Origin of the sequence: Brevibacterium samyangense, from assembly GCF_039529845.1 — a bacterium.
GTDB classification, from domain to species: Bacteria; Actinomycetota; Actinomycetes; order Actinomycetales; family Brevibacteriaceae; genus Brevibacterium; species Brevibacterium samyangense.
The window spans coordinates 56315-113147 of the sequence record NZ_BAAANO010000035.1 but is presented as its reverse complement, the minus strand read 5'-3'; the positions used below and the strand labels follow the sequence as shown (position 1 = coordinate 113147).

Genomic DNA, 56833 nt, shown 5'->3' with positions numbered 1-56833 from the left:
CCCGGCTCCGCGACGAAGGACAGGCCGGTGATGAGGGGCTCGTCGGGGGAGTAACCGAAACGCACGTCCCGGAACTCGATCCGACCGCGCGGGGGAGTCGGCAGTGCCTCCTCGTGACGGTCGGGGCTCTCGTCCTCGTACCCGAGGAACTCGAACACCCGCTCGGCGCACGCGGCAGCCGACTGCAACTGCGCCATCATGCCCCCGAGCTGACCGAGCGGTTGAGAGAACTGGCGGGAGTACTGGATGAACGCCTGCACCGTCCCGAGGCGGATCGTTCCGTTCGCCACCTGGAGAGCGCCGATGAGTGCGATCCCGACGTACACGAGGTTCCCGATGAACTGCATCGCCGGCATCATGAGACCGGCGAGGACCTGGGCGTTGAACGAGGCCCGATTCACCGTCTCGTTCTCGGTGTCGAACGCCTCCTTCGTCGCCCGGCCGCGCCCGTAGACGGTGATGAGGTTGTGTCCCGTGATCGATTCCTCGACCCGGGTGTTGAGCACGCCCGTGGCCCGCCACTGCGTGAGGAACTGCTTCTGGGACCGCGCGCCGATGAGCCCGATGACGATCGCCGAGAGCGGCACCGTGAGCAACGTGACGAGCGTGAGCTGCCACGACAGGACGAGCATCATGACGAGGACGCTCACGATCGTGAGAAGACTCGTGATGATCTGCCCGAGTGACTCGCTCATCACCTGGTTGAGGTTGTCGATGTCGTTGCTCAGCCGGGAGAGCACGTCGCCGCGCTTCATCCGGTCGAAGGTGCCCAGGGGCAGCGAGTGGATCTTGTACTCGACCTCGGTGCGCAGGGTCGACATCATGCGCTGGGTGACGGTGTTGAGGAGGCGGCCTGCGGCCCACTGCAGTGCGGAGCCGAGCACGTAGAGGAGGGCCGCGAGCAGGAGCGTCCGACCGAGCGCGGTGAAGTCGATGCCCGCACCCGGGGTGATGACCATCGCCTCGACCATGTCGGCCATCGTCCCGTCGCCGGAGGCGCGCAGATCCGCGACCACCTCGTCCTGTGTGAGGCCCGCCTCCATCCTGCCGGCGACCCATCCCTCGTACACGAGGTTCGTCGCCTGCGCGAGGACGAGCGGGCCGAGCACGGTGAGGACGATCGACCCCGCCGTGAGCACGACCGCGGCGCCGATCCGCAGGCGGGAGGGCGCGAACCGTCCGAGGAGGGTCCGCATCGTGGGGACGAAATGGCGCGCGCGGGCGCCCGGTGCGGTCTCATCCGACATGGCCGGCCTCCTGGGAATCGGCGATCTCGCGGTACACCGCGTTCGAGGTGAGGAGTTCGTCGTGCGTGCCGATGCCGGACACCCTCCCGCCGTCGAGGACGAGGATGCGGTCGGCATCCCGTGCGGTGGCGATGCGCTGGGCGACGACGACGCGCGTCGCAGCGACGTGGGCGTCGAGAGCGGCACGCAGCTCCCGGTCCGTCCGGGTGTCGAGGGCCGAGAAGGAGTCGTCGAACACGAGGACGCCCGGCCGTCCCACGAGGGCGCGGGCGATCGCGAGCCGTTGGCGCTGACCACCGGAGAAGTTCGTCCCGCCCTGGTTGACCTCGTGCCCGAGGCCGTCCTCGAGTTCACGCACGAAGTGTGCCTGTGCGACATCGAGTGCCCACCACATGTCGTCCTCGCTCGCGTCCGGAGCGGCGAACCGCAGATTGTCCGCGATCGAGCCGGCGAAGAGATAGGCCTGCTGGGGAACGAGCCCGAGCGCGTGGCTCAGTGCCGTCGGTGCGAGCTCCTCGACGGGCACCCCACCGATGAGAACCTCGCCGGACTCCGGGCGGAACAGGCGGACGAGGAGCGCGGCGAGGGTCGTCTTGCCGGATCCGGTGGCGCCGACGACGGCGAGGGAGCCGCCCGGCGGGACCCGGAAGGTGATGTCGTGGAGGACGGGCGCCTCGGCCCCGGGGTAGCGGAAACCGACGTGCCGGAACTCGACCGCACCGGGCTCGGGCAGTACCTCGCGAGTGCCGTGGGACTCGATCTCGAGAGGGGCGTCGACGACCTCGAGAACGCGGGACGCGGACACCGCGGCACGCGGGATCATCATCGCCATGAAGCTCGCGATCATGATGCCCATGAGGATGAGCATGAGGTACTGGACGAACGCCATGACGACGCCGATCTCGAGCGTGCCGGCGGCGACCTCGATCCCGCCGAACCACACGACGGCGACCGTCGCGACGTTGATGATCGCCATGACGGTGGGGAACATGAGCGTGAACAGTCGGCCGACGCGGAGGTTCGCCTCCGTGACACCGCGGTTCGCCTCCGCGAACCGGGCCTTCTCCGCATCCTCACGGACGAAGGCGCGGATCACCCGGATGCCGGTGAGCTGCTGCCGCGTGACCGAGCCCAGGGCGTCGATGCGCTCCTGCATGACGGAGAACGAGGGCACCATGCGGGCCACGAGCAGACCCATGACGACGGCGAGCACCACGACGGTGACGACGACGATCCACGAGAGGTGCAGGCTCTGGGAGAGCGCCATGACGATACCGCCGATCGACATGAGCGGGGCCATGACGAGCATCGTCGCGCTCATGACGACGAAGGTCTGCACCTGCCGGATGTCGTTCGTGTTCCGGGTGATGAGGCTCGCGGCGGAGAACCGGGCGACGTCCTGATGACTCATGTCGACAACCCGGTGGAAGACGTCACGGCGGAGGTCGCGGCCGGCGGACATCGCGGCGTACGCCCCGCACCAGATGGCGGCGGCGTTGCACACCACCTGCGCGATCGCGACGAGGAGCATCCACAGGCCCAGGCGCCAGACCGTCGCGGTGTCCCCGTGGGCGACGCCGTCGTCGATCATGCGGGCGTTGAGAGTGGGCAGGAACAACATCCCGAAGGTCTGGAGTGCCTGGAAGAGGACCACCCCGGCGAGGGCGAGGCGGTAGTCGAACAGATATCTGCGGAGGAGCTCGACGAGTTTCATCAGGAGGTCATTCAACCACGCCGCGGTCGGGCTCAGGAGCGAGCAGGAGCCTCCGGCAGGGGGGCGCGGGAGTAGCACGCGTCGACGACCGCCGTGGCGGCGGCGATGACGAGACACACGCCGATCATGTGGAGGGCGACGAGCGTGACGGGCAGACCCGTGAAGTGCTGCACGTACCCGATGACGCCCTGGAGGATCTCGACGCCGATGAGCACGTCGAGGGTCCGGGACAGGGCGCGGTCCGCGGTTCCGGCCGCGACGGCACGGGCGGCGAGGACCCGGGCGACGACCGTGGCGATGACGAGTGCCCACACCGGCCAGGCATGGAGGCGGGCCATGATCTCCGGGTCGAGGCCGTTGCGGGTGCTCAGTTCGTCACCCGAGTGGGGACCGGCGCCGGTGGTGAGGACGCCGAAGAGCACGACGACGAGGACGAGGACCGCGATCACCCAGGCGAGGATCCGGAGCTTCTGCGGGGCACGGTCCCCGGTGAGGCGTCCGGAGTCGTGGGTGCGGCGTACGAAGTACGCGGAGGCCGCGACGGCGAACGCGGAGGGGATGAAGTGGATCGCGACCGACCACGGGTTGAGGTCCGTGAGCACCGTGATGCCGCCGATGACCGCCTGCGCCGGAACGACCGCGAGGAGGGAGACCGCGAGCACGAAGAGGTCCTTCCGGTCCTTCCGCAGGCGCCACAGATGGAGCACCGTGACGAGGCAGAGGACGCCGAGGGCGATGCCGAGCAGGCGGTTGCCGAACTCGATGTACCCGTGGATCCCCATCTCCGGGGTGTTCGTGAGGGACTCGGGTGTGCACTTCGGCCACGTCGGGCAGCCGAGGCCGGACCCCGTGAGACGCACGAGGGCGCCCGTGAGGATGATGCCCGACTGCGCCAGCAGCATGAGCCACGCCGCGATTCGCACCGTCCCCGTGACGGTGAGCGGTTGCAGCCTCTCGCGCAGGCTCCGGGGTGCGGGAGCGGTGGCGTGTGGGGTCGACGTGGTCATGAGAGTGCCTCCAGCACCAGCGGGCAGTGGTCGGGTCGAGGAACGGGAACGAACGGGGAGCGGAGGTCGGGCCGGTGGCCACGGACGTCCGAAGCGGCGACGCTCATGTCGCCGACCACCGGAACCAGCGGCGGGCGACGAGCAGGCCGACGACCGACCAGGCGAGCATGACGAGCAGCGGAACGACCGCGAGGCGGCCCTCGAGGACGGCCGCCCGCATCGCGTCGCCGAGCGCGCCGAACGGGAGGAACCCCACGAGGTCTCCCCACGCCCCCGGGTGGGCGAGGAGGATGCCGCCGACCGTCGCCATGAGGACCCACACGATGTTCGCGAGGGCGAGGGTCGCCTCGGCGCGGAGGGTACCGGCCATGACGAGCGCCCACACGAGGAGCGAGGCGGTGCCGACGACCGCGCTGCACACGAGACCGGGCACCGAGATCCCTGCGGTCCCGGGGCGGAACCCGAGGACACCGGCGAGCGCGAGGAGGACGACGAACTGCGTGAGCACCACGAGGTACACCGCGAGGAGCTTGCCCCATACGAGGCCGCTCGTGCCCAACGGTGTCGTCGCGAGCTGCCGGAGCACGCCGTAGCGACGGTCGAAGCCGGTGGCGATCGCCTGACCGGTGAAGGCCGTCGACGCGATCGCGAGGCCGAGCACCCCGGACAGTGCGATGAGGACGCGGGGGTGATCGGCGGTGTCCATGCCGAGGACGTCCGGGATCCGTGTGAGAGCGAGGCCGCACAGGGCGATCGCCGGGAGGATGAGCGACAGCAGCAGCTGCTCACCGTTGCGCATGACCGCACGCGCCTCGAAGACGGTCTGGGCGAGGACGCGACGAAGAGCCGGAGCGGCACCGCCGTCGGAGGGGTGCGGAGCACCCGTGAGCGTCTCGCTCATCGCAGATCCCTTCCGGTGAGGTCGAGGAAGACGTCCTCGAGCGTGCGGCCGTGGACGGACAGCTCCCGGACGCGGACGTCCCGTTCGGCGAGGACCGCGGTGAACCGGGCGAGTGCGATCGGGGAGAAGTCGCCGGTGAGGGTGATCCGCGCGCCGGACACCGCGACGGAGCCGAGGTCGGAGAGCGCGTGCATGAGAGCGGCGCCGTCGGGGGACTCGAGGGAGTCCCCGGCGAGCGAATCGGTGTCGAGGACGGCGGTGAGGAGTTGATCGCCGGCGGCGGGATGGACGAGGTCCTCGAGGGACCCGGAGGCGATGACGGAGCCGTGGTCGATGACCGTGACCTCGTCGGCGAGTTCCTGGGCGTCGCGCATCGCATGGGTCGTGAGGACGACGGCGGTCCCGGAGTCGCGGAGTTCGCGGATGACCTCCTGGACGACGAGGGAGGCCTGGGGATCGAGTCCGGCGGTGGGTTCGTCGAGGAACACGAGCCGCGGGCGGCCGATGACTGCGGCGGCGAGGCCCACCCGCTGGCGTTGGCCGCCGGAGAGCCGCCGGATGGTCGTCCGGGAGAAGGAGTCGATCCCGAGGCGCCCCGCGAGTTCGGGCACCGGCACCGGGTCCGCGTACAGCCGGGAGAGGTGGTGCAGGACCTCGAGCGGGCGGGCGGCCAGCGGCAGGCCGCCGTCCTGGAGCATGACGCCCGTGACCCCCGAGGTGAAGGCGTGTTCGGTGACCGGGTCGTGGCCGAGGATGCGCACGGTGCCGGCGGACGGACGCAGGAGCCCGACCGCGCACGCGATCGTCGTCGACTTGCCCGCACCGTTCGGTCCGAGGACCGCGTGCACCGACCCGGCGCGGACCGCGAGGTCGACGGACTCGAGCGCACGCACGCGCCCGTAGGAGTGCGAGAGCCCGCGAACGGAGAGAGGAGGAGTGCTGGCGACCACGGTCGACCATTCTACGCACCGTAGTAGCCCCGCCGCGGTCCTGCGGGGGCGGCAGCCGCCGGGTGTGAGCGACCCCATGCACGTTCGGGAACGAAATTAGGTTTCCCTTCGTAGCCCCCGGAATGAAATAGGGAACAATGGCCTTGTAAAAGTCGGAGGTCGAGATGGGGATGGGTGATTTCGTGGCCAAGCGTGAGACCGCCGGACACGACGACGTCCGGACCAGGCAGAAGGTGCTCGCCTGCGTCCTCGACAACGGCCCGGTGAGCGCCTCGAAGGTCGCGAAGACCATGGGACTGACGGCGGCGGCGATCCGCCGGCACCTCGACGCCCTGTGCGAGGAGGGCCTCATCGAGGTCCGGTCTCTCGCGGGTGCGAAGGCCGGCCGGGGGCGTCCCGCCCGTCAGTACGTGGTGACTCCCGAGGGTCACCAGGCGATCAGCCACAGCTACGACGACCTCGCGGTCGACGTGCTCGGTTTCGTCGAGGAGAAGGTGGGCCGCGAGGCGGTCGGGGAGTACGCACAGCGTTACGCCGCCGATTTGCGCGAGCGGCTCATCGCCCGGATCGATCGCACCCCGGACACCGTCGCGGCCCGCTCGCGGGCGCTGTCGGCCGCACTCGTCGCGGAGGGCTTCGCCGCCACCGCCTCGCCCGTGGCGGTCGGTACCCCGCTCGAGGCCATGCAGTTGTGCCAGGGGCACTGTCCGATCCAGCAGGTCGCGTCGACGTTCCCCGAGTTCTGCGAAGCGGAGATGGACATGTTCTCCGACTACCTGGGGGTCGACGTGCGCCGTCTGTCCACCCTCGCCGGTGGTGCACACGTGTGCACCACCCACATCCCGACCTCGGTCGTCAACCGACCGTTGATCGACCAGAAGGACCGAAACCAAGGAGGCTCAAGGTGACCGATACCACCGAGACCAATCCGATCCTCGAGGCCAACCCGGAGCTCAAGGACATCGGCAGCTACGCCTACGGCTGGCACGACGGCAACGACGCGGGCGCCAATGCCCGCCGCGGCCTGGACGAGGAGGTCGTCCGCAACATCTCGAAGATGAAGGACGAGCCGGAGTGGATGCTCAATGCGCGTCTCAAGGCCCTCCGCCTCTTCGAGAAGAAGCCGATGCCGAACTGGGGCGCGGACCTCACCGGCATCGACTTCGAGGACATCAAGTACTTCGTGCGTTCGACCGAGGGTCAGGCGCAGTCCTGGGAGGACCTCCCGGAGGACATCAAGAACACCTACGACCGCCTCGGCATCCCGGAGGCGGAGAAGCAGCGCCTCGTCGCCGGTGTCGCCGCGCAGTACGAGTCCGAGGTCGTCTACCACAAGATCAACGAGGAACTCGAGCGCCAGGGCGTCATCTTCCTCGACACGGACACCGCTCTCAAGGAGCACCCGGAGATCTTCGAGGAGTACTTCGGCACCGTCATCCCGGCCGGTGACAACAAGTTCTCCGCGCTCAACACCGCGGTGTGGTCCGGCGGTTCCTTCATCTACGTCCCCAAGGGCGTCCACGTCGAGATCCCGCTCCAGGCCTACTTCCGGATCAACACCGAGAACATGGGCCAGTTCGAGCGCACGCTCATCATCGCGGACGAGGGCTCCTACGTGCACTACGTCGAGGGCTGCACCGCACCGATCTACAAGTCGGACTCCCTCCACTCGGCCGTCGTCGAGATCATCGTGAAGAAGGATGCCCGCGTCCGCTACACGACGATCCAGAACTGGTCGAACAACGTGTACAACCTCGTGACCAAGCGTGCGATCGCCGAGTCCGGCGCGACCATGGAATGGGTCGACGGCAACATCGGCTCGAAGGTCACCATGAAGTACCCGGCAATCTGGCTCACCGGTGAGCACGCGAAGGGCGAGACCCTCTCCGTCGCCTTCGCCGGCGAGGGCCAGCACCAGGACACCGGCGCGAAGATGGTCCACGCCGCTCCCAACACCCACTCGTCGATCGTCTCGAAGTCGGTGGCGCGTGGCGGCGGCCGGGCCGGTTACCGCGGACTCGTCCACGTCCACCCGGGCGCGAAGGGCTCTTCGAACACCGTGCTCTGCGACGCCCTGCTCGTCGACAACGAGTCCCGGTCGGACACGTACCCGTACATCGACATCCGTGAGGACGACGTGGCACTCGGCCACGAGGCCACGGTGTCGAAGGTGAGCGAGGACCAGCTGTTCTATCTCATGAGCCGCGGACTCGAGGAGACCGAGGCGATGGCGATGATCGTCCGTGGCTTCATCGAGCCGATCGCCCGCGAACTCCCGATGGAGTACGCCCTCGAGCTCAACCGCCTCATCGAACTGCAGATGGAAGGGGCCGTGGGCTGACGCCCGGCGGACCTCAGGAGGAAAACACACCCCATGACAGAAACTCTGGCAAACGCCCTCGAGGTGCAGGTGCCCGTCCGTTCGCGCGACGAGCGCACCCGCTCCTTCGACGTCGACCGCTTCCCGCAGGTCACCGGCCGTGAGGAGGAGTGGCGCTTCACCCCGGTGAAGAAGCTCGCCCACCTCCTCACCGCCCCGGCCGCACCCGAGGCGCACCTCGCTCTCGAGGAGACCCTCCCGGCCGGCGTCACCCGTTCCGAGGTCACCCTCGAGGCGGCACAGGAGCTCGGCATCCTCGCCCCCGAGGACCGCGCAGCGGCCATCGCCGCGGCGAACGCCGGTGGCGTGCTCCGCTACGACATCGCCGCCGACGCCGAGCTCTCCGAGCCCGTCGTCATCAAGGCGAACGGCACGGGTGAGACCGTCTTCGGTCACGTCCTCGTCACCGTCGGGGCGAACGCCCACGCGACCGTCGTCATCGAACACGAGGGCCGGGCGGACTACTCCGAGCTCGTCTCCGTCGTCGTCGGCGACGGGGCCTCGCTCAAGCTCGTCTCCCTCCAGCTGTGGGACGAGGGCTCGCTGCACCTCGGCCAGCACGACGCGCTCGTCGGCAAGGACGCGCAGTACCGCCACATCGCGATCTCGCTCGGCGGTGACCTCGTGCGTCTGAACTCGAACGTGCGCTACGCCGGCCCCGGTGGCGAGGCGGAGATGCTCGGACTGTACTTCGCGGACGAGAAGCAGCACCTCGAGCACCGCACCTTCGTCGACCACAACGCCCCCCGCGCGACCTCGAACGTGCTCTACAAGGGTGCCCTCCAGGGACAGGACGCGCACTCGGTGTGGGTCGGTGACGTGCTCATCCGCCCCGAGGCGATCGGCATCGACACCTACGAGCTCAACCGCAACCTCGTCCTCACCGAGGGCGCACGCGCGGACTCCGTGCCGAACCTCGAGATCGAGACCGGTGACATCGAGGGTGCGGGCCACGCCTCCTCGACCGGACGCTTCGACGAGGAGCACCTCTTCTACCTCATGAGCCGCGGGATCTCCGAGACCGTGGCCCGCCGCCTCGTGGTGCGCGGCTTCTTCAACGAGGTCATCCAGAAGATCCAGATCCCGGAGATCGAGGAGATCCTCTCGGCACGGATCGAGGAAGAGCTCGCGCGGAGCATGATGTGAGCACCCTCGCCTGTGCGGCGGACGCCGTCGGACCGGGCGAGGCCATCCGGGTCGTCATCGACGACCGTGAGGTGTGCATCGCCCGGACCGAGGACGGCACCGTCCACGCGATCGACGACCTGTGCACGCACGGCGAGGTGTCCCTCGCCGAGGGCGAGGTGAGCGGCTGCACGATCGAGTGCTGGCTGCACGGATCCGCCTTCGACCTGCGCACCGGAGTCCCGCAGACGCCCCCGGCGTTCGAGCCCGTGGAGGTCTTCACGGCCGAGGAACGCGACGGCGGCATCTGGGTCGATCTGACACCCGCCTCGTAATTTTTCAGACTTTCAGGAATTCAACGGTTAGGAACACCATGTCCACTCTTTCCATCCGCGACCTCGTGGTGAGTGTCGAGACCGAAGCCGGCGCCAAGGAGATCCTCCACGGCGTCAACATGGACATCTCGTCGAACGAGACCCACGCCATCATGGGCCCCAACGGTTCGGGCAAGTCGACCCTCGCGTACGCCCTCGCCGGCCACCCGAAGTACACGATCGACTCCGGTTCCGTCACCCTCGACGGTGAGGACCTCGTCGAGATGAGCGTCGACGAGCGCGCCAAGGCGGGCCTCTTCCTCGCGATGCAGTACCCGGTCGAGGTTCCCGGCGTCACGGTGACGAACTTCCTCCGCGCCTCGAAGACCGCGATCGACGGCGAGGCCCCGAAGCTCCGCACCTGGACCAAGGACCTCTCGCAGGCGATGAAGGACCTCCGCATCGACCCCGAGTTCGCGGCGCGCAACGTGAACGAGGGCTTCTCCGGTGGTGAGAAGAAGCGTCACGAGATCCTCCAGCTCGAGCTCCTCAAGCCGAAGTTCGCCGTCCTCGACGAGACCGACTCCGGCCTCGACGTCGATGCCCTCCGCATCGTCTCCGAGGGCGTCAACCGGGCGAAGGAGACGACCGACATCGGCGTCCTCCTCATCACCCACTACACCCGCATCCTCCGCTACATCAAGCCCGACCACGTGCACGTGCTCGTCAAGGGCAAGGTCGCCGAGGAGGGTGGCCCGGAGCTCGCCCAGCGTCTCGAGGACGAGGGCTACGACCGGTTCCTGGTGAACGCCTGATGCTCTCGGCCGCCGAAGTCGCTCGGATCCGCAAGGACTTCCCGATCCTCTCGACCGAGGTGAACGGGTACCCGCTCGCGTACCTCGACTCCGGCGCCACGTCCCAGAAGCCCGAGTGCGTCATCGACGCCGAGCAGGACTTCTACACGTCCCGGAACTCCGCCGTCCACCGCGGGGCGCACACCCTCGCGGTGGAGGCGACCGACGTCTTCGAGGGCGGCCGTGCAGCCACGGCCGCCTTCGTGGGCGCGGGGGAGCGGGAGATCGTGTGGACGAAGAACGCCACCGAGGCGCTCAACGTCGTGGCGTACGGATTCGGCAACGCCTCCCTGGACGCCGCGCGCGGTGCGGGGGATCCGGAGGCCGCGCGGTTCCGCCTCGGGCCCGGTGACTCCATCGTCACCACCGAGATGGAGCACCACGCGAACCTCATCCCGTGGCAGGAACTCGCCCGCCGGACGGGTGCCGAGTTCCGGTACCTGCCGCTCGCGGACGACGGAACGCTCGACCTGAGTGACCTCGAGGGCATCGTCGACTCCACGACGAGGATCCTCGCGTTCACGCACGCCTCGAACGTCCTCGGCACCGTGAACCCGGTCGAACGACTCGTGGCCCGGGCCCGGGAGGTCGGGGCGTACGTCGTGCTCGACGCCTGCCAGTCGGTGCCGCACATGCCGCTCGACCTCCACGGCCTCGACGTCGACTTCGCCGCGTTCTCCGGCCACAAGATGCTCGCTCCGAGCGGCATCGGTGTGCTGTACGGGAAGGCGGAGCTGCTCGACGCGCTGCCGCCCGTGCTCACCGGTGGATCCATGATCACCACGGTGGACATGGACCGCGCCGCGTTCCTCCCGGCTCCCCAGCGCTTCGAGGCCGGGACGCAACCGGTCGCGCAGGTGGCGGGAATGGCGGCGGCCGTCGGATACCTCTCGGAGACCGGGATGGACCAGGTCGCCGCGCACGAGGCGGAACTCGCCGCGTACCTGTACGAGGGAGTGGCAGCGCTGCCGGGCATGCGGATCCTCGGCCCTGGTCCCGGTGAACCGCGCATTGCCACCGTCGCGTTCGACGTCGCGGGCGTCCACGCCCACGACGTCGGGCAGTACCTCGACTCGAAGGGCGTGGCGATCCGGGTGGGTCACCACTGTGCGCAGCCGCTCCACCGGCGGTACGGGGTCACCGCGAGCACGCGTGCGAGCGCGTACCTGTACACGACCCAGGAGGACTGCGACCGGTTCCTCGCTGCGCTGTCCGAGGTGAGGGGCTTCTTCGGTGTCGCATGATCCCCGTGGAGTTCCTGCGGCCGGCCGGCCCGACCGCAGTGGAATACTGAGGGCTCGAAAGGAGTTCCGACGCGTATGAGCGACCTCGCGCAGTTGTACCAGCAGGTCATCCTCGACCATGCGAAGGAGCGGTACGGCAACAAACCGCTCATCGCCGGGACCGGGATCGATCACTCCCCGTTGTTCGGTTCCTCGCACCAGGTGAATCCCACGTGCGGGGACGAGATCACGGTGGAGACGGAGATCGATCCGGACTCCGGTGCCGTGACCGTCCGCTGGGACGGTCAGGGCTGCTCGATCTCGATGGCCTCGGCCTCCGTGGCCTCGGAGATGGTCGAGGACCTGAACGACGAGGAGTTCGCGCAGGTGGAGGCCGCCTTCCACGAGCTCATGCACTCCCGGGGTGCCGGCGAGCCCGACGAGGACCTCCTCGGCGACGCCGCAGCGTTCTCCGGGGTGTCGAAATTCCCCGCCCGCATCAAATGTGCCCTCCTGAGCTGGATGGCACTCAAGGACGCCCTCGCACAGGCGAGAGCAGGAGGTGCAGCATGACCGACGTCATTGCCGGTCCCACGAACGCATCGAACGACGAGGTGCTCGAGGCCATGATGGACGTCGTCGATCCCGAACTCGGGGTCAACGTCGTCGACCTGGGTCTGGTGTACGGCTGTGAGGTCGACGAGGACGGGACCGCCGTCATCGAGATGACCCTCACGTCTGCCGCATGCCCGCTCACGGACGTCATCGAGGACCAGACCGCACAGTGCCTCGAGGGCATCGTGCCGGCGTACCGCATCAACTGGGTGTGGATGCCGCCGTGGGGTCCCGAGAAGATCACCGAGGACGGCAAGGAACAGATGCGCGCCCTCGGGTTCAACATCTGAGTTCTCCTTCCCGGAAAGGTCGCGGCCCCTCCACCTGCGACAGGTGGAGGGGCCGTGGTGCGTCCGGACCCGAACGTGCTCGTGCGGGCAGCGGTCTGCTCCGTCGGTACGGGTTCGATCCCGTGCCTCCGGAGCAAACTGCTGCTTTCGTACACCCGCCGCTCAGTCGACGGTCGCCTCGCACAGGCGGTCGCGGAGGTCCCGGAGGGTCTCCGGGGTGCCGCCGTGGGTGGTGAACCATCCCTCGGGGCCGCCCGGGTGCGCCTCAAGGGCGTCGAGGAGCGCCTCGATGTCGGGGGCCTTCGCGCCCATCATCCTGCTCATGTCGATGCCCTGCGCGGCGAAGCGGGCCATGGTGACGTGGGCGGAGGTGCCCATGCGGGCGTGCACCCCGTCCATGTTCCCGTCGGTGACGGTGTAGTCGCGGACGACGTCCTCCCGCGCCGCCCCGGCCAGCGTGAACACGAGGGCGATGACGAGATCCGGCAGCGAGCGGATGATGTTCATGATCCAGCGGCACGTGCAGTACAGCCACGGCGGAGCGATCGTGCTCGCGGCACCGAACGCGACGAGGAGCGAGCACGCGGCACCGAGAACGGACCCCACGGCGGCCATCTGGAGGGTCTCGAGGAGCAGCTGCAGGACAGGCCCGATCTTCGAGAAGTCCGGCGGGAACATGCGGGTGACGAACTCGAGCATGTTGACCGAACCGTTCGCGAGCTTCGCGAAGTCGAAACCGGCGCCGTTCGCGGACCACACGAGGATGCCGGCGGCGAGGACCCCGCTCACGAGGAACCGGGCACGCGGCACCCGGAACGCCTGTTCCATCCGGGATCGGTCGGCGGGGGCGAGCGTCTGCGGGACGGGCGTCGGCCGGGTGCGGGTCTGCGTGGTCATTCCTCGCCCTCCTCGGGTTCGATGTCGTACACGGGAGCGAGGTCGTCGGCCGTGAGGGAGGAGGTGCGTCCCTCGACGACCATCCGGCCGTGCCGGAGACCGAGGATCCGATCGGAGTGCTCGAGCGCGAGCGGGAGCACGTGGAGGCTCACGAGAACCGGGATGTTCTCCTCGGCCGCGATCTCCTGGAGCAGGGTGAGCACCGTGGGGCTCATCAGGGGGTCGAGCGAGGCGACGGGTTCGTCGGCGGGGATCGCGCGGCGGTTCTGCATGAGGGCCCGGGCGATCGCGACGCGTTGCTGCTGTCCGCCCGAGAGCGAGCGGGCGGGTGCGCCCGCCTTGTGGGCGATCCCGACGCGGTCGAGGAGCTCGAGTGCACGGACCCGGTCCTCGTGCCGGTAGGTCCCGAGCAGATTGCGCCACCCGGCCCGGTACAGCGAGCCGGTGAGGACGTTCTGCAGGACGCTCAGCCGTCCGACGAGATTGAACTGCTGGAAGATCTGCCCGACCTGCGAGCGCAGCGCGCGGATCTCACGGGCCGAGGCGGTCGTGAGGTCCGTGGAACCGACCCGGAGCGTGCCCGCGGTGACGGGTGCGAAGCCCGTGATGGCCTTCATGAGTGTCGACTTCCCGGAGCCCGAGGCACCGAGGAGGGCGACGACCTCTTCGGCGTGCATGTCGAGGTCGACCCCGTCGAGGACGAAAGGCTCCTCCGCCGAGTACTGGACCCGAAGATCGCGGAGGTGCAGCCGGGGCTCGGTGTGCGCCTCGGTGGTGGGTTCGGTGGTGGGGGAGTGGGGTGCGGCCCGGGTGGTGATTCCGATTCCGGTCATCGTGCTCACTGCAGGTCCGAGATGTCGACGTCGGCGATCGCGGCGATGTCGACGAACGGCTGGAAGACCTCGGCCCCCGGTTCGACGATCGCCTCGGTGCCCTCGGGGATGCCCTCCATGTAGATGCCGAGGGTCTCCCTGTTCGCGTCGGAGAACACGGCCGGGATCGCCTCGAGGAGCGTCTGCCGCTTCTCCTCGCTCATCTGCTGATTGCCGAGCATGCTCACGGACACGGGCATCGCAATGCTCTCGCCGAAAGAGCGGGTCTCACCTTCCTCGAACGGGAACTGCGGGTCCCCCGTGCCCTCCATCGCAGTGAAGAGCGTCGAGGTGCACGCGACGTCCGCCTGGCCCTCCTGCAGGGCGACGAAGCTGTTCGCATGGCTGCCCGAGAAGAGTTCGGTGAAGCCCTCGCCGGAGGCCTTGCCGGCCTCGGAGAGCATGTGGGTCGGCATGAAGAAGCCGGAGCTCGAGGCGGGGCCGGCGAACGCGACGACCGTCTCCGGAGTGATGTCCTCGAGCGACTGCAGCGGGGAGTCCGCGAGGACGATGCATTCGGAGACCGGTTCGTCGGTCCCGGGCCAGGCGACGAGGGAGTCGACCTCACCGGTGGAGACGGCGAGTGCCGAGGGGTATCCGCTCATGAGGCCGATGTCCTCGTGACCGGCGCGGACCGCCTCGATGACGGCGGAGTAGTTCGGGACATCGGTGACCTCGACGGTCATGCCGGTCTCCTCCTCGAGGAGTTTCGAGATCTCCTCGACCGGGGTGGCGACCGAGGGGTCGTCGGAGAGGGGGAGGGTGGCGAGCTTGGGACGTCGTCGGGCGTCGAACCTCCCGACCCGGTACCGCAGGCGGAGAGGGTCGTGAGGACGAGGGCGGCGGCGGAGAGAGAGTGAGGGCGCGGGTGCGGCGCATCGGGCGGACCTTTTGATCGGAGACGTCCGGATCGGACTCATCCCCAGTCATCTAGACGAGTGGATGAGAGTCATCTAGATGACTGAGGACAGGTGGTGCGAGGGTGAATGTTGGAAGAATCTCGAGCGGTCACGATTTCTGCGCGCGGTGCCGGCACGTCATCCAGATGACCCGGCTCCCACCTACACTGGCCGCATGTCGATCGACCGCGAGTCCGCCGTTCCGCTGCACGTCCAGATCCAGGAACACCTGCGTGCCCGGATCGAGAGGGGCGAGTTCGCCGTGGGGGCGACGATCCCCACCGAAGCCGTGCTCGCGGGTGAGTACGGCGTCAACCGACTCACGGTCCGCCAGGCGATCGCGGATCTCCGGGCCGTCGGCGTGCTCGTCGCCCGCCAGGGGCGGGGAACCTTCGTGGCCGAGCCGCCGGTGCCCATCGACGTGACGATGGACGCGCGGAACCTCCGGATCGAACACGAGCGGGCCCGGCGCGCCGCGGAGTCGAAGGGCCGGCGGATGGTCGAACGCGTCCTCGAGGTGGACCTCGTCATGGCCTCGGCCGAGGCCGCCGGTGGGATCGGCCCCGGTCCCGCGACCCGGATCCGCACCCTCAGCACGTCCGAGGGGGTGCCCCTCCTCCGGACCGAGTACTGGGTGCGGTCCCCGCTTCCGCCGGAGGACATTCGCGCCCGTGGGGAGGAGCCCGGCGGGATCGGTCCCGCCGCCTGGAACGAGATCGCCGGTGCCGAGATGTTCTACGGCTGGCGGTCCTTCGACGCCCGTCCGGCCTCCCGCGCCGATGCCGAGGTGCTCGGGGTGCCGGTCGGTTCGGCCCTGCTCGAGCGGTGCGGCCTCAATACCGACGAGGCGGGGCGCCCGGTGATGTTCCTCCGTCGCCTCGCTCCGGGCGGCCGGATGCGGATCGTCATCCCCTACCCGCGGGACTGACGTCGGGAATACAGGCAGCACTCCCGACAGCCGTGTCACCGACAGGGGTAGCGTGGACTCGGACTGCCCATCGTCCCTGCGACTTCCGAGAGGCGAGATCATGAACGACGACGTTCACCGGCACGAGGACCTCGGCACCGTCGAACGCGAGGGTGACCTCCTGAGAATCACGTTCGTCCGGGCTCTGCCGTCCGACGCCGCGGGCGTGTGGCGGGCCCTCACGGAGTCGGCGGGGCTGCGGCACTGGTTCCCCGCCGACATCCTCGGTGAACGCGAGCCCGGCGCGGCTCTCACCTTCCGGTTCTGGCCCGAGCACGTCGAGGCCGGCAGGGAACAGCTCGAGGCCGCCGGGGAGGACGGCGAGGAGGACATGCCGGGCGTCCTCCGGGTGTGGGAACCGGCACGTGTCCTCGAGTTCGACTGGGACACCGAACGGCTGCGTTTCGAGCTCGAGGACCTCGCTCGGCCGGCGGGCACCGTCCGGAACGGCGAGGCCGGCCCACACGCATGCACCCGCCTCACGTTCTCGACGTGGCTCGCGATCGAGGGCCCCTGGCCGCCCGAGGGCACGATGGCCGGCTGGTACGCGTGCCTCCATGCCCTCGGGACCTACCTCCGGACGGGGACGGGCGAGGACGTCTCCACCGAGGAAGCGGGAGCCCTCACCGCCGAGTACGCCCGGATCATCGCGAAGCTGTGAGTCGGTCGGCGCAGGGCAGTCACACCCGGGACGTCACACCCGGGCCGGCGAGAAGGTGTCGCAGCTGCTCGGGTCGCCCGAGCGGTAACCGGTGAGGAACCACGTCTGTCGCTGCTCGGAGGATCCGTGCGTGAAGCTCTCGGGCATGACGCGACCGCCGGACATCTCCTGGATGTGGTCGTCGCCGATCACCTCGGCGGCGGAGAGGGCGTCGGAGATGTCCTCCTGGGTGAGCGGCTCGAGGAAGGGCTCACCCGAACGCGGATCCGGGGTCACGGCCGCGTTCGCCGCCCACACCCCCGCATAGCAGTCCGCCTGCAGTTCGAGACGGACACCCGAGGACTGCGGACCGGTGTCGCCGGGCCGCACGTACTGCATTGCACCCGTGAGGTGCTGGATGTGGTGCCCGAACTCGTGCGCGAGGACGTACTCCTCCGGGAGCGCCCCCTCGTCCGCGCCGTACACCGCGCGGAGCTGCTCGAAGAACGTGACGTCGAGGTACACGGTCTCGTCCGCCGAGCAGTAGAACGGTCCCATCGCCGAGGTGCCCTGCCCGCACGCGGTCTGCCAGGTCCCGCCGGTGAGGACGACGGACGGCATCCGGTAGTCGACGCCGAGCGCGGCCGCCCCGTCGGGCCAGTACGCGTTGAGCGCGTTCACGGTGCCGACGGCACGGCACTCGACGTGGGCGTTCGCGTCCGCCCCCGTGCGGCACGTCGCCGCGAGGTCCGTGTCCCCGCCGGCGCCCCCGGAGTACTCGTCCTCCACCTGGAGGTAGTCGTCGAAGCTCAACGCACCGCCGCCCGTGAGCACCTGGGGCCCGAAGATCAGGGCGAGCACGATCATCACGGCCATCCCGCCGAGGCCACCGCCGATCGTGACGCCGGGACGGCGGAATCCTCCGCCGCCCCCACCGCGTCGCGTGCTCACCTGGGAGGCGTCGAGGCGCGCGTTCGGGTCGAAGGTCATGGCAGCAGCATAGAGGCGGATACACTTGAACGGCTCGAACCCGCGTCGAAAGGACCCCTGGTACTCCATGACCATCACGGCCGCATGTGACGGTTCCGCACTCGGCAATCCGGGACCCGCCGGCTGGGCGTGGTACATCGACGACGACACATGGGCCGCCGGAGGGTGGCCGGAGTCGACGAACAACCGGGGCGAACTCCAGGCCGTTCTCGAGCTCCTCCTCGCCACCGCGCACCGCGACGAGGACCTCAAGGTCCTCTGCGACAGCAAGTACGTCATCAACGCGATCACGAAGTGGATGCCGACCTGGCGCGTGAAGGGCTGGAAGAAGGCCAACGGCCAGGACGTGCTCAACCGCGACCAGATGGAACTCCTCCATGCCGCCGTCACCGGCCGGAAGGTGAAGTTCGAATGGGTGAAGGGCCACAACGACCACCCGCTCAACGAGGCCGCCGACTCCCGCGCCCGCGCCGCCGCCGAGGCCTACCGCCGCGGTACCGCCGTGCCCACCGGCCCGGGCTTCCCGGGTGACCCGCGGGGCGCGGAGGGCGCGGAGGACGCCGCCGGCCCGGAGGACGGGACCGCCGAGGCGCCTCGGGCCCCGGAGACCACGTCACCCACCGCTGCGGCAGTGGCCGACCGGGTCGAGGAGAGCGCACCCGCCACCGAACTCATCACCGTGTCCTGCCCGCTCGAGAAGCCCGCTGCCGACGAGATCGTCCGCCGCGCCCGCACCGCGGGCGTCACCGCGCAGCAGGAACTCGCGGATCTCATTGCGCGCGGTATGCGCGAGAAGTACGGAGTCCAGTCATGATCTCAGCGTCCAACCTCTCGGTGATGGTGGGGTCCCGCACCCTCATGGCCGAGGTGAACTTCCGGGTCGACACCGGTGACCGGGTCGGGCTCGTCGGGCGCAACGGCGCCGGCAAGACGACTCTCACGAAGGTGCTCATGGGGGACCATCCGGCGGCCGAGGGCTCGGTGTCGCACAGCGGCACCGTCGGCTATCTGCCGCAGGACCCGCGGTCGGGTGATCCGAAGGCGACGGGCAAGGAGCGGATCCTCGGTGCCCGCGACCTCGACGTCATCGCCCGCCGGATGCGCAAGGCGGAGGCGGAGATGAGCTCGCCGGACATGAAGGTGATGGAGAAGGCGATCGACCGCTACCCGCGGATCGAGGCCGAGTTCGTCGCTGCCGGTGGGTACGCCGCGGAGTCCGAGGCGCTCTCGATCGCCGCGAACCTCGGCCTCTCCGAGGAACTGCTCTCCCAGGAGCTCGGCACCCTCTCCGGTGGTCAGCGCCGCCGCGTCGAGCTCGCGCGCATCCTCTTCGCTGCGCCGGACATCATGATCCTCGACGAGCCGACGAACCACCTCGACGCCGAGTCGATCATCTGGCTGCGCGACTACCTCAAGGTGTACGCGGGTGGGCTCATCATCATCTCCCACGACCTCGATCTCATCGACGAGGTCGTGAACAAGGTGTTCTTCCTCGACGCGACACGGCAGACCATCGACATCTACGCGATGAACTACCGCAACTACCTCAAGCAGCGCGAGGACGACGAACGACGCCGTCGCCGCGAGCGGGCGAACGTCGAGAAGAAGGCGTCCGCTCTCCAGGCGCAGGCTCTCAAGATGAAGGCGAAGGCGACGAAGACCGTCGCCGCCCAGCAGATGGCCAAGCGTGCCGAACGCATGCTCGCCGGGCTCGAGGAGGAGCGGCAGACCGACAAGGTCGCGCACCTCAAGTTCCCGTCCCCGGCACCGTGCGGGCGCGTGCCGCTCACCGCGGAGGGCCTCACGAAGTCCTACGGGTCGACCGAGGTGTTCACCGGCGTCGACCTCGCGATCGACAAGGGCTCACGCGTCGTCATCCTCGGCTTCAACGGCGCCGGCAAGACGACGCTCCTCAAGCTGCTCGGCGGCATGGAGGAGCCCGACTCCGGGAAGGTGGTCCCCGGTCACGGGCTCAAGCTCGGGTACTACGCGCAGGAGCACGAGACCCTCGACCACGACCGGACGATCCTCGAGAACATGCGCAGCGCCTCGCCGGACCTCGACGACACCGCGGTGCGGACCGTTCTCGGTTCGTTCCTCTTCAGCGGCGAGGACGTGCACAAGCCCGCGGGTGTGCTCTCCGGCGGTGAGAAGACGCGTCTGGCGCTCGCGACGCTCGTCGTCTCGAGCGCGAACGTCCTCCTGCTCGACGAGCCGACGAACAACCTCGATCCGGCGAGCCGGGAGGAGATCCTCTCCGCGATCCGCCGGTACGAGGGTGCGATCATCCTCGTCACCCACGACGAGGGCGCCGTGCAGGCACTCGATCCCGACCGTGTTCTCCTGCTGCCCGACGGCGACGAGGACATGTGGAACGAGGACTATCTCGAGCTCGTCACGCTCGCGTGAGACGTGCGCCCCGGCGAGGACCTCGCCGGGGCGACCTCACAACTGCTCGTCCAGGAAGGCGTCCTCGTCGTAGGACGCCTTCCGGCGTCCCCGGGCCCGGTCCTGCGCCGACCTCCCGCTGTGTGCACCGCTGTGCTCTCCCGAGGCGTCACTCGCCACGCGTTGCACACGCGCCGGGGAGGTGCCGCCGTAGCGACCGGCCTTCGTGCCGACGCCCCGGCCGAGTGCCGCCTTGTCGACGACGACGTACTCCTGTACGGGCGTTTCTCCGCCTGCGGCGATGCGTGCTTCCTCGCGTGCGGCTTCCTCCACGCGCGCACGGTTCTCCCGGCGGGCGGCGAGCGCAACGCCGCCGAGGATCATGATCCCGAACACGATCCACTGGAACGTGTAGGACAGGTGCGAGCCGGGGGAGGTGTCCGGGGCCGGCAACGGGGTGAGAGCAGCGGCGGGTGCGGGGTCCTCGGCCTCGAGCTCCCCGTACACGTGCTGGTACCCGTCCGCGAGCCCCGGGATCCGCGTCGGATCGATCGCGCGGATGAGGCCCTCAGGATTGTCGTCCTTCGAGCCGTCCTGGGCCGGCCGTACCCACAGCGACACGGTCGTCGTGCCGTCCGGAGGCGCGGGGATCGTGTCGGGAGCGGGGGTGCCGCCCTCGGAATCGGTGGGGATCCATCCGCGGGCCACGGCGATCGAGGTCCCGGCCGCGTCCCCGCTCGTCACCTCGAAGGGGACGACGACGTAGTACCCGGCGCTGCCGGCGTTCGTCCGGTTCCGGGCGAGGACCGTGTCCGCGGTGTCGTAGGTCCCGGTGAGGGAGACGCGTTTCCACTCGTCGTCCTCGGGCAGCGGGCTGTCGGTGTCGGGGACGAGAGCCGTGAGCTCCGTCGTGGGGCCGGCGTAGTTCGCCTCGATGCGGGCGATCTCCGCGTCCCGCTGTTCCCGGCGGTGGTTCTGCCAGTTCGAGAGCACACCGCACACGACGGCGGCGAGGATCGCGACGGCGATGTACGTGAGCCACCGGCGGGAGAGGAGGAAGGAATAGGAGCCGGAGTTCGTGCCGGCCGTTTCGGTGGACGTGGGCTTCCGGGAGGTCCGGTTCCGGGAGGAATGGGAGGACTGCATCGGGAGTGTGGGATTCCTTCTCAGCCGGCGTCGGCCGGGATCTCGGAGACGGGGACGTCGGCGACGAGCATGCTGCGGATCTGCAGGTACTCGTGGAGGTACTCCCGGTGGTCGGGGCATGCGAGCCACACCTTGCGCCGCACGGGAGTGTGGATGCGCGGATTGTTCCAGAGCATCGCGAACTCGGCCGTGTGCCGACATCCCTTCGCGGAACACACGAAGTGTGCGTCGGTGACGGGCGGGGTCATGCGTCCTCCTCCGGTCGGTCCTTCCGTTTCCACGTCACGTCGTCCGCCTCGACGACGAGTGGGGCGTCGGTGCCCTCGGCATCGCCTTCCTCGGCGTGATCGCCTCCGGTGCCCTCGGCGTCGCCTGCATCGTCCGCAGTGCCGTGCGCGGCCCCGTCCGGAGTGTCGGCAGCGGGGCCCGGGCCCGGGCCAGTCGGCGTATGCGGGGTGCGGGGCGCCTCGGCGGAATCACCGGCGGCGAGGCCGGCACGCAGGGGGCCGTCGATGATCGCGGACTCACCGGAGTCCTCTCGTTTCTTCATCGAGTTCGCGAAGGAGACCGCGATCCACGGGAGGAAGACCGCGCCGACGAGGAAGACGAGTTTCCACCACCCGGGCACGATCACCGCGAGGACGAAACAGACCATCCGGATGCCCATGGAGACGAGATAGCGCCGCGTGCGGGCGTTGATGTCCGCCTCGTGCGCATCGTGCTGGGCCTCCGTCACGTCGACGGGCGTCTTCTTTGCCACGGTCTCCTCGGGAATCGCGGGGCGTGTTCGGCGGCTGCGTGAACGGTGCCCGCTGTGTGGAATGCGGGTGCTTCCGGCTACAAAAGCATACGCTCCGATTGTTCCCGCAGTACGCACCCCGGCGCACGCCGGTATAGGTTGGACGCGGTCAATCCACGTGTGCGCCGTGTGCGTACCCCACGCTCGCAACAGAAGGAGCCCGTTCGTGTCGGACGCCCGCACTGTTCTCGTCACCGGTGGCAACCGGGGCATCGGCCGGAAGATCGCCGAGGAGTTCCTCGCCTCCGGGTACAAGGTCGCCGTGACCTCCCGCAACGGGGAGGCGCCCGAGGGCGCAATGGCCGTCGCCGCCGACGTCACCGACCCGGCCTCGATGGACGCCGCTTTCACCGCGATCGAGGCGGAGCTCGGCCCCGTGGAGATCATCGTCGCGAACGCCGGCATCACGAAGGACAACCTCCTCATGCGCATGAGCGACGAGGAGTTCGACGCCGTCGTGAACACGAACCTCGGTGGTGCGTTCCGCACCGTCAAGCGCGGGATCACGAACATGATCCGCGCGAAGTGGGGACGCATCGTCCTCATCTCCTCCGTGTCCGGGATGTACGGGGTCGCCGGGCAGGCGAACTACTCCTCGTCCAAGGCCGCTCTCGTCGGCATGGCCCGGTCGATCTCCCGTGAACTCGGCGGCCGCGGCATCACCGCGAACGTCGTCGCCCCCGGTTTCATCAACACGGAGATGACTGCGGAACTGCCGGAGAAGCAGCAGAAGGAGTACCTCTCCGCGATCCCGGCCAAGCGCTTCGCCGAGCCCGAGGAGGTCGCGAAGGTCGTCCGCTGGGTCGCCTCCGACGAGGCCGCCTACATCACCGGCGCCGTCATCCCCGTCGACGGCGGACTGGGCATGGGCCACTGAGTACAGGCCACCGACACACTCTTCTTCCATCTTTTCGAAAGGACCGACCCATGGGAATTCTTGAGGGCAAGCGCATCCTCGTCACCGGTGTGCTCACCGAGGCGTCCATCGCCTTCGCCGCCGCCCGCCTCGCACAGGAGCAGGGCGCGGAGGTCATCCTCTCCTCGTTCGGCCGTCAGATGAAGATCACGACGGTCATCGCCGAGCGCCTGCCGAAGCCGGCCGAGGTCATCGAACTCGACGCCACGAACGAGGAGGACCTCGCGGCACTGCCCGAGCGCCTCGGCGGGAACATCGACGGCATCGTCCACGCGATCGCCTTCGCCCCGAAGGATGCGCTCGGCGGAGTCTTCCTCGACACCCCCTTCGAGTCCGCCGCGAATGCCTTCCACGTGTCCGCGTACTCGCTCAAGGCGATCGCCGTCGCCGCTCGCCCCGTCCTGGGCGAGGGTGCGTCGATCGTCGGCCTCACCTTCGACGCGCGCATCGCCTGGCCGGCCTACGACTGGATGGGTGTCGCGAAGGCCGCCCTCGAGTCGACGAGCCGCTACCTCGCGAAGTACCTCGGTGCCGACGGCATCCGCGTGAACATGGTCTCCGCCGGCCCGCTCAAGACGACCGCCGCGAAGTCCATCCCGGGCTTCGAGGCCTTCGAGGACGTGTGGTCGACCCGCGCTCCGCTCGGCTGGGACGAGACGAACACCGAGCCGGCGGGCAAGGCCCTCGTCGCGCTCCTCTCCGACTGGTTCCCCGCCACCACCGGCGAGATGATCCACGTCGACGGCGGTCTCCACGCCACCGGCGCCTGAGCGCTCGCACTGCCGACCGGCACGAGGCGCCGCTTCCGTTCCGACGGAGGCGGCGCCTCGTGCCGTGACGGGGGGGGTTTCCGACCACACGCGAGGGTACGGGGCGACAGTGCCGGAGGGCCTTTCGGACGAGGCAGGGGGCGCCTCGGGTGTTTCTCGTTAGAGTGGGCGCATGCCGACTCTCGTGCTCGCCCGTCACTGCCACGCCTCGCCGCACGCCGCGAGTGATGTCGAACGGCCCCTCACCGACGAGGGTGTCGCGGAATCGCAGCGGGCGGCGGCATACCTCGCACGACTGCCGATCTCGTACCTCGTGAGTTCGGCCGCGGTGCGGGCGCAACAGACCGCCGCCCCCGTGCGCGCCGCGCTCGAAGAGGCCGGTCGGGACGTCGGCGGATACACGGATTCGGCGCTCTACCACGGGGGAGTGGGCACGTGGCTCGAGGCGATCGGCACGATCCCGGCCGATGCCGCGGGGGCGTACATCGTGGGACATCAGCCCACCGTGAGCGCGGTCGTCGGCGCTCTCAGTCACGAGAACGGGATCCCGGACCGGTTCTCACCGAGCACGATCGCGGTGTTCGACCTGCCGAGCTGGGACGTGCCCTTCGGCGAGTACCCGGCACCGGAGATCGTCACGTTCTGACTGTGCTCGTCGGGTTCTGAGTGCAGGGTGGGCTGTGCTCGACTCTGCGCTGGTCGGCGGCCATGGGCGAGCTGTCTCGCTCAGACGAGTGACGGGCTCCCGGTGAGCGCCGACCACACGGCGTCCATCCGACGGACGGAGACGGCGGCGTCCGCGACCTCGGCGAGCGCGGGCTTCGCGCAGAACGCGATCCCGAATCCGGCGGCCTCGATCATGTCGATGTCGTTCGCCCCGTCACCGATCGCGACCGTCGCCCGGGGGTCGAATCCCCGGTGCTCGCAGATCCGGGCCAGGCGTTCGGCCTTCGCCCGGCGGTCGACGACCGCCCCGATGACCTGACCGGTGAGCTTCCCGTCCTCGATCCCGAGGCGGTTCGCGAGGACGTCGTCGATCCCGAGGCGGGCCGCGAGCGGAACGACGATCTCCTCGAAGCCACCGGACACGAGCGCGACGGTCCCACCGGCCTCCTGCACGGCACGGACGAACGCGGGCACCCCGGGGGTGAAGGTGACGGCGTCGAGCACCGAGGCGAAGATCTCGGTCGAGAGCCCCTCGAGGGTCGCGACACGGGCGTGGAGGCTCGCGGCGAAGTCGAGTTCACCGCGCATCGCGCGTTCGGTGACGGCGGCGACCTCCTCCCGCTTGCCGGCGTGTTCGGCGAGGAGCTCGATGACCTCCTCGTTGATGAACGTCGAGTCGACGTCCATGAGGACGAGCGACGGCGGAGTGGTGCTCAGGTGTTCGGGGACGACGACGATGTCGCCGGTGTTCTCCCCGAGCAGACGCCGGGCCGAGGCGATCTCGCTCTCGACCGCGGACGCGGGGACGATCTTGGTGGCGACGGAATAGCCGTCGCCCTCCGGCCGGATGATGCTGATGCGCTGAGTACCCACGTCACCAGCTTAGTCGGGACCTGTGTGGGGATTCTCCCGTGACCGACAACACAGGCCCCCGGGCGGTCGCACACGCACCGATGCACACTCCGGTGCCGCACCGGCTGGGGTGGAGTTTCCTCGCGCTCTGGATCTCTTCCGTGTTGTCGAACCTCGCGGACGGCGTCTTCAAGGTCTCCGTGCCGCTCGTCGCGGCGGCCCTCACCCGCGACCCCATGCTCGTCGCGCTCGTGTCCGTGGCGGCGATCGCGCCGTGGCTCGTCCTGCCGCTGTTCGTCGGCGTGCTCGTCGATCGCGCGGACCGGCGGTCGGTCATGCTCGTGGCGACGGCCGTCCGGCTGGTGTCGCTCGGTGCGCTGGTGGGACTGTTCCTCTGGGGTGATCTCGCTGCACTGCCCGGAGCGGTGTGGGTGCTCATCGGTTTCGCCCTCGTCCTCGGCACCGCAGAGGTCCTCTACGACACGGCGGCGCAGACGATCCTCCCGCAGGTCGTCGACCGGTCACTGCTCACTCGCGCGAACTCCCGGCTCTACGCGGGCGAACTCGTCGCGAACACCTTCGTCGGCCCGCCGCTCGGCGGTTTCCTCGTCGCGTGGCGCTGGCCGCCGCCCTCGGTGCCCCCGTGGTGCTGTGGGGCCTCACCGGCGCGGCGCTGCTCCTCGTGCGGGGCACCTTCCGGGCACGGGAGGAGCTGGGGCGCGGTGCCTCGGCGGAGGAGGGGGAGACCGTGGCCCAGGAGGAGGCGACGACTCAGGAAACACACGCCGAGGCGCCCCGCAGCGTCCTCCGGGACATCGGCACGGCATGGCCTTCCTCTGGAGGAACCCGGTGCTGCGGGCGCTCATCGTTCCGAACGTGTGGGTGATCGGTGCCGTGTTCGTGGTGAACGGCCTCATGATCGCGGTGTGGAACGTCACGGTCGTCTCCCTGCGTCAGGAGATCACCCCGGACCACCTCCTCGGCAGGCTCAACAGCGCCTATCGGCTCCTCGCATGGGGCACCCAGCCGGTCGGTGCGTTCCTCGGCGGCCTCGTCGCCACCGTCATCGGGTACCGATGGACCTTCATCGCGTTCGGACTCCTCGCTCTCCTCACGCTGGTCCTCGCGCCGGCGGTGACGAACGCACGGATCGAGAAGGCGCTGCGAGCTGGGTGAGTGCCCTGTCCGACCGCTGCCTTCCCGCCCTGTCCGACCGCTCTGTTTCTCCCGCCCTATCCAACCCCGTTGTCACGGCTCACGGCCGTGATCACCGCGGCCGCCGCCTTGTGCACCCGGTCGAGTGCCGCGCCGAGCTCCGGTGGCTGCAGGGACGCCGGAGCGAGGACGGGGGAGAAGGCTTGATGGATGTCGAGGGCGGCGTGGAGGACGATCGCGTGCTCCGGTGAGGCGAGGAGGCCGGTGAGTTCGCCTCGGGCGGCCCCGTCGCTCATGTCCGCCTGCCAATCGCGCCACTGCAGGTTGCGAATGGATTCCGGGACCTGCGCGTCGAGGGTCTCGACGATCGACAGGGCGGCCATGACGGATTCGCGGAGGGCGCGTGCCGCCTCGGGGACGGAGACGGTGTCGACCGTGGCGTACGGCACGCGGGCGCACGGGACGATCCGCATGTTCGCCTCCCCGTCGAGGACGAGCACCGCGCGGGACTCGTGGCGCACCTCGGCGACCGCGACCGCGGACGACCGGGCGATCGCCCGCCGGGCGTTCTTCTCCACCCGGGGGACGCGCAGCGGCAGGGTCGGGTGGACGAGTGCGAGGCGCACCCGGTCGACACCGGCCGCCCGCAGTGCCGGGGCGGCGAGGAGCAGGCCGGTGGGCGCCTCGGTGCCGAACACCTCGTCCTCGAGGACGAGCGGGACCGGGAGCTCCGCGTCGAGGAAGGTCTGCGCGAGCGCATCCGGGCCCAGCCGTCCTCCCAGGTGAGCGGTGAGGGCGAGCGAGGTGAGCAGGGTGGCGAGCGCGGTGTCCATCCGCCACAGGGTAGACCAGGTGGCCCGTGCGGCAGCACTGGCGCGGAAGGCGCACCGGGAGGCCTGCCCCGACCCGGTCGGCACCCTCCGCTGCGCTAGGGTTGGAGCCATGAGCGAAGTCCTTGTGCTTGATGATGTGCGCGTGCGCCGTGGTCCGAAATTCCTCCTCGACGGTCTGTCGATGACGGTGCAGGAGGGCGAACACTGGGCCGTCCTCGGACGCAACGGCGCGGGCAAGACGACGCTCCTCGAACTCGCCGGGGGACGCATGCACCCGACCTCTGGCACCGTGCAGATCCTCGAGGAGACGATGGGCAGGGTCGACGTGTTCGAACTCCGCCCCCGCATCGGCTACGCCTCCTCCGCACTCGCCGCCCGCATCCCGCGCGGTGAGGCCGTCTCCGACGTCGTCCTCACCGCCGCGTACGGCGTGCAGGGACGCTGGGTCGAGGAGTACGAGCCCGAGGACCTCGAACGTGCGAAGGACCTCCTCGCCGCCTTCGGGATGGCGGACATGGCCGACCGCACCTTCGGCACGCTGTCCGAGGGCGAGAAGAAGCGTGTGCAGATCGCACGTGCGCTCATGACCGACCCCGAACTCCTGCTCCTCGACGAGCCGGCGGCGGGCCTCGACCTCGGTGGGCGTGAGGAGCTGCTCCAGGCGCTCAACGAGATCCTCTCGGGTCATTTCGCACCGACGACGATCATGGTGACCCATCACGTCGAGGAGATCCCCTCGGGCGTCACCCATCTCCTCCTCATCAAGGACGGGGCCGCGGTCGCCGCCGGCCCCATCGGTGAGACCCTCACCTCGGAGAACCTCACGGAGACCTTCGACCTGCCGATCGAGCTCACGGAACAGGCCGGCCGTTTCCAGGCCCGCGCCGTCTGAGCCCGCAGGTCCTTCCCGTGTTCGCCGCCTCCCACATCGACTCGATCCTCGAGATCGTCCTCGTCCTCCTCGCCGGTGTCGCCGCCGGTGGGATCAATGCCGTCGTCGGCTCCGGAACCCTCGTCACGTTCCCGGCCCTCGTCGCCTTCGGTGTCCCACCGGTCGTCGCGACGATGTCGAACGCGGTCGGGCTCGTGCCCGGCAACGTCACCGGCGCGCTCGGGTACCGCGAGGAGCTGCGGGGGCAGGGCAAGCGCGTCCTGCAGTTGATCCCGGCGTCGCTGCTCGGTGCGCTCACCGGCGCATACCTGCTGCTCCATCTGCCCGAGGACGCGTTCCAGTCAATCGTCCCGGTGCTCCTGATCCTCGCGCTCGTCATGGTCATCACCCAGCCGGCCCTCCAGAAGGCACTCAAGCGCCGGAAGGACGCGAAAGCCGCCGAGGCGGGGCCCGCGCTCGCCGGTGACGTCGCCGTGGCGCCGGGCGCCTCGGGCGGTGCCCCCGCCCGGATGACGATCGGGACCTTCGTTCTCGTCGTCCTCGCGGTGTACGGGACCGCGGTGTACGGCGGCTACTTCGCAGCTGCGCAGGGCATCATCCTCATCGGGTTCCTCGGTCTGCTGCTCCCGGATCCGCTGCAGCGTCTCAATGGGCTCAAGAACGTCCTCGTGCTCGTCGTCAACCTCGTCGCCGGGTCCGTCTACGTCATCGTCGGGTGGGACCGCATCGACTGGACGGCCGTGCTCCTCGTGGCGGTCGGGTCGCTCATCGGCGGGTACCTCGGTGCGCGTGTGGGGCGGAAGTTCAACCCGACCCTGCTGCGCGGCATCATCGTGGTCCTCGGCCTCGTGGCGCTCGTGCGGATCCTGTTGATGTGAATGACGCCTGATGTGAGCGTCTCCCAGCACGAACCAGCGAAAGCACGACACGCATGAACACTCCGCGCAAGAAACAGGCGACCGACGAGGAGATCCTCGCGCTCGCGGACTCCGCCGGGATCGCCCGGGAACGGATCGTCTTCTTCGACGACCCTGCCGACGAGCGCGTGAAGGACTACACGAGCCTCACGGACGTGCGGCTCCGCACCCTCATGGAACCCGAGGGCGGGCTCTACATCGCCGAGAGCACGAAGATCATCGAACGGGCGCTCGCCGCCGGTCACCGACCGCGGTCCTTCCTCATGAACCGTCACTGGTTCGTGCAGCTCGCGGAGGTGTTGGCGGGCGCGGGCGGTGACGGTGACCCGGGTGACGGCACCTCTGCCGGCGTCCCGATCTTCATCGGTGACGACGACACCGTCGAGGACCTCACCGGCTACCACCTGCACCGCGGCGCGCTCGCGGCGATGCACCGACCGGCGCCGGTGCCGCTCGACCGGATCCTCGAGGGCGCCCGCCGTGTGGTCGTCGTCGAGGACGTCGTCGATCACACGAACCTCGGCGCGATCTTCCGGTCGGCCGCGGGCCTCGGTGTCGACGCGGTGCTCGTGACCCCGCGCTGCGCGGACCCGCTGTACCGGCGGTCGATCCGGGTGTCGATGGGCACGGTGTTCCAGGTGCCGTGGGCCCGCCTCGACGCGTGGCCGGCGGACATGGACGCCCTGCACGACCTCGGCTTCCACACGATCGCGCTCGCGCTCGAGGAGGACTCGGTGTCCCTCAAGGAGTTCGCAGCGGATCCTCCGGAGAAGGTCGCGATCATCATGGGCACCGAGGGCGACGGGCTGTCCCGCCGGACGATCTCGCAGGCGAGGTCGACGGTCCTCATCCCCATGGCGCACGGCGTCGACTCCCTCAACGTCGCCGCGGCGACCGCCGTGACGTGCTACGCGTTGCAGGTGGGGGAGTAGAGGAACCCCGGCGTCTCACCCCACCCAGAACAGGGGCACGAGCAACACCGTGCCCACGATGACGAGCAGCGTGAACACCCATCCGAACCGTGCGTAGTCGGTGAAGCGGTACCCGCCGGGGCCGTACACCATCATGTTCGTCTGGTAGCCGATGGGGCTGAGGAACGACGCCGAGGCGGCGACCGCCACCGCGATCGCGGCACCTCGGGGATCGACCCCGGTACTCGCCGCAGCGTTCACGGCGATCGGCAGCATGAGCAGGGCCGCGGCGTTGTTCGTGATGAGTTCGGTGAGGACGACGGTCGCGAAGACGAGCCCGAGGAGCACACCGTGGGGTCCGAGGGCGCCGAACAGGTTCACCATGCCACCGGCGATGGCGTCGGCCAACCCGGAACCCTGCATGGCGGCCGCGAGTCCGAAGGCGGACGCGATCACGACGATCACCTCGAGGTCCACCGCCCGCCTGGCCTCGAGGGGCGTGAGCACCCGAGTGGCGACGAGCGCGATCGCCCCGAGCAGGGAACCCTGGAGGATCGGGACGATACCCGTGGCCGCGAGCACGACGACCGCGAGGAGGATCCCGATCGGGATCCACGCCCGACGGCTGGTGACCGGGGGCTTCCCGTCGAGTTCGGCCACGAGGAGGAAGTCGGCGCGGTCCCGCCAGCGATCCCGGAACGCCGGATCGCTCGCGAGGACGAGGGTGTCGCCGAGGCGGATGCGTTCGGTGCCGAGCCGGTTCTCCACGAGCTGACCGGACCGGTGGATCGCGAGGACCGCGGCCTGGTAGGTGGCGCGGAACCCGACGGACTTGAGGGTGCGACCGACGAGGGGCGAGCGGGGACCGACGACGGCCTCGAAATAGGCGACCGTCGGCTGGTCGAGATCGAGCACGTGGGTGAGTTCCGCCGAGCGCAGACCGCGCATCTCCTGCAGGTCGAGGACGCGGTCGGTGGGACCGACGAAGTGCAGACGGTTCCCACCGCGGAGAACGGTGTCCGGGCGGGCCGGTGCGATGACGGTGTCACCACGGTCCACGGAGGCGAGGTAGAGGCCGGAGAGTCCGCGCAGCCGCGCACCCTCGACGGTCCTGCCGTCGATGGGACCACCGGGCTCGACGATCATCTCGAAGGAGAACCGGCGCCCCTCCTTCTCGACCTCGTCGCGGGCGGAACGCCGATCGGGCAGCAGGATCGGGGCGAGGCCGACGAGCAGGACGAAACCGATGAGGGCGATCGGCAACCCCACCTTCCCGATCTCGAAGAACCCGAGTTCGTCGAGGCCGAGGGCGCTCATCTGGCCGGAGACCACCAGATTGGTCGAGGTGCCGATGACGGTGAGGAGCCCGCCGAACACGGCCGCGAAGGACACCGGCATGAGCAGTTTCGACACCGCGACGCCGCGTCGGTTCGCCCAGGTGGTGAGCTGGGGGATGAGCATCGCGACGATGGGGGTGTTGTTGAGGAACGCCGAGGCACCCATCGTCGGGGTGAGGACCCTCAACAGGGGGAGCCGGTAGGTGCCGCGTTCGCCGAGCGTCGCCTGCATGAGCGGAGTGAGCGCACCGGTCTTCTCGATACCGGCGGCGAGGACGTACAGCGCCGCGACGGTGAGCGGGGCCGCGTTCGAGAACCCGGAGAACGCCTCGTCCGCGGGCACGATGCCGAGCACGAGCACGGCGACGGCCCCGGAGAACATCACCACCGCCGGCGACACCCGGTTCCCCACCAGTGCGACGAGGACTCCGAGGACCACGGCCAGGGTGAGCCACGCGTCCAGACCCATTGCGTCCTCCTTGGTCACGGCCACGCACCACCGTGACGCGCTCTGAGCCGACTTATCCTACCGAATCAGTAGACAAGGGAAACAGTACGCAGTGGACCGTGCGGCCTGTCAAAACCGGTCCCGCACCGGCACGCCCGCACCCATCACGCCCGATACCCTGGTGCCATGACCTCCACCGCGTCGAACTCCGCACCTCTCACGAGCGCCCACGCCAACGGCCACCCGGACCGCTCGGCCCTCGCCACCGCGCTCGACGACGCCCGGATCACCGGGAACGTCGCGACCCCGCGCGAGGGCAACCTCTCGCACATCCACCGGTTCCTCGCCCAGGAGCGCAGCTTCCACTTCGGCGTCGAACTCACCCGCGAGTGGGACTACGACTCGGTGTTCGCCCTCATGGTCGAGAAGGTCGGCATCGTCGCGGACCCGGCCCACACCTCGGGCCAGGACACGATCTCCGCGCAGAAGTGCCTCGACGCGTCCGGAAGGATGGCGCGGGTCATCGGTGAGGTCGCCCGGGGCGGCGGCCGCATCCTCTTCGCCACCGGCCACCCCGCCGGCATGCTCCCGGTCCACCAGGCACTCGCCCACGCGGCGGAGCTCGTCGGCGCCCAGATCGTCCGCGTCCCCGGCACGATCGAGAACACCGTCGACGGCGGCGACCTGCGGCAGTTGCGCGGCACGTGGATCTGGCACCTCCACGGCGGGATTCCGCACACGCACTTCCCCGACCCCATGGAGCTCCTCCTCGCGGAGATCGAGCGCCGGGGGGAGGCCCTCCCGGACCTCGTGGTCGCTGATCACGGCTGGGCCGGCCACGCGGCGACCCGGGGCCTGCGTACCGTCGGGTTCGCAGACTGCAACGACCCCGCCCTCTTCGTCGCCGAGGCGCAGGGCACTCTCGAGGTCGCCGTCCCCCTCGACGACGACGTCGTCCCGCAGCTCTACCTGCCGCTCGTCGAATTCATGCTCGCGGAGGCGGATCTCCCCACCACCGGGCTCGCGATCTGAGGACGATCCCCGCCACCGGTGTCCACCCCCACACAGGTACTCTCGGGTGCACTCCATACCGCTCCCACCAGGGCATACCTAGGCTGAGCCCGTGACATACCTCGCCGCCGCACTCCTCTCCTCCTTCTCCGCACGCACATGGCGGTCCTACGGCTATCTGTGGGTGCTCCTCCTCGTCGCGCCCTTCGCCCTCGCCTATGCGCTCCTCGTCCCCTCGTTGCTCGCGGGCCTCGCGATCACTCTCGTCGGCCTCTTCGTCGCCGGCTGGCTCGTCCTCGCCGCCCGCGGCTGGGGTGCGATGTACCGGGCGCTCGCCCGCGGCATCCTCCACGACGACACCCCGGCACCCCCACCCGTGCGCGCGCACGGCGGCTTCTGGGCGACGATGGGCGGCAACCTCGGCGACGCGACCGGGTGGCGGGCCCTCCTCTTCATGTTCGTCTCCTTCCCCGTCGCGATCCTCGGGTTCGTGCTCAGCACCTCACTGCTCGCGGCCTCGTTCGGCGCGATGACGCACTGGTTGTGGTCGTGGTCCCTCCCGGCCCAACGGGCGAGCGACGGTACGTGGCACCGCGGAGCGAGCCTCGGCCCAGACTGGTTCGTCGACACCCCCGTGCGGCACCTCCTCCTCGCGCTCGCCGGGCTCCTCGTGTTCCTCTTCGTATGGCCGTGGATCACACGCGGCTTCGCCGGCCTCGTCGTCCTCCTCACCCGGGGGCTCCTCTCGCCGACCGCCGGCTCCCTCCGGGTCGCCGCCGCGGAGACCGCCCGGCGCGCCACCGTCGAGGACGCCGAGGCGCGCCTGAGCAGCATCGAACGGAACCTCCACGACGGGGCCCAGGCCAGGCTCGTGTCGGTGGCGATGAAGGTCGGTGACGCGCGGGACATGCTCCTCACCGGGAGTTCCACCGAGGACGTCGCCGAGGTGCTCGCGAGCGCCCACAGTGACGCGAAGGGCACGATCACGGAACTCCGCGAACTCACCCGCGGGATGCGCCCGCCCGTCCTCGACTCGGGGCTCCCGACGGCTCTCGAGACGCTCGCCTCCCGCAGCCCGCTCCCGGTGAAGCTCCAGACGGGCGGCCTCGAGGGAGTCGAGGTCCCCACCCCGGTCGTCACGATCGTCTACTTCGCGGTCGCGGAACTCCTCACGAACGCGGTCAAGCACGCGGCCGCGACGCGCATCCGGATCGAGGCCGACACCCGGGAGCTCGATCGCCGCCACCGGGCGCTCACGGTCGACGTCTTCGACGACGGCGTCGGGGGAGCGGCACTGCCGACGGGTGCGCGGGACCGCACGCACACCGGCCGTGCGCACACCGGCACCGGGCTGCTCGGCGTCGCCGACCGGCTCTCCGGAGTGGAGGGTACGCTCACGATTGACAGTCCCCACGGCGGCCCGACCCACATCCGCATCACGGTGCCGATGCGCGCGTGACCGAGCAATGCACGTGACCGAATAGGACGCATGACCGAGTAGCACGCATGACCGAGTTGGTCACGTGACCGAGAAAGAGGAACCCCACTCATGAGGATCGCTCTCGCGGAGGACTCCGCGATCCTGCGCGACGGTCTCATCGCCCTGCTCGAGCGGCGGGGGCACGAGGTCGTCGTGCACGCCGGTGACGGCGCGGAACTCGTCACTGCGGTGAACGCGCTCGCCGAGGACCTGCCGGACATCGTCATCGCGGACGTCCGCATGCCGCCGAGTCACACCGATGAGGGCCTCCGCGCCGTCCTCGACCTCCGCACCCGGTTCCCCGGTCTGCCCGTCATGCTCTTCTCGCAGTGGGTGGAGACGCGCTTCGCTGCCGAACTCCTCGCCACGGACGCTCGCGGAGTCGGCTATCTCCTCAAGGACCGCGTCGCCGACGTCTCGGACTTCCTCGACGCCCTCACGCGGGTCGCCGGCGGTCAGACCGCCCTCGACCCCGAGGTCGTCGGACAGCTGCTGGGCTCGGGGAATCCCCTCGCGGCACCGGCGGAATCGGGCACGGCCGGACGGACGGCGTCCGGTGCGGGCGCGCCCGGCTCGGGCACAACAGCCCCGCCCGGTACGGCAGGCGAGAGGACTGCCGAGGCGCGGGACGCCTCGGCGATGCGGTCGGACCAGGCGAATGCGGGCCTGGCCCGCCTCACCCCGCGCGAACGCGAGGTCCTCGAACTCATGGCGCAGGGGAGGAGCAACTCGGCGATCGCGGAGGCGCTCTTCGTCTCCTACGGTGCGGTCGAGAAGAACGTCGCGCAGATCTTCCAGAAGCTCGAACTCCCGCCGGACTCCGCGGACCACCGACGGGTGCGGGCGGTGCTCACACACCTCGGGCTGCGTGTGGACGACTGAGCGAACCGACGACCGACCGAACCGAGCACAGGGTGAAGCTCACACCTCGATCGCGAGGTCCTCGACCACCTCGACGCCGGGCAGCCGGGCCACATCGGCCCCGGAGAGCACGATCTTCGAGGCGCGGATGCCCGAGCCGATGACGACCGCCGGCTGAGCGACGACCCGGGAGTCGACGAGGATGCGCCAATCGGCAGGCAGGCCGATGGGGCCGATCCCGCCGTACTCCATGCCGGATTCGCCCGTGGCACGGTCCATGGGCATGAAGGAGCACTTGCGGACGTCGAGGAGCTTCTTCACCCGTTTGTTCACGTCCGCCTTCGTCGTCGCGAGCACGATGCAGGCGGCGATCCGTTCCTCACCGGCACGCGATCCGGCGACGAGCACGCAGTTCGCCGAGTGTTCGAGCGAGAGGCCGAGGGCATCCGTGAGCGCCTGCGTGTCGGCGAGTTCGGGGTCGATGGGGAACGCCTGCAGCTCGAGATCGGCGGGCAGATCCGCGAGGGCGGCGGTGACGGGTTCCGCGAGGAGTTCGGGGTGTTCGCGGGCGGGGACGGTGTCGACAGTGGTGGGGAGGATTCCGTGCATGGGCGGCACGATAGCTGCTCGGCTGACTTCCTGCTCGAGGGTCTCAGCCGTCCCGGCGCAACGCCCGGTTCGTCTTCTTCGTCGCCACCGCGGTCCACGGGTCCTCGGGCCACGGATGCTTCGGGTAACGCCCGCGCATCTCGGCGCGTACTCCCGCGTAGGGGCCGGACCAGAACGACGCGAGATCGTCGGTGATCGCGAGCGGCGCACGCCCGGGGGAGAGCAGGTGGAAGAGCACCGGCACCCGCCCGTCGACGAGGCGCGGTGTCTCGGCCCACCCGAAGCACTCCTGCAGCTTCACCTCGACGAGGGGGCGCGCAGCGGCGTCGAGCGTGCCGTCGGCCTCGGGCTCCGGATAGGTGATCCGCACGTGCGAACCGGACGGGACCTCGAGCCGTTCCGGCACGAGCTCGTCGAGCCGCACCGCCTCGGGCCACGGCAGCAGCCTCCGCAGGGCGTCGGTGACGTGCACGGACCTCGCCGAGGCGCCGCGGGCGAGGGCATCGATCTCCGGTCCCAGCCACTCGTCGAGGCGCGCGAGCAGCCCGGTCTCCGACACGTCCGGCCACGGGTCGCCGAGCTCCCGGTGGAGGAGCGCGAGCCGGGACCGCAGCGCACGGGCCGCGTCCGACCAGTCGAGAACGCCCGTCCCCGCTCGTCGGAGGGCGTCCTGCACCGCCTTCCGACCGTCCTCGGCGTCCGGCCGGGTCGGGGTGGAGCTCAGGACGATCGCGCCGAGGCGCCGCTCCCGCCTCGCCCGTACCTTCCCTCCCGAGAACTCGGCGGTCGTGGGGTCCGTTCGCAGCGGGGCACCGGCGAGGAGTGCGGTGTCCTCGGAGAGGGCCGCCGCTGCGCGGATGACGGCGCCGGTGCCCGCCGCCTGGGCTCCGCTCGCCCGTTGCACCTCGGCGACGGCGAGCCAGCGCGGTTCGGCGGAGGACTGCGAGACGGACGAGGACGAGCCCGACGCGGCCGTGGAGGACCGGGAGGTCGCCGACGACGGCACACCGGGGAGCGCGGCGCGCGTACCACCGGACAGGAGGAACGTCCCGGGACGTTCGGGCACCTCGCGGGCGATCCGTTCGGGGTGTGCGAGGGCGACGAGGTAACCGGTGAGGTCGGCGGCGGGCAGGGTGTTCGCACTCGGCGTGCCCCGGGCGGTTCCGGCGGGCCGCTGTGCGATCCGCTCGAGCCTGTCGACCTCCCGGCGAAATGCGCGGGCTGCGGGAGCCCTCCCGTCGCGGAGTTCGCGCACGAGAGCCTCGAGGTCGCCTCCGGGTGCGCGTTCACCGCTCGCGAGGGCCGCCGCGACCTCGGCCGCCCGGTGGGCTCCCGCCAGGGGTGCGCCGTCGAGGAGCGCCCGTGCGATCCGCGGGTCCGCAGGCACCTGTGCGAGGGCCCGTCCGCGCGCGGTGATCGCACCGGTGTCGTCGACCGCCCCGAGACCGTGGAGGACGGCCTCGGCAGCCCGTGCCGCCTCGGCCGGGAGGGGTTCGGGAAGACGGAGATCCTCCCCGCGGGGCGATCCCCAGGCGGCGAGAGTGAGCACGGCGTCCGTGAGATCGGCCGCGCGCACCTCGGGCGTGATGTGCGCAGGAGCGGCGGCGAAGGTGCGCTCGTCGAAGCACCGGACGACGAGCCCCGGCCCCAGGCGGCCGGCACGGCCCGCCCGCTGCACGCACGAGGCCTGGGAGGCGCTCACCGTCACGAGGCCCGACATGCCGCGCACGAGGTCCCGCCGGGGTTCACGGGAGAGCCCCGCATCGACGACGACACGCACCCCGGGCACCGTGAGCGAGGACTCCGCGAGCGACGTCGACACGACGATCCGCGGGCGCTCGCCCTCGGCGCGGCCCCGGACGGCCCTGTCCTGGTCCTGCGCGGGGATCCCGCCGTGGAGCTCGAGGACGTCGATCCCGGGGTCGAGGCGGGCGATCGCTGCGGCGATGTGGGAGACCTCGCGGGCGCCGGGCACGAAGACGAGGGCGTCGACAGCTGTGTCGCCGGGCGTGCTGCCGGGTTCGGCGGTGTGTGCGGAGGGCGACGTGGTTCGATCGGGAGAGCCACCGGCGTCGGCCTCCGGGGCCACGAATCCGGCGCGTGCCCGGACGGCGGTGCGGGCGACGTGGTCGAGGAAATCCCGACGCACCCCGCGCTCATCGGTGCGGTGATGGGAGAACGGTGCCCACTGCACCTCGACGGGGTGGAGTGCCGCGGCGGAGTCGACGACCGGAGCCGGAGCGTCCTCGGAACCGAGCGCGCGCGCGAACATCGGGGCGTCGACCGTCGCGGACATCGCGACGAGCCGGAGGTCTCCGCGGAGTTCGGCCACCTCGGCGAGCATGCCGAGAAGGAGATCCGTGTCGAGGGAGCGTTCGTGGACCTCGTCGAGGACCACGGCGCCGATGCCGGGGAGCTCGGGGTCGTTCAACAGACGGCGGACGAGAACCCCGGGCGTGAGGAACTCGACGCGCGTGTCGGGACCTGCGGTGGATTCGCCGCGGACGGTGTGACCGACGAGCGCCTCGGGCGGGAGTGTGCCGGAGGCGGTGCCGGCCACGGAGCGTGGGGCGCCCGTGGATGCCGTGCTGCTCATGAGCGACCGGAGCCGGGAGGCGGCGGCACGCGCCGCGACGCGACGCGGGGAGGTGACGAGCACCCGAGGCGCCGCGGGCCGGGTGCTGCGGGGCACCTCGGCGGGGGCCTCCTGGGCAGCGGACTCCCGGGCAGTGGATTCCCGGGCGAGGAGGTTCGCGACGGCGGGCGGGACGACGGTCGTCTTGCCGGAGCCGGGCGGGGCCTGAACCACGACAGAGGCGTCCGGAGACGCGAGTGCCTCGAGGAGGGCAGGAACACTCGGTGTGAAGGAGAGGCCCGCGCCGATGCGCCCGAGGTCGAAGGAAGTCACGGCTGTTCACTGTAATGGTCGGGAGCAGCGGGGTAGAGGCCGGAGGCGTGTGGGTGTCAGTGCATGTGACAGCGCGGGTGTCGCGGTTCGTGCGCGGGGCGTTCCATCAGGTACGCTTGACTGTCGGTTCCGCACCGGAGCCGTTATCCGAATTCAGGTACTGGCGGGCAACAGCGTTGCACCAGGCACCTGCGACGAATTCCCGAAGAAGGACACCATGCAGAAGGACATCCACCCGGATTACCACCCGGTCGTCTTCAACGACCTCGCGTCCGGCACCAAGTTCCTCACCCGCTCCACGGTGAAGACCGACAAGACCATCGAGTGGGAGGACGGCAACACGTACCCGCTCGTCGACGTCGAGATCTCCTCGGCCTCGCACCCCTTCTACACCGGTAAGCAGCGCATCATGGACGCCGCCGGCCGTGTCGAGAAGTTCAAGGACCGCTACAAGGGCTTCGGCAAGCGCTCCTGATCACAGGATTTCGGGAACCGTCAGCGGTTCCCCGGGACACCGGAGGGCGACTCCGGCGGTCCCACGGGCCCCGGCCTCGGATGCACGTCACGCGTGCGACCGGGCCGGGGTTCCGTCATTCACCAGGTGCCGTTTCTCACGTGTGCCGTCTTCCCGGTCGTCGCACTCCGGTCTTCACACTCGCCGTTGTCGCACTTCGCCGTCTTTCTCACCCAGGGGGAACCCGTCATGACGTCCACGCCGCACGCATCCGGAGCGGGATCCACAGCGGGATCCGACGCAGCAGCGCCCACCGGGGCGCTCGTTCCCGCGGTCGCGGAGCCCGATGCGCGTGCCCACCATCTCTCGCTCGTCTTCCACGAGCCCGAGATCCCCGGCAACTCCGGCAATGCGATCCGCCTGGCCGCGGTCACCGGAGCGCACCTCCACCTCGTCGAGCCGCTCGGTTTCGACATGGGCGACACGAAACTGCGCCGTGCCGGGCTCGACTACCACGACCTCGCGCACGTGACGGTGCAGCCGGACATGGAAGCGATGTGGTCGGCCGTGGAGGGGCGCCGCGTACTCGCGTTCACCTCCCACGCGGACGTGACGCTCGCCGAGGTCGCGTTCCGCGACGACGACGTCCTCCTCTTCGGGAAGGAGTCCGTCGGCCTGCCCGACGAAGTGCTCGACGATCCGCGCGTCGACGTTCGGGTACGGATCCCGATGCAGCCGGCCCGCCGATCGCTCAACCTCGCGAACTCCGCGTCGATCGCCGTGTACGAGGCGTGGAAACAGTTGGGGTACCCGGGCGGGGAGTGATCCGGGCTCCGGTGCCACGAGTGCCCGGGTGGGGGGGCGCCTCGGCGGGTGGGGATCGGCGTGCCGAGATGAGCCGTGGGCGGCGGGTGGTCGCGCCTCGGCAGTCTGGCCCACCGAACTGCGTGATTTCTGGCTCATTCCTCTGGTCCAGTCGGGCGTACGATGAGGTGCTCCGAAATCCTCGTCGAAAGGACGACTCCCCATGGCGCCTCGCGCTCTCACCTTCGCCGGATCCGACGTCTCCGGCGGTGCCGGTATCGCTGCCGACCTCAAGATGTTCGAGGAGTACGGCGTCTTCGGCGCGTCGGTCCTCACCTGCATCGTCACGTTCGACCCGCAGAAGGGCTTCGAGCACGCGATGGAGTTCTTCTCCGAGGACGTCGTGCGCACGCAGCTCGAATCCGCGCTCGCGATCCACGACTTCGACGTCATCAAGTCCGGCATGCTCGGAACCGTGGAGTCGGCACTCGTCCTCGCCGAGCACGTGAAGTCGAACGAGCTTCCTTATGTGCTCGATCCCGTTCTCGTGTGCAAGGGGGCCGGCACGATGGTCGACCTCAAGGACCTGTTCGTGCAGAACCTCGTGCCGCACGCGACAGTGGTGACGCCGAACCTCGAGGAGGCCGGCACCCTCGCGGGGATCGGTGAGATCACCGACGTCGAGGGGATGCAGGAGGCCGCCCGGGTCATCCACGGCCAGGGTGCGAAGAACGTCATCGTCAAGGGCGGGGCACGTCTGGCCGGCGGTGACGCGATCGACGTCATCTTCGACGGGCAGACGTTCACGACGCTCACGACCGGCAAGGTCAACAACGAGCTCGTCAACGGCGCCGGATGTTCCTTCGCGTCCGCGATCGCTGCAGGCGTCGCCACCGGGCTCGACATCGTCGACGCCGCGGTGAAGGCGAAGACGATCGTGGCCCACGGCATCGCGAACTCCGTGCCGAACGCGATCGGAGTGAACTCGCTGCTGCACCCCGCCGCACGCTGCCACGCGACCGGGGAGATCACCGTCACCGTGGGGTGATTCCCGGCGGCGTGGGTATGCGCCTGCACCGGGGGTATGAGCTTCCACCGGGGGTGTGCACCTGCCGGTCGGTGAGTGGCGCGAGGCGCGGGAACGAGTTCTGCTCGTTCCCGCGCCTTTCGTGTGCGCCGTGGAGCCCGCGTGCGTGTCGGCACCCCCATCGTGCGTGCGAGACGGGCGTCGTTGTCCGAGAGCTGCATGTCAACGCTGACGACGGCGGTCGGTGACGGCGGCATCGCCGGACTTGTGTCCGTGCCTCCTGCAATGATGGTTCCAACGAGCAGGAGTCGGACATCAAGACTGATATCCGATTCGTGAATCGGAGATTCCGGAGTCCTCGACGGCAGGACTCCCGGGTATCCGCCCCGAAGGAGGTGACCGACATGACGACCGACCACTCCGCCACTCACCCGAGCCCTGACGTGAACCCGAGCTTCGATGTGCGTCGCCATGTCGTGCCGACCCGGATCGACACACACGTCAACGCCCTCGGCGGCAGGCGCCTGGCCCGCCTGGCCGCGAGTGCTCTCGCCGAGGACCGGGCACGCAGTGCACGCATGCGGGACACGGCCGAGTACCTCGTCGGTGAAGTCCTCCACACCCTCCACCCCGTCCCCGAACTCGGTGCGCCCACGGCAGAACACGCCATGGCCGAGGAAGCACACCGGGCCACCGTCGCGTTCACTCACGGGGAGAACGCCCTCGATGTCCTCCGGCGCGAGAACACTCCGTGTGATCCTCGGGACGACTCCGGTCCGCACGCGTGCGTTGCCGGTACCGGCTGCGAGGTCCCGCAGGACCTGGCTCTCGAGGTCGCGACGATCATCGAGACGCTCGACCGGTGGGCCGCCGTGGAGACCGCAACCGAAACCCTCCGCGAAGCACGCTCACGCGTCACCGCAGCGCAGGCGGAGCTCAGGGAGGCCGAACGGGTCCGTACTCTGACGCTCGCGCAGCAGGTCAAGCCCGAACGATCGGGACGCGAACGGTCCGTGGCAGCTGTTCCTGTTCGGTCCGTGGACGCAGTGTTCACCGAACTGATCGAGCAGGCACGGCAGCGTTCTTCGGGAGTGGGCCCGAACGGAATGCGCTACCGGGTGCGGCGTTGCGAACCCGGATGGGTCCTCGACGACTGCCGGTTCACCACGAGGTGGCCGCGGTCACCGCACTCGGCTCGCGCGGGGACAGTGCGTCCGTCCGCTTCGCAGCAGGCCACCGGTCAGGCTTCGTCGTCCTCGGATCTCTACCGGCACATCACCGGCCCGTATCACGCCCGCCGGCATATCCGGGCGACACAAGCCGCGTACGCGTCCGCGCGTGAGCGCCTGGCCGAAGCGAAGCGCGTTCTCACCACACTGGCCCCGACGCCCACCACCGGAATGGCTGCCGTGCCGAAGGAGAATCACAGTTCCGCACTGGGCGGCGATGCCTCCCGTCCCGCCGAGTACGACCGCACCGACTCGGGCATCAGCCCCGACGAGGACACCGCGGGGCTCGTCATGCCGGCGTTCCCGTACCTGCGCCCGTCGACGAGTGTCGCCATGTGGGTGCGGGCCCACGTCGATACCGCCGACCACGCGGTCATCACCGTGCTCACCGGACTCACGCATTCTCGGGCGCAGGCGTACGCCCGCGACGCGATCACCCTCGCCTACGGGCTCCCGACCTTCTTCGCCCGCGCCCTCAACGGAGAAGTGCCGTTCACGTTCGTCGAGGCAACCGGACGTCTCACCCGCGCCCTGCCGGCGTCCTGCCTACCGAGGTTGGATGCGTTCCTGGCCGGGAAGTCCGGAGCGATCAAGCTCGACTCGTTCACCAAAGCACTGCGACAGGAGATCGCCGCCCTCGGTGTTCTCCCGGAACGGGACAAGGAGATCCGGGAGCGCCGGAACGTGCAGTTCTTCGCCAATGGCGACGGCTCGGGCACTCTCACCCTCACCGGACCGTTGTTGGAGACCCAGGCCTGCTACCGACGTCTCGAGGGAATGGCACGGGCCATCAAGAACGGCACCACCGAGGTGTTCCCCGAGATCCCCGCAGGTGCCCAAGTCCTGGACGATCGGTCCATCGGTGCGCTCATGTTCGACGCGGTCATGGGCATGCGCCCGACCCTCACCCTCCACACCGCTCCGACCGCAGCAGCCGGCAGCACTGCCGCCCTTCGGGGTGACGGCGCTGGGGTGCGGCGGGGATCGTGGGTGCGGAACCTCACCCCGGCGGAGACCGACGCGGTCCTCACCGGCGCCCTCGACCCGAGAACCCTCACCGCCCACGGCACTTCCGGCACCACGGATCACTCCCACGTCTCGCACGGCGCAGCTCATTCGGACGGGGAAGCTCGTCCGGACGGGGCGCCTCTCCCGGAAGGGGCGAACAGCGCGACTCATTCGGACGGGGCAGCTCTTCCGGGTGGGACGAACAGCGCGGACGAGCCGATGAGAATCGTGATCGGTCTGCCGGACTCCCGCCGGTTCCTGTCCCAGCAGGCGTCGGTGAACGTCACCGTGCCGTTCCTCACGCTCACCGGGAAGGCGGACCTGCCCGGCACGCTCGCCGACGGGTCCCCGGTGCCGGCTTCCATCGCCCGCCGGTTCGCCTCCGGAACGCGCTCGTGGTGGAGGATCCTCACCGACCCGGCCACCGGCACTCCGCTGGATGCGAAAGCCCGTAGATACCGGGTGACGGAGGATCTTCGACGCACGCTGCAGGTGAAGTGGCAGACCTGCGCCGGCCCGGGCTGTACACGTCCCGCGGTGGTGTGCGAGATCGACCACGTGAACCCCTTCGACCAGGACGATCCGGACTCCGGTGGGCCCACCGTGTTCTCGAACCTCCAACCCTTGTGCAAGGAGCATCATCAGGCGAAGACCGACGGGCGGATATGGGCGGTGAACCTCCCCGACGGCACGAAGCACTGGATGCTGCCCTACGGGCACACCTGGACCGTCGTATCTCCTGAACGCCCCATCGACGCCGCCCATGCCCGCCGGTTCACCGCGAACGATCGCACCGGGGATGACGCCTGCGCGGAAACCAGCACTGGCACCGACACCGGCACTGACTCCGACGCCAGCACCGACACCGGCACCGGGCCTGTCGCCGGCGACGACGCTGCGCTGCGCGCCGAACTGGAACCTCTGTCCGATCGGCAGCTGCTCGAGCTCCGCACGCGAGCGGCCGGGGAGGAGGGCTCCGCCTCGGAGGCAACCCGGGAGGCATTACGGGCCGCGAAACGGGCATCCTTGGCCCGCCTGGAAGCACAGGAGGCCGAGGACGTGGCTCGCTCCGCGCTCGCCGAGGCTCGGCGTCTGAGCGCCGAATGCTCTCGTCGGATGCGGATGATCCGGAACGAACTCGAGTCTCGTCGTCGCGCTCGACGTGAACGAACACGGACGGAGCACGAACGTGCGCGAGCAGAACTCGATCGAACTCATGCGGATCGGGAAAGATTACGGCCCGGATTCGAACCTTCCCGGAGCGACCACGGCCGGCCGACAGCGCCGACCGGAGCGGCAACCGAGCATCGGTCGGGATCTGCACCTGATCGGACCGATGGGACTGCCACCGACAGTACTGCCACCGACGGCACTGTCGGGGGCGGCCCGCCCGACCCGTTCGACTCCGGTGTCCGATTCCGATCCGACGACCCGCCATCTTTCTGATCACCTCGCCGGGTCGGTCCGGTGGGCGCCCGCACGTCCACCCCGACCCTGATGCCGACGGTGCCCGCGATCCTGCTGCTGACCGGCTACCCCGACCCCGCCGATCCCGCCGTTTCGCGCCGTTCCGGTCCGGCACCTCGGCCCTCCGCACAGACCCTCCATCCCGTCCCTCCGAGAAGCACGAGAACCCTGATTTTGGGTGCCTTTAGAGTAATTGGATTCCCGATTCGGAGCCCCTGCCCGTGCCACCTGCACGCTTGCTCGTTTCGAACACGTGTTCGATAATGGAGGTATGTCCGCCGAAGCTCTCGCACAGCTCTCACGCCTCCCGGGGATCCGGCCGGCGTCGGAGCTGTCCCTGGGCAAGGAGCCCTTCCCTGCGGACCCACCACTGCATCCCGTCTTCGTCCGGGGAGGCCTTCCCCGCGGGGAGATCGTCCAGATGACCGGGGACCGCGCACTCACCTTCGCCCTGGCCTCTGTCGCCGCGCTCACCCGGGACGACCTCTGGACGTGTGCCATCGGGCTGGGGGAGCCTGCCGTCGCGACCCTCACGGATCTCGGCATCGACCTCGGCCACTTCGTGAACCTCGCCACCCCCACTCAGGACTGGCTGCGTGTCACTTCGATCCTCGTGGAATCCTTCGACGTCCTCCTCGTGCGTCCCGGCTACCGCACCACCGCCACCGAACGCAGTCGTCTCGCCGCCAAGGTGCGCGAACGCCGGAGCAGCATCGTCGTGCTCGAGCCCTTCGCCGGCACCACGGAGCAACTCACCGTCTCCGCCGGTCACTGGGACGGCACCGCACACGGCGCAGGGCGCCTCGAGCACTGCACCGTGACCGTCCACTCGTCGCGCACCGGCAGTCACGCACTCCTCCTGCCCGGCCCGAGCGGCCGGGTCCAAGCAGCTCCGGCCCGCCTGCCGCAGGGCAACCCGGCGCGGCCGTACGGCGTTCCCGTCCCGGCGGGCACTCCCTCCCCGGAAGGCGCTCCCGTCCCCGCACCCGAGGCGCCCCGCACCTCGGTCCCGGCCAGTACCTCTCCTGCCGCCGTCCCCCCTGCCGCCGTCACTCCTGCTCCCGACTCCACCTCTCCCGGTCCCACTCCTCCCGCCTCCGCCACCCCGGACGGGAACCGCGAGGCTCCCGACGCCATGGCACCACCACGTCCCGTGCTCACCGCGGTCGACGGAGGGCGCGCATGAGCAGCCGCACTCACCGCATGCCGTCCGCCTCCCCAGCCACCTCCCTCTCCACGGACGCCATCACTTCCAGGGACCCCATCACTTCCACAGACCCCACCGAATCCCCGGATCGTACGGGCCCCACGCACCCCGCGAACCTCACGGAACCCACCGGTCCCGCCGGCACTGCGGACCCCACTGGACCCGCCCACCGCACTCTCGTCCTGGCGGTTCCCGACTGGCCGTGCACGGCCGCGGCGATCGACCTCGGGATCGGCGCGGACGAACCGCTCGCGGTCCTCGGCAACGGCCGGATCACCGCGAGCAATACGAGCGCCGGGCATGCCGGGGTGCACATCGGCCTCGGCAAGCGGGCCGCGCAACTGCGGTGCCCGCGGATGCGCCTCGTGGCCCGGGACGAGGAGCGCGATCACCGGGTGTTCGCGGCCGGCATCGGGGTCCTCGAGGGGCTCGTCGCCCGGTTCTCGCTCCTCGCCCCGGGCACCGTGAGCATCCCCGCGTCCTCCCTGCGCCGCAGCCACCCCACCGAGGAAGCCGCGGTCGAGGAACTCCTCACCGGCCTCACCGACCGCACCGGCTGGGAGTTCCTCCCCGGGCTCGCGGACACCCCGTTCGCCGCCCTCATCGCGTCCCGCACCTCGACCCGGGTGGCACCCGGACGCACCGCGGCATTCCTCCACGGTGTGCCCGTCACCGTGCTCGCAGAGGTCGATCCGGAGGCCTTCGCCCCGCTCGTTCCCGTGTTCGAACACCTCGGTCTGCGCGCGCTCGGTGATCTCGCCGCGCTCCCGGCGGCGGACGTGGCAGCCCGGTTCGGGGAGGCCGGGACCCGCGCGCACCGCCTCGCCGCCGGCCTGCCCGACCGCATGCCGATCGACCACGTCCGGGCACGGGAGTACCGGGTGGAGTCCGCTGTCGAACCCGCCACCGGCCGCAGCGACGTCCTGTCCTTCCACGCGCGCTCACTCGCGACCGAACTCCTCGGTCGGATCCGCGCAGCCGGCCTCGTGTGCACGCAGGTGACGATCGGACTCACCGCGACGACGGGGGAGGACCACCGGCGTACCTGGCGCATCGAGGACATGAACGAGTCCACGGTCGCCGACCGCCTCCGCTGGCAGTCCGAGGGCTGGCTGCACACGACGACCCCGGCTCCGGGCGGAGCCGGCGCCTCGGAGGCCGGCAGCGCTGCGACGGGCGCCGAGTGGGAGACCGACGCGCCCGACGGCATCAGCGCGATCTCCCTCGCTGCAGCCGAACTCCTTGCCCCGCTGAGCACCCAGCGCAGTCTGTTCGACCAGCACCCCGGTCAGATCGCGCACACGCTCGAACGGGTCCAGGGACTCTTCGGCGCCGACTCCGTCCTCGTGCCCGCCCTCCAGGGCGGCCGGGACCCCGCGGAGACGAACCTCTGGACACCGTGGCAGCAGACCCCGCACCCCGTCCGGGACCCCGAGGCGCCCTGGCCCGGGCAGATCCCCGCACCTCGTCCCACCCTCGTCGAGCACACACCGGTGGACCTGCTCGATGCCCACGGGAACATCGTGATCGCGCGTCCGTCCGGGCTCGACAACGCGCCGGCGTTCCTCCGCGTGCCTGCAGCCGGTGACCGACCGCGGTTCTCCACCCGCATCACCGACTGGTCCGCCACCTGGCCGGTCGAGACCCGCTGGTGGGATCCGGAGACCGCGCAGTACCGCGTGCGCCTCCAGGTGGTCGACGCCGAAGGGCGCGCTTTCCTCCTGTGCAAGGAACAGGGCCAGTGGTACCTCACCGGGCGGTACGCATGAGGAGCAGCGCTCCTGGGATGCGGCACCTGTGCCGGCGCGCGGAGACCTGCCCGCGGACAGGGGGCACGCCGGGGAACAGAGACGCGCCGGCGAGCAGTGGCGTGTTGGACGGAGAAGCGTCGGGAACAGGGCCACCCCGCGAACAGGGTCTGCGTGACGAGCGGAGAAGCGTCGGCGAGCGGAGACGCGGTGGCAGGTGCCTTCGCACGCAGGAGAGCACTGACGAACAGGGTCACGCAGGCGCCCACAAGGCACTCCGACGAACAGAGCCGACAGCACTATCCCGAGAAGACAGCACTATCCCGAGAAGACAGCGCCGCGTTGAGAAGAACGAGGACGACGAGGAAGGAGCACCACGATGGGTTTCAACAATCCGCGGACACCGTGGAACGAGCTCGCGCGGAAACTCTCCGTCCTCAGCGGCAACGCGGACGCCCTCGCCGCCGAGACCCGGGCGAAGCGTGCGCGTGAGGAAGCGGCTGCGCAGGAGGAGGCTCACGAACGCGCCTCGTCGGAGCGGGATCCCGAAGCATTCCACGACGGGGCGGAGAACCATCGGGCCGCACACCGCAGAATCCGCGACGAGCCGATCATGCCGGTGTCCGTGGGCGAGGGCGGCTCCGATCGCCGCAGCCGGTATGCGAAGAACCCCGCCGATGAGGGCCTCACCACCGAGAACACCGCCACCGAGAACACTGCGGGCGAGAGCACTACCGGCGAGCGCACCGCCACCGAGGGCCGCACCCCCGTGAACATCGGGGGCGAGGGCACTTCCCCGGGGCACGCTGTCCCCGCGGGAGCCGACGGTTCCGATGCTCCCGCGTTCTCCCGCCCGGACCGGTACCTGCTCCGGCGTACCCCGCCCGGCGCCCCCGGCAGTGCCGGTACGGGCCGTGCCCAAGGCGCACACATCGACCGCGCCGACAGCGACACCTGCCCCGACCGTCCCACCCCGGGCACGTCCTCCACCGTGCGTCGGCCACTCACCACCGGCGTTCCCTGGGCGGAACTCCACGTGCACTCGGACTTCAGTTTCCTCGACGGTGCCTCGGAGCCGGAGGAGCTCGTGACCGCGGGAGCCGAGGCCGGACTCGAGGCTCTCGCCCTCACCGACCACAACGGTCTGTACGGAGTCGTCCGGTTCGCGCAGGCCGCGGCGCGGGTGGGACTGCCGACCGTCTTCGGTTCCGAGCTCTCCGTCGGACTCACCGAACGCATCCCCGGTCAGGTGGACCCGGAGGCCCTGCACGTGCTCACGCTCGCCCGTGGGGTCGACGGATACCGCCGGCTGTCGGCCGCGATCACGACTGCGAATCTGCGCGGTGAGAAGAACCGCCCGGTGTTCGACCTCGAGGAACTCGCGGAGACCTCCCGGACGCACGGGGACTGGTGGATCCTCACGGGGTGCCGCAAGGGACTGCTCCTGCCGCACCTGGACGACGCGGACGGGGGAGTGGCGGCACTCCGGCGGATCGTCGGGATGTTCGGGCGGGACAACGTCGCCGTCGAACTCACCCGCTCGGGTGTACCCGAGGACGACGCCCGGATCCGCCACCTCGAGGAGCTCGCCGCCCGGTTCCACCTGCCGGTCGTCGCGACGAACGCCGTCCACTACGCGACCAGGTCCCGGTTCCGCAACGCCCAGGTGCGGGCCGCCGTCCGCTCCCACCGGTCCCTCGACGAGGTCGCCGGATGGCTGCCGCCGACCGCCACCGCCCGCATCCACACGGGGGAGGAGATGGCCCGCCGGTTCTCCCCGAAGGCACTTGCCGGGGCCGTCCGCCTCGCCCGGGACTGCGCGTTCATCCTCACCGCGGCGAAGGCCGGACTCCCCGCCGCCCCGATCCCTGCGGTGCCCACCGAACCTGCGCACACCGCAGCTGCGCACGCCGAACCCGGGCACACCGGCCTCACTCGCACGGCACCCGCAGAACCGCACGACACAGCCCTCATCACCAACGCATCCACCACCGAACCCACCGCCCTCGACCGCACCACCGCACCTCTCACCGAGGCCGAGTACCTCCGACAGAAGGTCACCGAACGCGGCCTCGAGCGCTACGGCACCCGGGAGGAGAACCCGCGGGCGTGGGACCTCCTCGACCGGGAGCTGCACACGATCGAGTCGATGGGGTTCTGCGGGTACTTCCTCATCGTGTTCGAGATCGCGGAGTACTGCCGGAAGAACGACATCTTCTGCCAGGGCCGCGGTTCGGCGGCGAACTCCGCGGTCTGTTACGTCCTCGGCATCACCGCCGTCGACGCCGTGAAGTACGGACTGCTCTTCGACCGGTTCCTCTCACCGGACCGTGAGGGCTACCCGGACATCGACATCGACATCGAGTCCGCCCGTCGTGAGCGCGTCATCCAGCACGTGTACGAGCACTACGGACGGGACCGGGCGGCACAGGTCGCGAACGTCATCACCTACCGGGCGAAGTCCGCGGTCCGGGACGCCGCCTCGGCACTCGGGTACGAACCCGGCCAGCTCGATGCGTTCTCCAAGGGACTTCACCGCTGGTCGAGCCTCCCGGACCCGGAGGACACGCACGTGCCCGCCCCCGTTCTCGCAGTGGCGGGCGACCTGCTGAACACCCCGCGCCACCTCGGGATCCATTCCGGCGGCATGATCCTCGCCGACCGCCCGATCGGGGAGGTCGTCCCCATCGAACCGGCGACGATGCAGGACCGGACGGTCGTCCAGTGGGACAAGGACGACTGTGCGGCCATGGACCTCGTGAAGTTCGACCTCCTCGGCCTCGGCATGCTCGGGGCCCTCCACGAGATGGTCGACCTCGTCGAGAAGCACACGGGGGAGCGGATCGACCGGGCGGCCCTCGGGCAGGACGACCCGAAGGTCTACGACATGCTGTGCAGGGCGGACGCGATCGGTATCTTCCAGGTCGAGTCCCGTGCTCAGCTCGCGACCCTGCCCCGCCTGCGGCCACGGGAGTTCTACGACCTCGCGGTCCAGGTCGCCCTCATCCGACCGGGCCCCATCCAGGGCGGGTCGGTGCACCCGTACATCCGCCGGCGACAGGGGGAGGAACCCGTCGAGTACCTCCACCCGCTCCTCGAGAAGTCCCTCGGCCGCACCCTCGGGGTGCCGTTGTTCCAGGAGCAGCTCATGCAGATGGCGATCGACATCGCCGGGTTCTCCGGAGCGGACGCGGACGAACTCCGCCGGGCCATGGGGTCCCGCCGCTCCGCCGAGCGCATGCGGCAGCTGCGGGAGAGATTCATGCGCGGGTGCGCGGAACGCGAGGTCCCACCCGAGGTCGCCGAGGTCGTCTTCGAGAAGATCGCCGCCTTCGCCGACTACGGGTTCCCCGAGAGCCACGCGATCAGCTTCGCGAACCTCGTGTACGACTCCGCGTGGTTCAAGCGTTACCACCACGCTGCGTTCACCGCCGGGCTGTTGCGGTCCCAACCCATGGGGTTCTACTCACCCCAGTCCCTCATCACCGACGCGCGCCGCCACGGCGTCGTCATCCTCCCGGTCGACATCAACGCCTCGCAGGCACAGGCGGACCTCGAACCGCACCCGGACTCGGCCGGGGGCCTCGCGATCCGCATCGGCCTCGCCTCGGTGAAGCACGTGGGGAAGGACGTCGCCGAGGCGATCGTCGCCGCCCGGCAGGAGGCGCCCACCGCCTCGGGCCGGCCCTTCACCTCGATCGCGGACGTCGCCCATCGCACGGGTGTCGAGGTCTCCGTCCTCGAGGGCCTCGCGCACGCCGGTGCCTTCGAGTCCTTCGGACTCGACCGCCGGCAGGCGATGTGGGTGGCCGGATCGCTCTCGGGGGCGGGGCCGGACGTGCTGCCGGGCACCTCGCCGGTCATGCACGCCCCGACGCTGCCGCTCATGGACGACTTCGACGTCACCCTCGCGGAGCTGTTCTCCACGGGGCTCACGGTGGACGGGTACCCGACCGAGCAGCTGCGGGAGGCGCTGCGGGCGCGGGGGTACGCCTCGACCCGGGACGCGCAGCGGACCGCCGACGGTTCCCGGATCACGGTGGCGGGGATCGTCACGCACCGGCAGCGGCCGGCAACCGCCTCGGGGATCACGTTCATGAACCTCGAGGACGAGTTCGGGATGCTCAACGTCGTGTGTACGCCAGGGCTCATGAAGCGGTTCGCCCCGGTGTCGCTCACCCGCAACACCCTCGTCGTCACGGGGCAGTTGCAGCGCTCGGACAACGGGAGGGGTGACGTCGTGAGTCTCTACGCGCACAAGCTCGTACCCCTCGACGTCCAGGTGCCCACCCGCTCGCGCAACTTCCGGTGAGCGGGTGCCGGAAACATGACGCCCCGTGACACTTTCATGACGGGGCCCGGTGTCACACTTCATCGCACTTCCTAGGTTGGGGGCACATCTCCACCGCACGTCTCCGCCTCCCGCATTCGCCCGAGGACCCGAGGACCACCCAGAGGAGCACCATGACTGCCGACACCGCACGCACGGAACACACCTTCGAGACCCGCCAGGTCCATGCGGGGCAGACCCCGGATCCGGCGACCGGTGCCCGCGCCCTGCCGATCTACCAGTCGACGTCCTTCGTCTTCGACTCCGCGCAGACGGCGGCCGACCGCTTCGCCCTCGCCGACCTCGGCCCCATCTACACCCGGATCGGGAACCCCACGGTCGAGGTCGTCGAGAACCGGATCGCGGACCTCGAGGGAGGCGTCCAGGCGCTGCTCCTCGCCTCCGGTCAGTCCGCGGAGTTCCTCTCGATCGTGAACGTCGCGGAGTCCGGCGACCACGTCGTCGCGAGCCCCAGCCTGTACGGCGGCACGTACAACCTCCTCGACGTCACCCTCCGGAAGTTCGGGATCGAGGTCACCTTCGTCGAGGACCCGGACGACCTCGCGGCCTGGACCTCCGCCGTCCGCCCGAACACGAAGGCGTTCTTCGCGGAGACCGTGTCGAACCCGCGTTCGGACGTCCTCGACATCCGGGGTGTCGCGGATGCCGCCCACGCCGCCGGGGTTCCCCTCATCGTCGACAACACGCTCGCCACCCCCTATCTCGTGCGTCCCCTCGAACACGGTGCGGACGTCGTCGTGCACTCGGCGACGAAGTACCTCGGCGGGCACGGCACCGCGATCGCCGGAGTCATCGTCGACGGCGGGACCTTCGACTTCGCACAGGATCCGGAGCGTTTCCCCGGGTTCAACACCCCCGACGACTCCTACGGCGGGCTCGTCTACGCCCGCGACCTCGGTCCCGACTCCCCGTTCGGCGCGAACGTCTCCTACGGGATCAAGGCGAAGGTGCAGCTGCTGCGCGACCTCGGTCCGGCAGCCACCCCCTTCAACGCCTTCCTCATCGCCCAGGGCCTCGAGACACTCAGCCTGCGCGTCGAACGGCACGTCGAGAACGCCCTCGCGGTCGCCCGGTTCCTCGAGGAGCACCCGCAGGTCACACACGTGAACTACGCGGGTCTGCCCTCGAGCCCCTGGTACGAACGTGGTCGGCAGTACCTCCCGAAGGGCGTCGGCTCGGTCCTCTCCTTCGACATCGCAGGCGGCTACGACGCCGCGGTCGCCTTCGTCGACGCCCTCGAGCTCCACTCGCACGTCGCGAACGTCGGGGACACCCGTTCCCTCGTCATCCACCCCGCCTCGACGACGCACTCGCAGGTCGCACCCGAGGCGGCCCTCAAGTCCGGCGTGACCCCCGCCCTCGTGCGCCTCTCGGTCGGCATCGAGGGCATCAGAGACATCCTCGCGGACCTCGAGCTCGGCTTCGCCGCCGCGGCACAGGTCGAGGGTGCGGCTGCATGACCGTCGTCGGACGCACCGCCGTCGCCACGCTCCCGGACTTCCGCCTCGAATCCGGCTACGTCTTCGACGAGATCACGATCGCGTACGAGACCTTCGGCACCCTCAACGCCGACCGCTCGAACGCGGTGCTCGTCGAGCACGCGCTCACGGGGGACGCGCACGTGACGAGCGGGGTGGCGGAACCGGCGACGGCCGAACACCCGGGCTCCTTCGCCCCCGGCTGGTGGGAGGACCTCGTCGGTCCCGGCCGACACATCGACACGAACGAGTTCTTCGTCGTGTGCACGAATGCGCTCGGCGGCTGCAACGGCACGACCGGGCCGACCTCGACGCACCCGGACGGACTGCCGTACGGGTCACGCTTCCCGTCGGTGACGATCCGCGACATGGTGAATGCGGAACTCGCCCTGGCCGACGAACTCGGGATCGACACGTGGCACGCGGTCGTGGGCGGCTCCATGGGCGGCGCCCGGGCGCTCGAGTTCGCGGCCCAGGCACCGGCCCGCGTCGGAAGGCTCACGGTACTCGCGGCCCCCGCGTACTCGGACGCGGACCACATCGCGTGGGCACACACCCAGATCCGGGCGATCGAACTCGATCCGGACTTCTGCGGCGGCGACTACCAGGCTCTCGGCCGGTTCCCGGAGGCCGGCCTCGGGATCGCCCGGCAGATCGCGCACCTCACCTACCGCTGCGATGCCGAGCTCAACTCCCGGTTCTCGAACGCGCTCCAGCACCCGAAGCCCGTCCACGTGGACGACACGTACTACTCGATCCAGAGCTATCTCGACCACCAGGCCCGCAAACTCGTGAATCGCTTCGACGCCCAGTCCTACCGGATCCTCACGCAGGCGCTGCGCGACCACGACGTCCGCCGGGGCCGGTCGACGGACCTCGCCGAGGCGCTGGCCGGCATCACCGCCGAGGTCCAGGTCCTCAGCATCACCTCGGACCGGCTGTACACGCCCCGGCACGTGGCGACCCTCGCCGAGGCGCTCCCCGGCAGCCCGACCCCCGTGAGTATCGAGTCGTGGGCCGGGCACGACGGGTTCCTCACGGAGGCCGCGCAGATCGGTCCGCACGTGACGGGGTTCCTCACCGCTGTGTAGAACGCGACTTCGCCTTCTTCGCCGCCTTTTTCCGCTCCGCGTGGAGCACCTTCTCGTCGACCGGGTGGTCGGCACGGGCACGGGCCTGCCGGTAGTACTCGCGGGCCTCGTCCTGCCGTTCCTTCTCGATTCCCGAGGAGATCGTCGCCCGGCGGTGCTCCTGCCCGTACCCGAAGGCCTCGACGAGCGGCAGCGCATCGGCGGCGAGCTTCGCGCACAGGCGGTCGATCGTCGGACCGATCTGCCGCGCCCGGTTCATCGACAGGCGCCCGTACATGATGTGCCAGCCGAGGTGCTCGTCGATGAGCGAGAGCCCGTGGAGGTCGCGGAGGCGACGGAACACGGTGGTCTCGGGCGCCTCGGGGTGGTCGTCCCGGAAGGCGCGGAACGCGCGGTCGAGTGCCTGCCACTTGCGGAGCTCGACGTAGGCACGCGCGGTCTCGATGAGGAGGTTCTGGTTCTCGTTCACGAGCGCGGCGGCCTTCTCCGCGGGCATCCGGGCCGCCGGGCGGAGGTTCCCGGCGAGTTCGGCGACCATCGCCTCGACCCGGCTCTCGAGCAGAGCTTCCTGGAGTTTGCCGGAACGGATGCGTTTCGCATTGAGGGCCGGGGTGAAGACGTCGCCGATCGTGCGGCCGACGTTCGCCATTCCGGAGCGGTAGAGCGAGTGCTCCGCGGCCTGGGTGCCGATGAAGCGCGCGACGCCGCCGATGTCGAGGTGACGGAGCTCCGCCGCGTAATCACCGAGGAGTCGTTTGCCGACGAGCTGGAGCAGCACCGTGTTGTCGCCCTCGAACGTCGCATAGACGTCGAGATCACGGCGCAGTCCGACGAGGCGGTTCTCGGCGATGAACCCGGCACCACCGCACGCCTCCCGGCATTCCTGGAGGATGTCGAGCGCATCCCAGGTGGAGAGGGCCTTGTACCCGGCCGCCTGGGTCTCGAGGAGCTGACGCGCCTCGTCGGAGTCGTCCTCGCCGGAGAACACCGTCTGGAACGACGCGAGCAGGTCGTTGTGCGCGAGCGCGTTCGCCCAGGTGCGCGCGAGCGCCGGCATGAGGCGGCGCTGATGGCGCCGGTAGTCGAGGAGGACGACCTCCTCGGTCTCCTTCGCACCGGTGAACTGGCGACGTTCGAGTGCGTACCGGATCGCGATGTCGAGGCCGAGCTTCGCGCCGACCGTCGACGCGCCGTCGAGGGACACCCGGCCCTGGACGAGCGTGCCGAGCATCGTGAAGAACCGCCGGCCGGGGGACTCGATGGGGGAGGAGTACGTGCCGTCGGGTGCGACGCTGCCGTAGCGGTCGAGCAGATGCGTACGGGGGATCCGCACGCTGTCGAACGCGAACCGTCCGTTGTCGACCCCGCGCAGCCCGCCCTTCGCCCCGTCGTCCTCGACGGTGACTCCCGGCAGGACCTCTCCGGCGTCGGTGCGCACGGGGACGAAGAAGGCGTGGACCCCGTGGTTCACGCCCCGCGTGACGAGCTGGGCGAACACGACGGCGGCCCGGGCGTGGGCGGCGGCGTTGCCGATGTATTCCTTCGTCGCGGCCCGGAACGGCGTGTGGACGACGAACTCCTCGGTGTCGGGATCGTAGGTAGCGGTCGTGCCGACCGCGGCGACGTCCGAACCGTGCCCGATCTCCGTCATCGCGAAGGATCCGAGGAGCTCACCCCGGGCAGCGGGAACGAGCCACGCGCGGTGCTGTTCGGCGTTCCCGAGGTGCTGGATCGCTCCACCGAACAGTCCGTACTGGACACCCGCCTTGATCTGCACGCTCGGGGAGGAGGCGACGAGTTCCTCGAACGCGGCGACGTATCCGGCGTGCTCGTCCTCACCGCCGAGCTCCGGCGGCAGGGGAAGGAGCGGCTGTCCCGTCTCCCCGAGCGCACGCGTGCCCCGGAGGGTCGCGTCGCGGATCTCCGCGAGAGGTGCTTCCTCGTCGATGACGGCACCGGGCTGCCGGACGAACGAGCGGCCCTCGGCACGGGCGGAGGCGTAGTCGCCGTCGAGGACGGCGCGAAGCAGCGTGGGATCGATTGTCATGAGGGTTCTCCTGCGTGGGTGGAGGGATCAGGACTGCTGGGTGGCGTCGTGGACACCCGGTGGGATCGTCGGGTGGTCACCTGCGTGCGAGTTCCACACCCAGGTGGTGACGTGGTGCGTGAAGACGTCGATGTCGAC

50 protein-coding genes and 1 pseudogene (2 of these 51 cut by a window edge) are annotated in these 56833 nt (G+C 69.9%); 32 read left to right on the top strand and 19 right to left on the bottom strand.

Annotated features, from left to right (window positions below):
• The 5 genes from ABD172_RS14515 to ABD172_RS14495 all read right to left on the bottom strand — a co-directional run.
• Positions 1-1247: the 5' portion of an ABC transporter ATP-binding protein gene (locus ABD172_RS14515; protein WP_344310816.1), read on the bottom strand. The gene continues 667 nt to the left of window position 1, outside the view; 1247 of the gene's 1914 nt are visible here — the first part of the coding sequence; its start codon is at positions 1245-1247; its stop codon lies off the left edge, out of view.
• On the bottom strand, positions 1237-2961 hold the full coding sequence (locus ABD172_RS14510; protein ID WP_344310814.1) for an ABC transporter ATP-binding protein: 1725 nt from the start codon (positions 2959-2961) through the stop codon (positions 1237-1239). Before ABD172_RS14510 ends, ABD172_RS14515 begins: the two co-directional genes overlap by 11 nt.
• A gap of 32 nt (positions 2962-2993) precedes the next feature.
• Positions 2994-3968, bottom strand: a complete 975-nt coding sequence (locus ABD172_RS14505; protein ID WP_344310812.1) for a COX15/CtaA family protein — start codon at positions 3966-3968, stop codon at positions 2994-2996.
• A gap of 103 nt (positions 3969-4071) precedes the next feature.
• Positions 4072-4869: an ABC transporter permease gene (locus ABD172_RS14500; protein WP_344310810.1), complete on the bottom strand. Its 798-nt coding sequence runs from the start codon at positions 4867-4869 to the stop codon at positions 4072-4074.
• Entirely contained in the window at positions 4866-5819 is a 954-nt protein-coding gene (locus ABD172_RS14495; protein ID WP_344310808.1) for an ABC transporter ATP-binding protein, read from the bottom strand. Before ABD172_RS14495 ends, ABD172_RS14500 begins: the two co-directional genes overlap by 4 nt.
• A gap of 170 nt (positions 5820-5989) precedes the next feature.
• Between ABD172_RS14495 and ABD172_RS14490 the strand changes: the two genes are divergently transcribed.
• From ABD172_RS14490 to ABD172_RS14455, 8 genes are all read left to right on the top strand, one after another.
• Complete coding sequence (locus ABD172_RS14490; RefSeq protein WP_344310806.1) at positions 5990-6727, top strand: helix-turn-helix transcriptional regulator; 738 nt, start codon at positions 5990-5992, stop codon at positions 6725-6727.
• A complete protein-coding gene (gene sufB, locus ABD172_RS14485) occupies positions 6646-8160 on the top strand; it encodes a Fe-S cluster assembly protein SufB (protein ID WP_425546695.1) in 1515 nt (504 codons plus the stop codon). The genes ABD172_RS14490 and sufB overlap by 82 nt, the downstream gene beginning before the upstream one ends.
• Positions 8161-8193: 33 nt before the next feature.
• A complete protein-coding gene (gene sufD, locus ABD172_RS14480) occupies positions 8194-9345 on the top strand; it encodes a Fe-S cluster assembly protein SufD (protein WP_344310802.1) in 1152 nt (383 codons plus the stop codon).
• Entirely contained in the window at positions 9342-9659 is a 318-nt protein-coding gene (locus ABD172_RS14475) for a non-heme iron oxygenase ferredoxin subunit (protein WP_344310800.1), read from the top strand. Before sufD ends, ABD172_RS14475 begins: the two co-directional genes overlap by 4 nt.
• A 38-nt stretch (positions 9660-9697) precedes the next feature.
• Positions 9698-10453, top strand: a complete 756-nt coding sequence (gene sufC, locus ABD172_RS14470; RefSeq protein WP_344310798.1) for a Fe-S cluster assembly ATPase SufC — start codon at positions 9698-9700, stop codon at positions 10451-10453.
• On the top strand, positions 10453-11736 hold the full coding sequence (locus ABD172_RS14465) for a cysteine desulfurase (protein WP_344310796.1): 1284 nt from the start codon (positions 10453-10455) through the stop codon (positions 11734-11736). The genes sufC and ABD172_RS14465 overlap by 1 nt, the downstream gene beginning before the upstream one ends.
• A gap of 75 nt (positions 11737-11811) precedes the next feature.
• A complete protein-coding gene (gene sufU / locus ABD172_RS14460) occupies positions 11812-12288 on the top strand; it encodes a Fe-S cluster assembly sulfur transfer protein SufU (RefSeq protein WP_344310794.1) in 477 nt (158 codons plus the stop codon).
• A complete protein-coding gene (locus ABD172_RS14455; protein ID WP_344310792.1) occupies positions 12285-12620 on the top strand; it encodes a metal-sulfur cluster assembly factor in 336 nt (111 codons plus the stop codon). The genes sufU and ABD172_RS14455 overlap by 4 nt, the downstream gene beginning before the upstream one ends.
• 162 nt (positions 12621-12782) lie before the next feature.
• Here ABD172_RS14455 and ABD172_RS14450 read toward each other — a convergent pair whose 3' ends face one another.
• Genes ABD172_RS14450 through ABD172_RS14440 form a run of 3 tightly spaced genes read right to left on the bottom strand, consistent with a single transcriptional unit; the run spans position 12783 to position 15309 of the window.
• Positions 12783-13517 (bottom strand): tyrosine-protein phosphatase, encoded by a 735-nt coding sequence (locus ABD172_RS14450; RefSeq protein ID WP_344310790.1) that lies wholly within the window; start codon positions 13515-13517, stop codon positions 12783-12785.
• Positions 13514-14350 carry a phosphonate ABC transporter ATP-binding protein gene (locus tag ABD172_RS14445; RefSeq protein ID WP_344310786.1) on the bottom strand — a complete coding sequence of 279 codons (837 nt, stop codon included), beginning with the start codon at positions 14348-14350 and terminating at the stop codon, positions 13514-13516. The genes ABD172_RS14450 and ABD172_RS14445 overlap by 4 nt, the downstream gene beginning before the upstream one ends.
• Positions 14351-14355: 5 nt before the next feature.
• Positions 14356-15309: a PhnD/SsuA/transferrin family substrate-binding protein gene (locus ABD172_RS14440; protein ID WP_344310784.1), complete on the bottom strand. Its 954-nt coding sequence runs from the start codon at positions 15307-15309 to the stop codon at positions 14356-14358.
• 154 nt (positions 15310-15463) lie between these two features.
• On the opposite strand from ABD172_RS14440, the gene ABD172_RS14435 reads away from it, so the two are divergent.
• Positions 15464-16216: a GntR family transcriptional regulator gene (locus ABD172_RS14435; RefSeq protein ID WP_344310782.1), complete on the top strand. Its 753-nt coding sequence runs from the start codon at positions 15464-15466 to the stop codon at positions 16214-16216.
• A 100-nt stretch (positions 16217-16316) separates the two neighbouring features.
• Positions 16317-16916 carry an SRPBCC family protein gene (locus ABD172_RS14430; RefSeq protein ID WP_344310780.1) on the top strand — a complete coding sequence of 200 codons (600 nt, stop codon included), beginning with the start codon at positions 16317-16319 and terminating at the stop codon, positions 16914-16916.
• 33 nt (positions 16917-16949) lie between these two features.
• Here ABD172_RS14430 and ypfJ read toward each other — a convergent pair whose 3' ends face one another.
• Entirely contained in the window at positions 16950-17885 is a 936-nt protein-coding gene (gene ypfJ, locus ABD172_RS14425) for a KPN_02809 family neutral zinc metallopeptidase (protein ID WP_344310778.1), read from the bottom strand.
• A gap of 67 nt (positions 17886-17952) precedes the next feature.
• On the opposite strand from ypfJ, the gene ABD172_RS14420 reads away from it, so the two are divergent.
• Positions 17953-18699 carry a ribonuclease H family protein gene (locus ABD172_RS14420; protein WP_344310776.1) on the top strand — a complete coding sequence of 249 codons (747 nt, stop codon included), beginning with the start codon at positions 17953-17955 and terminating at the stop codon, positions 18697-18699.
• A complete protein-coding gene (locus ABD172_RS14415) occupies positions 18696-20294 on the top strand; it encodes an ABC-F family ATP-binding cassette domain-containing protein (RefSeq protein ID WP_344310774.1) in 1599 nt (532 codons plus the stop codon). The genes ABD172_RS14420 and ABD172_RS14415 overlap by 4 nt, the downstream gene beginning before the upstream one ends.
• Positions 20295-20330: 36 nt before the next feature.
• Here ABD172_RS14415 and ABD172_RS14410 read toward each other — a convergent pair whose 3' ends face one another.
• Genes ABD172_RS14410 through ABD172_RS14400 form a run of 3 tightly spaced genes read right to left on the bottom strand, consistent with a single transcriptional unit; the run spans position 20331 to position 22179 of the window.
• Positions 20331-21419, bottom strand: a complete 1089-nt coding sequence (locus ABD172_RS14410) for an SURF1 family cytochrome oxidase biogenesis protein (RefSeq protein WP_344310772.1) — start codon at positions 21417-21419, stop codon at positions 20331-20333.
• A 20-nt stretch (positions 21420-21439) separates the two neighbouring features.
• Positions 21440-21667 (bottom strand): hypothetical protein, encoded by a 228-nt coding sequence (locus tag ABD172_RS14405; protein ID WP_344310770.1) that lies wholly within the window; start codon positions 21665-21667, stop codon positions 21440-21442.
• The gene (locus tag ABD172_RS14400) at positions 21664-22179 is read right to left on the bottom strand and encodes a DUF3099 domain-containing protein (RefSeq protein WP_344310768.1); all 516 of its coding nucleotides are present in this window, start codon (positions 22177-22179) and stop codon (positions 21664-21666) included. Before ABD172_RS14400 ends, ABD172_RS14405 begins: the two co-directional genes overlap by 4 nt.
• Positions 22180-22384: 205 nt before the next feature.
• Here ABD172_RS14400 and fabG point away from each other — a divergent pair, with 205 nt between their 5' ends.
• The 3 genes from fabG to ABD172_RS14385 all read left to right on the top strand — a co-directional run bounded on the left by fabG (position 22385) and on the right by ABD172_RS14385 (position 24550).
• The gene (gene fabG, locus ABD172_RS14395) at positions 22385-23095 is read left to right on the top strand and encodes a 3-oxoacyl-ACP reductase FabG (protein ID WP_344310766.1); all 711 of its coding nucleotides are present in this window, start codon (positions 22385-22387) and stop codon (positions 23093-23095) included.
• Positions 23096-23145: 50 nt separating this feature from the next.
• Complete coding sequence (gene fabI, locus ABD172_RS14390; RefSeq protein ID WP_344310764.1) at positions 23146-23904, top strand: enoyl-ACP reductase FabI; 759 nt, start codon at positions 23146-23148, stop codon at positions 23902-23904.
• Between the two features lie 172 nt (positions 23905-24076).
• Positions 24077-24550 carry a SixA phosphatase family protein gene (locus ABD172_RS14385; protein WP_344310762.1) on the top strand — a complete coding sequence of 158 codons (474 nt, stop codon included), beginning with the start codon at positions 24077-24079 and terminating at the stop codon, positions 24548-24550.
• An 80-nt stretch (positions 24551-24630) separates the two neighbouring features.
• Here ABD172_RS14385 and serB read toward each other — a convergent pair whose 3' ends face one another.
• Positions 24631-25443 carry a phosphoserine phosphatase SerB gene (gene serB / locus ABD172_RS14380; protein ID WP_344310760.1) on the bottom strand — a complete coding sequence of 271 codons (813 nt, stop codon included), beginning with the start codon at positions 25441-25443 and terminating at the stop codon, positions 24631-24633.
• Between the two features lie 80 nt (positions 25444-25523).
• Here serB and ABD172_RS15345 point away from each other — a divergent pair.
• Both ABD172_RS15345 and ABD172_RS14375 read left to right on the top strand, forming a co-directional pair.
• A pseudogene (locus ABD172_RS15345) lies at positions 25524-26033 on the top strand (MFS transporter); the annotation flags it as partial.
• A gap of 214 nt (positions 26034-26247) precedes the next feature.
• A complete protein-coding gene (locus ABD172_RS14375) occupies positions 26248-26598 on the top strand; it encodes an MFS transporter (protein ID WP_344310759.1) in 351 nt (116 codons plus the stop codon).
• 56 nt (positions 26599-26654) lie between these two features.
• Here the strand turns inward: ABD172_RS14375 and ABD172_RS14370 are convergent, their stop codons facing one another.
• Positions 26655-27410 carry a hypothetical protein gene (locus tag ABD172_RS14370; RefSeq protein ID WP_344310757.1) on the bottom strand — a complete coding sequence of 252 codons (756 nt, stop codon included), beginning with the start codon at positions 27408-27410 and terminating at the stop codon, positions 26655-26657.
• Between the two features lie 109 nt (positions 27411-27519).
• Here ABD172_RS14370 and ABD172_RS14365 point away from each other — a divergent pair, with 109 nt between their 5' ends.
• Genes ABD172_RS14365 through ABD172_RS14355 form a run of 3 tightly spaced genes read left to right on the top strand, consistent with a single transcriptional unit; the run spans position 27520 to position 30151 of the window.
• Positions 27520-28302 (top strand): ABC transporter ATP-binding protein, encoded by a 783-nt coding sequence (locus tag ABD172_RS14365; RefSeq protein WP_344310755.1) that lies wholly within the window; start codon positions 27520-27522, stop codon positions 28300-28302.
• Positions 28303-28319: 17 nt separating this feature from the next.
• Positions 28320-29180: a sulfite exporter TauE/SafE family protein gene (locus tag ABD172_RS14360; protein WP_344310753.1), complete on the top strand. Its 861-nt coding sequence runs from the start codon at positions 28320-28322 to the stop codon at positions 29178-29180.
• A gap of 53 nt (positions 29181-29233) precedes the next feature.
• Entirely contained in the window at positions 29234-30151 is a 918-nt protein-coding gene (locus ABD172_RS14355) for a TrmH family RNA methyltransferase (protein ID WP_344310751.1), read from the top strand.
• 15 nt (positions 30152-30166) lie between these two features.
• On the opposite strand, the gene ABD172_RS14350 is transcribed toward ABD172_RS14355, so the two are convergent.
• The gene (locus ABD172_RS14350; RefSeq protein ID WP_344310749.1) at positions 30167-31936 is read right to left on the bottom strand and encodes an SLC13 family permease; all 1770 of its coding nucleotides are present in this window, start codon (positions 31934-31936) and stop codon (positions 30167-30169) included.
• 165 nt (positions 31937-32101) lie between these two features.
• Here ABD172_RS14350 and ABD172_RS14345 point away from each other — a divergent pair, with 165 nt between their 5' ends.
• The 3 genes from ABD172_RS14345 to ABD172_RS14335 all read left to right on the top strand — a co-directional run bounded on the left by ABD172_RS14345 (position 32102) and on the right by ABD172_RS14335 (position 35288).
• Entirely contained in the window at positions 32102-32947 is an 846-nt protein-coding gene (locus ABD172_RS14345) for a phosphatase (RefSeq protein ID WP_344310748.1), read from the top strand.
• Positions 32948-33038: 91 nt separating this feature from the next.
• Positions 33039-34385 carry a sensor histidine kinase gene (locus ABD172_RS14340; RefSeq protein ID WP_344310746.1) on the top strand — a complete coding sequence of 449 codons (1347 nt, stop codon included), beginning with the start codon at positions 33039-33041 and terminating at the stop codon, positions 34383-34385.
• A gap of 90 nt (positions 34386-34475) precedes the next feature.
• A complete protein-coding gene (locus ABD172_RS14335) occupies positions 34476-35288 on the top strand; it encodes a response regulator transcription factor (RefSeq protein WP_344310744.1) in 813 nt (270 codons plus the stop codon).
• 39 nt (positions 35289-35327) lie between these two features.
• Here ABD172_RS14335 and ABD172_RS14330 read toward each other — a convergent pair whose 3' ends face one another.
• Together ABD172_RS14330 and ABD172_RS14325 are read right to left on the bottom strand one after the other, a co-directional pair.
• A complete protein-coding gene (locus tag ABD172_RS14330; protein ID WP_344310742.1) occupies positions 35328-35876 on the bottom strand; it encodes a YbaK/EbsC family protein in 549 nt (182 codons plus the stop codon).
• Positions 35877-35919: 43 nt separating this feature from the next.
• The gene (locus tag ABD172_RS14325; RefSeq protein WP_344310740.1) at positions 35920-38784 is read right to left on the bottom strand and encodes an ATP-dependent RNA helicase; all 2865 of its coding nucleotides are present in this window, start codon (positions 38782-38784) and stop codon (positions 35920-35922) included.
• Between the two features lie 217 nt (positions 38785-39001).
• Here ABD172_RS14325 and ABD172_RS14320 point away from each other — a divergent pair, with 217 nt between their 5' ends.
• From ABD172_RS14320 to metX, 9 genes are all read left to right on the top strand, one after another.
• Positions 39002-39259: a type B 50S ribosomal protein L31 gene (locus ABD172_RS14320; RefSeq protein ID WP_344310738.1), complete on the top strand. Its 258-nt coding sequence runs from the start codon at positions 39002-39004 to the stop codon at positions 39257-39259.
• Positions 39260-39487: 228 nt separating this feature from the next.
• Positions 39488-40063 carry a tRNA (cytidine(34)-2'-O)-methyltransferase gene (locus ABD172_RS14315; protein ID WP_344310736.1) on the top strand — a complete coding sequence of 192 codons (576 nt, stop codon included), beginning with the start codon at positions 39488-39490 and terminating at the stop codon, positions 40061-40063.
• A gap of 202 nt (positions 40064-40265) precedes the next feature.
• Positions 40266-41090 carry a bifunctional hydroxymethylpyrimidine kinase/phosphomethylpyrimidine kinase gene (gene thiD, locus ABD172_RS14310; protein WP_344310735.1) on the top strand — a complete coding sequence of 275 codons (825 nt, stop codon included), beginning with the start codon at positions 40266-40268 and terminating at the stop codon, positions 41088-41090.
• Positions 41091-41473: 383 nt separating this feature from the next.
• Positions 41474-44752, top strand: a complete 3279-nt coding sequence (locus ABD172_RS14305; RefSeq protein WP_344310733.1) for an HNH endonuclease signature motif containing protein — start codon at positions 41474-41476, stop codon at positions 44750-44752.
• 292 nt (positions 44753-45044) lie between these two features.
• A complete protein-coding gene (locus tag ABD172_RS14300) occupies positions 45045-45959 on the top strand; it encodes a porin (protein WP_344310731.1) in 915 nt (304 codons plus the stop codon).
• Entirely contained in the window at positions 45956-47749 is a 1794-nt protein-coding gene (locus ABD172_RS14295; protein ID WP_344310729.1) for a Y-family DNA polymerase, read from the top strand. Before ABD172_RS14300 ends, ABD172_RS14295 begins: the two co-directional genes overlap by 4 nt.
• 358 nt (positions 47750-48107) lie before the next feature.
• A complete protein-coding gene (locus tag ABD172_RS14290; protein WP_344310727.1) occupies positions 48108-52040 on the top strand; it encodes an error-prone DNA polymerase in 3933 nt (1310 codons plus the stop codon).
• A 152-nt stretch (positions 52041-52192) separates the two neighbouring features.
• Positions 52193-53539 carry a bifunctional o-acetylhomoserine/o-acetylserine sulfhydrylase gene (locus ABD172_RS14285; RefSeq protein ID WP_344310725.1) on the top strand — a complete coding sequence of 449 codons (1347 nt, stop codon included), beginning with the start codon at positions 52193-52195 and terminating at the stop codon, positions 53537-53539.
• Positions 53536-54648 carry a homoserine O-acetyltransferase MetX gene (gene metX, locus ABD172_RS14280; protein ID WP_344310724.1) on the top strand — a complete coding sequence of 371 codons (1113 nt, stop codon included), beginning with the start codon at positions 53536-53538 and terminating at the stop codon, positions 54646-54648. Before ABD172_RS14285 ends, metX begins: the two co-directional genes overlap by 4 nt.
• Here the strand turns inward: metX and ABD172_RS14275 are convergent.
• Together ABD172_RS14275 and ABD172_RS14270 are read right to left on the bottom strand one after the other, a co-directional pair.
• Entirely contained in the window at positions 54635-56695 is a 2061-nt protein-coding gene (locus ABD172_RS14275) for an acyl-CoA dehydrogenase family protein (protein WP_344310722.1), read from the bottom strand. The two genes, metX and ABD172_RS14275, sit on opposite strands and share 14 nt — an antisense overlap.
• A gap of 27 nt (positions 56696-56722) precedes the next feature.
• Positions 56723-56833, bottom strand: partial view of a TetR/AcrR family transcriptional regulator gene (locus ABD172_RS14270; protein WP_344310721.1) — the 3' end only. The gene runs 540 nt beyond the window's last position; 111 of the gene's 651 nt are visible here — the last part of the coding sequence; its start codon lies beyond the right edge, outside the window — the gene reads right to left on this strand; it ends in the stop codon at positions 56723-56725.

What these genes read in the sequence shown, in the direction of transcription:
- ABD172_RS14510 (WP_344310814.1), bottom strand. Translation starts at nt 2,961, where the DNA reads ATGAAACTCGTCGAGCTCCTCCGCAGATATCTGTTCGACTACCGCCTC.
- ABD172_RS14505 (WP_344310812.1), bottom strand. Translation starts at nt 3,968, where the DNA reads ATGACCACGTCGACCCCACACGCCACCGCTCCCGCACCCCGGAGCCTG.
- ABD172_RS14500 (WP_344310810.1), bottom strand. Translation starts at nt 4,869, where the DNA reads ATGAGCGAGACGCTCACGGGTGCTCCGCACCCCTCCGACGGCGGTGCC.
- ABD172_RS14490 (WP_344310806.1), top strand. Translation starts at nt 5,990, where the DNA reads ATGGGTGATTTCGTGGCCAAGCGTGAGACCGCCGGACACGACGACGTC.
- sufD (WP_344310802.1), top strand. Translation starts at nt 8,194, where the DNA reads ATGACAGAAACTCTGGCAAACGCCCTCGAGGTGCAGGTGCCCGTCCGT.
- sufC (WP_344310798.1), top strand. Translation starts at nt 9,698, where the DNA reads ATGTCCACTCTTTCCATCCGCGACCTCGTGGTGAGTGTCGAGACCGAA.
- ABD172_RS14465 (WP_344310796.1), top strand. Translation starts at nt 10,453, where the DNA reads ATGCTCTCGGCCGCCGAAGTCGCTCGGATCCGCAAGGACTTCCCGATC.
- sufU (WP_344310794.1), top strand. Translation starts at nt 11,812, where the DNA reads ATGAGCGACCTCGCGCAGTTGTACCAGCAGGTCATCCTCGACCATGCG.
- ABD172_RS14455 (WP_344310792.1), top strand. Translation starts at nt 12,285, where the DNA reads ATGACCGACGTCATTGCCGGTCCCACGAACGCATCGAACGACGAGGTG.
- ABD172_RS14450 (WP_344310790.1), bottom strand. Translation starts at nt 13,517, where the DNA reads ATGACCACGCAGACCCGCACCCGGCCGACGCCCGTCCCGCAGACGCTC.
- ABD172_RS14445 (WP_344310786.1), bottom strand. Translation starts at nt 14,350, where the DNA reads ATGACCGGAATCGGAATCACCACCCGGGCCGCACCCCACTCCCCCACC.
- ABD172_RS14440 (WP_344310784.1), bottom strand. Translation starts at nt 15,309, where the DNA reads ATGAGTCCGATCCGGACGTCTCCGATCAAAAGGTCCGCCCGATGCGCC.
- ABD172_RS14435 (WP_344310782.1), top strand. Translation starts at nt 15,464, where the DNA reads ATGTCGATCGACCGCGAGTCCGCCGTTCCGCTGCACGTCCAGATCCAG.
- ABD172_RS14430 (WP_344310780.1), top strand. Translation starts at nt 16,317, where the DNA reads ATGAACGACGACGTTCACCGGCACGAGGACCTCGGCACCGTCGAACGC.
- ypfJ (WP_344310778.1), bottom strand. Translation starts at nt 17,885, where the DNA reads ATGACCTTCGACCCGAACGCGCGCCTCGACGCCTCCCAGGTGAGCACG.
- ABD172_RS14420 (WP_344310776.1), top strand. Translation starts at nt 17,953, where the DNA reads ATGACCATCACGGCCGCATGTGACGGTTCCGCACTCGGCAATCCGGGA.
- ABD172_RS14415 (WP_344310774.1), top strand. Translation starts at nt 18,696, where the DNA reads ATGATCTCAGCGTCCAACCTCTCGGTGATGGTGGGGTCCCGCACCCTC.
- ABD172_RS14410 (WP_344310772.1), bottom strand. Translation starts at nt 21,419, where the DNA reads ATGCAGTCCTCCCATTCCTCCCGGAACCGGACCTCCCGGAAGCCCACG.
- ABD172_RS14405 (WP_344310770.1), bottom strand. Translation starts at nt 21,667, where the DNA reads ATGACCCCGCCCGTCACCGACGCACACTTCGTGTGTTCCGCGAAGGGA.
- fabI (WP_344310764.1), top strand. Translation starts at nt 23,146, where the DNA reads ATGGGAATTCTTGAGGGCAAGCGCATCCTCGTCACCGGTGTGCTCACC.
- ABD172_RS14385 (WP_344310762.1), top strand. Translation starts at nt 24,077, where the DNA reads ATGCCGACTCTCGTGCTCGCCCGTCACTGCCACGCCTCGCCGCACGCC.
- ABD172_RS14375 (WP_344310759.1), top strand. Translation starts at nt 26,248, where the DNA reads ATGGCCTTCCTCTGGAGGAACCCGGTGCTGCGGGCGCTCATCGTTCCG.
- ABD172_RS14370 (WP_344310757.1), bottom strand. Translation starts at nt 27,410, where the DNA reads ATGGACACCGCGCTCGCCACCCTGCTCACCTCGCTCGCCCTCACCGCT.
- ABD172_RS14365 (WP_344310755.1), top strand. Translation starts at nt 27,520, where the DNA reads ATGAGCGAAGTCCTTGTGCTTGATGATGTGCGCGTGCGCCGTGGTCCG.
- ABD172_RS14355 (WP_344310751.1), top strand. Translation starts at nt 29,234, where the DNA reads ATGAACACTCCGCGCAAGAAACAGGCGACCGACGAGGAGATCCTCGCG.
- ABD172_RS14350 (WP_344310749.1), bottom strand. Translation starts at nt 31,936, where the DNA reads ATGGGTCTGGACGCGTGGCTCACCCTGGCCGTGGTCCTCGGAGTCCTC.
- ABD172_RS14345 (WP_344310748.1), top strand. Translation starts at nt 32,102, where the DNA reads ATGACCTCCACCGCGTCGAACTCCGCACCTCTCACGAGCGCCCACGCC.
- ABD172_RS14335 (WP_344310744.1), top strand. Translation starts at nt 34,476, where the DNA reads ATGAGGATCGCTCTCGCGGAGGACTCCGCGATCCTGCGCGACGGTCTC.
- ABD172_RS14330 (WP_344310742.1), bottom strand. Translation starts at nt 35,876, where the DNA reads ATGCACGGAATCCTCCCCACCACTGTCGACACCGTCCCCGCCCGCGAA.
- ABD172_RS14320 (WP_344310738.1), top strand. Translation starts at nt 39,002, where the DNA reads ATGCAGAAGGACATCCACCCGGATTACCACCCGGTCGTCTTCAACGAC.
- ABD172_RS14315 (WP_344310736.1), top strand. Translation starts at nt 39,488, where the DNA reads ATGACGTCCACGCCGCACGCATCCGGAGCGGGATCCACAGCGGGATCC.
- thiD (WP_344310735.1), top strand. Translation starts at nt 40,266, where the DNA reads ATGGCGCCTCGCGCTCTCACCTTCGCCGGATCCGACGTCTCCGGCGGT.
- ABD172_RS14305 (WP_344310733.1), top strand. Translation starts at nt 41,474, where the DNA reads ATGACGACCGACCACTCCGCCACTCACCCGAGCCCTGACGTGAACCCG.
- ABD172_RS14300 (WP_344310731.1), top strand. Translation starts at nt 45,045, where the DNA reads ATGTCCGCCGAAGCTCTCGCACAGCTCTCACGCCTCCCGGGGATCCGG.
- ABD172_RS14295 (WP_344310729.1), top strand. Translation starts at nt 45,956, where the DNA reads ATGAGCAGCCGCACTCACCGCATGCCGTCCGCCTCCCCAGCCACCTCC.
- ABD172_RS14290 (WP_344310727.1), top strand. Translation starts at nt 48,108, where the DNA reads ATGGGTTTCAACAATCCGCGGACACCGTGGAACGAGCTCGCGCGGAAA.
- ABD172_RS14285 (WP_344310725.1), top strand. Translation starts at nt 52,193, where the DNA reads ATGACTGCCGACACCGCACGCACGGAACACACCTTCGAGACCCGCCAG.
- metX (WP_344310724.1), top strand. Translation starts at nt 53,536, where the DNA reads ATGACCGTCGTCGGACGCACCGCCGTCGCCACGCTCCCGGACTTCCGC.
- ABD172_RS14275 (WP_344310722.1), bottom strand. Translation starts at nt 56,695, where the DNA reads ATGACAATCGATCCCACGCTGCTTCGCGCCGTCCTCGACGGCGACTAC.